This is a genomic window from Catenulispora sp. GAS73 (assembly GCF_041262085.1).
Lineage (GTDB): Bacteria > Actinomycetota > Actinomycetes > Streptomycetales > Catenulisporaceae > Catenulispora.
Map to the genome: position 1 here is coordinate 172279 of NZ_JBGCCM010000018.1, position 56570 is coordinate 228848.

Genomic DNA, 56570 nt, shown 5'->3' on the forward strand with positions numbered 1-56570 from the left:
TGCGGCCGCGCCGGTTGCGGTGATCGTGCCGGTCGAGTCGACCTCGGCGACAGTGGCCGCGTCACGGCAGCCGAGCAAGACGGCTTCGACGTCTTCCACAACTGCGGTGCTCAACACCGATGCCGCGCTGGCGGTCGCAACCAGCAGCGGGCGTTGCGCGCTGCGCTCCGTCTCCGACGCCGCGATCGCGGTCAGCGCTTCTGCGAGTGTGTCGTAGACGGCGAGGCGGTCGTTGATGCGGCCGGCGAGCTTGGTGCCGGTGAGGGTGTACAGGTCATCAGTGGTAGTGACGACCTGGTAGACAGCGGAACCGGCGAGAAAGCCCCCGGCAGACAAGGCGGAAGCGAGCAAAGCGCGGGCAGCGTCGTGCGCTCCATCGCCCAGGAGTCCGAGGCCGCCGACGGCTACTTGCTGGAGCGGGATCGGCTGGCCGTGGCGGTTGCCGATGTAGACCGCGATCGGGGCGCGCAAGGGAGCCAGCGTTCGAGGAATCTGCGGGACATCGTCGCCGGGTTCGTCGACGTACGGGTCGGTGCTGCGGCCGTATCCGAGTGTCGCGGCGGCCTGGAGAAGGGCTGCCTCTGGCTCGCCGAGGCGCTCGGTCTCAGGGCGTGGTTCGGCGGGAGCACGCCGGCGGGCGTAGACCCGGGACCGGACAGAGGCGGCGGCCAGAGCGGCGGCCAGGCCCGCGCCGAGGGTGAGGCTGACGTACCCGCCGGTGGGCAGGTGGACCGCGATCGGTCGGCGAGCTACCGCAGGAGATTGTTGTACTTCGGCAGTGGGTGTGGAGGTGGGCGTGGGCGAAGGAAGAGCTGAAGGAGATGGTGCTGCTTGTTTGGCCTGCACGGGCGGCTGCGGGGTGGGGATCTGCGCCTGCGGCAGAGGTCTGCTTGAGGGCGCTGACGCCACCGGGTCGTCGGGTGCCGACGTTTCGGAGGCGTCCACGGCGCCGGCGGGAAGAGCGAGGACCCACCCGGGCCGGATGAGGTCGGGGTCGGTGAGCACGTTGCCGTCGGGCTGCACGCGGTACCGATTGAGCTCGTAGATCTCTCTCCAGCGTTGAGGATCGCCGAAGTGGTGCTCAGCGATGCCCCACAGACTGTCGCCGTTGACAACGACGTGGAGTACGCCGTTCGTCGTCACCGTCGCGACGGTGCCTGGTCTCGCCGACACGGTGCCGCTGTCGCCGGACGCGGCCACGGCGGTGGAGACCGTGCCGCGCGCGGCGATGATGCTGATCGCGATGGTCGCCAACAGGCGCCCCGGGAGGTTCGCGTGGACGGTCGTCGGCAGCGGAGTCCGTGTCCGCAGCGCCCGGATCGTGTCGACGCTGACGCCGGGGAGCTGGACCGCCACCTGGACGGTGAACAAGGCCCAGTAGCCCCATGCCGCGATGTCGAGGATCTGAACGGCAATCTGGTCGGGCTGAACTTTCGCCTGATCGAGCCACATCTTGACCTCGACGTAGCCGGGGACGTGGTCGGGCAACGGCGGCCCGAAGAAGTGCCACAGCCCCCACGGCAGCCCGGCGATCACGGCAGCCAAGAGCGCGAGCAGCGTCAGGGCCCGGATGCCTCGGCTGGCGGCGCGAAGCGTGTTCACGACCGGTCGTCTCCTCTACTCTGTTCCCCTGTTCGCGGCCTATGGCGCGGGCGCGGCGGACTCTGGGCTGGCGGTCGCGTCAGCGGTCATCGCGATCGTGTCGATGCCGACGATCGGCAGGATCCAGGTGTGCTGCCGGACGGTTGCGTGCACCGTCACCGAGTTGGCGGTCGCAGTGACAGTGCCAGTGGCGCCGCTTGAGGCCAGGAAGCGCTCTGCGGCAGCCTTGGCCTGGTTGGGGTTCAGGACGTGGATCTGCCCGTTGTGCAGGGCAGCGATGTCCAGCTGCTGCGCGCCCATACGTCCGGCCTCGGAGGCAGCGTGCAGGGCACGGACCTTCGCATCCAGTGCTGCGCCGAAGTCAAGACTGACGGCGGCGAACAGCATCAGCATGCCGAGCACGATGGTGGTGAACAGGGTCAGCGAGCCGTCGTCCTGGCGCAATTTCCTGGCCCAGCAGGTACCTCGTGTCATCGGCTGCCCGCCTCGCGCCACGCGTCGATGCCGGATGTCATGGTCGAAACGAGACGAACGTGGCCGGGAAGCCCGATCGCGGTGAGCTCGGCCAGGCTCGGACGGCACACCACGGTGACCTTGACCAGGCCACCCGGGCGGAACGCGCCGGTGTCCACTGTGACCTCAGGGCTCGGGCAGGAGCCGCGCTGGGCCTGGACCATCGTCCGCGCTGCGGCCTCCGCGGCGGCCGGCGTGCGGGCCAAGGAAGCGGCGCGGGCCGCCGCGCTGGCGGTGCCGGTGGCCGTGAGGTTGGCCTGCTCGTACCGGCCGAACCCGATCACCAAACTGGTGATGAGCATCAAAGCAGGTGCCATGATCGCGAGCTCCACCGGGGCGCTCCCGCGATCGGGGCCACCACGACCCACGCGGTGTGAGCTCACGGCGCCGCTCCGGCGGTCAGCTGCTCGACTGGCCCGTGCGCAACGGAGGAGGCCGTGAGGTGGACGAACGGAAGCAGCGACACCACGCGACCACTGATCCGCACGGTGGTCAGCGTCGGGGCACGGGTGACCTCGACGGACGGGTGCAGCAGAAACCCCGAGGCCGTAGCCGACAGAATGCGAGTCGCTTCGGCGCGGCCGTCATCCCCGGTGCCGCCGTCGACTCCTGCGGTGACCGCGGTCTCGGCGGCTGCGGCCGCCGTGATGTGCTCAGCGTGGAAGTAGAGCGCCGCCTGGACGATCAACATCAGTAACGCTATATACGCCGGCAGGACAATCGCGTGCTCAACGCTGGCCGACCCTGCGTCCCTGCTGGTCCCCGTGCGATCGGTCATGGTCACTGCGCGGGGTCGCCGCCGGCGTTGCCGTCGAGGTTGATGCTGTGGGCCTTGCTGACCACCTTCAGCGAGATGATGCCGACCACGATAAGCGCCATCAGCGCGAAACCAGCCATCCAGATCACGCCCTCCGGGATGTTGCCCCGGTCTCGATCCGGTGCGGTCAGCTGGCGGTGGAGCCATTCGCGGGCGGCGGTGGTGTGCACGGTGTACGCGGCGGCCAGGTAGTACATAGATGATCAAATCCTTTTCTAGAAGCCGGTCAGTAACCGGTCGAGGGAGGGGAACACCAACACCAGGAGGAAGCCGAGCATCATCACCGACACAGGCATGTGGGTGCGTTCGGTGGCTGAGATGTTCGCCGCTGCACGTTCGGCGTTTCGGCGTCCGCGCAGCGAGGACGATTTCGCGGCCAGGGACTCGGCGATCTTCGCGCCTTGGCCGCCGGCCAGGCTCACAGTCGCGGCCAACTCACTCAGTTCCGGCACGCCCAGCTGCTCGGCCAGGTCCCCGTAACAGGCCCATACCGGACGGCGCGAGGTACGGGCGGCAGCAGTGGCGGCGCGGAAGTACTCGAACGCTACGCCGTCCCCGATTGCAGCAGCCCCTTCGAGCGCTGATTCGACACCGTCGCCGGCGGTCATGGAAGTCGCGGCGAACGACAGCAGCACGTCCAGGGCCTCGCGAGTCTGATCGCGGATGTCTTGAGCCTGGCGGCGTGCTGCTGAGTCGGGAGCCAGGAAGAACAAGCCGGCGAACATTACCGAGACGCCGAGTACGACCTCCGCGGGGACGGCCATGCCAGCGGAAGCCAGAGCGGCCTGGGCAGCGAGCGGCATCAGCAGGCCGATGACCGCGTTGACGACTTTCCGCGTCGCGAATGCCTTCACGTCGATACCTGCGAGCGTGAGGTCCGCGCTCAGCGCACGGCTCGGTAGCCCGAGCCGGCCCAGCCATCGGGCGGCCGGTGCTCCAGCTCGCGATCCATTCGTGGCCGGAGTCGACACGTCGGCTGGCTCGGCGGCGATCCTGCGTTGCGCCTCGGCCAGCGAGGGCGCGAGCGGTCGCAGCCCGGACCAGACCAACATCGAGCTGAATCCGATGCCTGCGCCGCACAGCATCACGGTGATCATGTCGCATCCCTTCTCGCAGCCGTCACACGATCCAGCCGGGTGAGAAATCGGTGCGGCACGACGGGGCGGGTCATGCGGTACAGCCAGGCGAATCCGACTGCGAACAGCCCGCCGGCCACCGCGAGGTCCAACTGTCCGAGCATCGTGCCGAACGGGGCCAGGTACTCGGAATCCGCTGCAAGCAGGGCGCAGAGCATCGAGATGATGACGCCAGTGATGGTGCGGACCGCGGTGCGGGTGCGCGCCCGCTCGGCCATCGTCTTCCGCATCGCCAGGGCTTGCTCGCGAGCGTCGGTGGCGAGCATCCCGAGAACCGGAGCCAGATTCTTCGCCGGACGGGTCGAGGCGTGGATCAGGGTGGCACAGATCCGGTCGGCGATCGGATCTGCGAGTGTGTCGGAAAGTTTGATCAGCGCCGGGGCCAAGCGCACGCCGTGCCGCAGATCGTCAGCCAGAACCCGCAGCGGTCCCGCGATCGCAGCCGGAGGCACGGCAGCAGCCGAGGCGACAGCCTGCTGCAGACCGGAAGCCGCCGCGAGGGTGTCGCGCAGCATCTCGGCGAACCCTGCGCACGCCTCGGCACGCTCGGCCCAGGCCGTTGACTCACGATCCGGCCCAAGGGCGGCCGGCAGGTACCAGATCGCGACCGGGACCATCACCAGGAGCACGGGCCAGCCGGTGAAGGCTGCTGCGAGGACTCCGCCCGCAGCTGCGATCAGCAGCCGTCGCCACCGGTCGGCCAGCGCCCGGAAGTCCAGGGCGGCACGTCGCCGGGCTACCCGCACCTTCGTGGCTGCTGTCTCCGACGGACGCCGAAAAGCTGAACTCAACAGGTAGAGGCTGTATCCGATGCCTGCACCGAGCAAGGCGACCAGCGCCACGTTCACGACTTCGGCTCCCATCCCTCGACATGCAGCCAGGACTCGTCGAACCCGCCGTTCTCCAAAGCTTCGCGGGTTGGATCGGACGGGTAGACGCTGAACCGAGCGCGCCGGTCGGCGTCAGGAGCCCAGATCTCGTTGCTGGTGATCTGTGGTCCGTCGGCGCCCTCCAACTCGCGGATCGAGGAGACCACCCGCACCCCGTCACGGGATTCGGCGAGCAGCACCACGAGGTCCACAGCAGAGGCGACCATAAGGTTCGTGGCCTCTCGCGACATGCGCTCGGGACCCTGCGCCGCGTAGGTCGCCAGCTTGTCGAACACGCCGGCTGACGTGCTGGCGTGGATCGTGGCGAGGCTGCCGTCGATACCCATGCTCATCGCGTTGCACATGGCCACGATCTCGGGCCCGCGGACCTCTCCGACGATCACCCGCTTCGGAGAGCCGCGCAGCGCGCAGCGCATGAGGTAGGTCATGTCGACCGCGCCGACGTCCTCGGTGTTGGCTTCGCGAGTCTGGTAGACGGTGACGTTGCCCCGCCGGCTGGGATCCTTGTCCAGCGCGAGTTCGTAGGTGTCCTCGACGGTGATCACCCGCTGGGTGTACGGGATCTCCGCAGCCAGCGCGCGCAACAGCGTCGTCTTGCCAGCAGCTGGTCCTCCGGCGATCAAGATGTTCAGTCGGCCCCGCACCGCTGCGGCCAGGAACTCCTTCAGCCCGGCATCGACGGTCCCGAGCAGGTACAAGTCGTCCAGCGTCACCTGCTTGTACCGATGGCGGCGGACGGACAGAGTCGGGACCGTGCAGATCCCGTGCCCGCCGGCGAAGAGCCGTGAGCCGTCACGTAGCTGCAGGTTCACCGACGGGGCGGACACATCGAAGCGCCGCGGGTCGGTGCCGCGACTGGACGCGAGGTCTTGAACCAGCGCGACCATGTCCTCGTCCGACGCCGCGATCGGGCGGTCGCCGGGCTCGCAGCGGCCGTCAGCGAATGTCAGCCACACATTGGCGTGGCCGTTGACGTCGATCCCTTCCACGGTCTCGTCCCGCAGGTAGTGGTCGAGACCACCGTGCCCGAACAGCCGGTCCCGCACCCACTGGGCGACGCGCCCTTCGGCGGCGGGCCCCAGCATTGCCTCGGCTCGGGACAGCGCCTCGCCCGCGACCGCTGCGAGTTCCTTGTCGATCAGTTCCTCGGCCAGTTCGCGTCGCCGTGCCTCGTCGACTTGCGTGCCGGTCGCGTGCTCCTCGTCCTGACACAGGTCGGAGAGCCGCAATCCGACGACATCAGCGATCCGGGTGCCGAGGCGGGCTTCGGCGAGGTAGTCAACGCTCGTCACAACGTCAGCTCCCCGGCGGCATTCGCGCCTTCGACATCGTGCGAGGCCGGTCGCGGGATGGGGATTTCGCGTGCGACGCGGGCCATGACTGCTCGGCCGGCCAGAGCTGCCGCCGTCCGGAACGAGTAACGGCGAGTCAGGCGATCCCACGCTGCCGCAGCACCCGTCGGGATCAGCGGCAGTTGTCCTAGAACCGGCAGCCGCAGCAACTCGGCGACGTGCTCGGCCGGATATCCAGGCCCGACAAGCAGTAGCCCGATGTTCGGATGCAGCCGACGCGCCAGTTCGCTCACGGCAGCCAGCGAAAGGATCTGATCCGGAAGGGGACGGGCTACCAGCACCAGAGCATCAGCCAGAAGCAGCAGCGACGTTGTCTCCGACGCGCTCGAATCGATTCGACCGACATCGGCGATCAGCGCCGTGCTCGGGTCGTTGGCGGCTTGCTCGAACATTCCGGCCGGTACGAGCAGCGCGTTCAGCGCCGCGCGGAGCTGGCGCCCGTCTTCGGGACCGGTCAGTACTCTGACGCCGTTCGGGACTGTTGCGGCGTACTGATCCAACAGGTCCAGGTCCCCACCGCGGCGGGCCTGCCCTGCGATGGCGGTCATCCTTCTCGGACCGGACATCAGGAATCTGGTCACGAGCGTCCCGCCGCGCGGATCGCACTCGGCAACGTACGCCTTCGCGTCCGTCGGCCAGGCCTCGGCGAGCGCGAGGGCAGTTGTCGTTGCACCTGGCGAACCCCGCCAGGAACCGACAGCGATCAGCATCAGGAGTCTCCCGCTGGCAGCAGCGTCACCGCGACCCCGGACATCGACGTCGAAGCGGCTGCTACCTTGGCTGCGCCGTCAGAGTCCATCAGCAGGTTCGCGACCGTCGCGCCTTGAGTGTCCGGTCTTCCGATCGCCGTCACGGTTGCGACCAACGGCTGCGGAGGAGCCGCCTGCGTGGCAGGTGCCGGGCCCGCCAACGCCGGCTGCTGCGGGGGCAAGACCACCTGCACCTTGTCTCCCGCGACCAAGCGCAGTGGGTACATCCCGGCCTTCAGGGCGACGGCTGCCACCGCTTGCCCGGCAGGCGGAAACACCGCCGGTCCAACGTCTGCGTCGCCCAGCAGCGCTCCAGCGGCGAGCGGCAATGCGGCTGGACGGCCGATGACGCTCGACGCCTGCGCTGTAGGAATGACGTCGACACCGCGGGCAAGGGTGACTGGTGCCGTACCGAGATCGGCAACGGTGATCACCTGGCCGACTGCCACCGGTTTCATCACCACCAGCACGGCAGTGCGCGGGTCCAGGACATGCGAGGCGACGACCGCGCCGATCGAGCAGACCACGACACCCAGTCCGCCGAACACTGCCCGCGGCACGTTCACCCGCCGCGCCGACAGTAACGTGCTTGCCGAGGACGCTGTGGCCGGCCGCAGCGCGGCGCCGGACTGCCCGGGAACCGTCGCGGACGGCTTCGTGTCCTTCGAAGCCGTAGTGCTCAACTCCGTACTCCCGTCACAAGTGCCTGCACTTCCACTACTCGTACCTGCGCGGTTGCCGATGTGGTCAACGGCGGCAACGTCCCGGTCTCGTTGTCCGATGCGTGCCAGCTGATCTGCCAGGCCACCTGCGCGGTCAGCGGATACGTCCCGCCGGGCAACGCTGTCGACGCCCGGGTGAATGCGTGTCCGCAGGTCGGAGACTGCGCCGGAGGGTTCGGATCCCCGGAAGGGTACGGAGTCCCCGGGTTTGCGCAGGTCACCGACCCGCCATCGCCGGACGTCCAGGTGGCTGAGGCGGGGTTTGCGGTGACGGTCACCGTCAAGCCGCTGCTGGAGACTGAAGATGAGACCGGCGTCCAGGACGCCGGATCCAGCCAATACCAGGCATCAGCGTTCACAACCTGCGGCTGGTTCAGGCCCGGGCTCAGATGCAGGACCGGAGGCGCCATGTGGATGTTCTGCACCTCTGATCGCGCCAGAGCCTCTGCTGTTGGAGGAGGCGCTTTCAATGGGATCAGGATCGGCATCGTCATCGTCGGTGCGGCGCTCATGGAGTTGTCCACCGGCGTCGCCGAAGGCTCGCAGGACCTGAAGTAGGGTCCGCTCGCGTCCGTGCTCGGGACCGTTCCCGGCACGTCGACGTAACTGCAGCTCACGTATTTCGGCGCTGAACTCGTGCCGACCTCGGCTTTCGTCGCAGGCTGAGAGCTGTACTTGCTGGTCACGCCGCAGTCTCCCTGAACGGCGGACGTGTAGCCGGATGTGGGTGCCGCGTCAGACGTGCTGCAGTTCGCCGAGGTGTGAGGATCGGGAAGCCAGTCGGACGCTGAGGCGCCGCTGATGTCCGCGACGACGAAGGCAGCACAACCGACGAGCGCGAACGCCGTCCTCAGCATGTTCCAATGGCATCGGACGAGAAGGCGACGACCTTCCAGGCCCCCTGGCTCTGCACGACCTCGGCCGTTGTCGCCCGGTTGCCGCCGGGCTTGTTGTCCCACAGCGTCCCGGTGGACTTTCGGTACATCAGCCATTTCGAGGACTGAAGACAGTCCTTGAGAGTCACCACTGTCGGACTCGCGGCCGGCTCCATCGAGGTGATCGTCGGATTCATCGTCGGCGGGCCGCCCTTCAGCACCGCGCCGCCTTTGTCATCTGCTTTGAGGATGTTGACCAGGACGTTGAGCGCACTGTCGGTGGCGTGCGTGGCGAGAGTGGGGTCGTTCCAGTTGGCGGTTTCCCCGGCCTTCGCCATGTCGTCCCACATGCCCTTGTAGGCCGCTACGGAGTCTTGGCGCGCAGCCGCGACCGGATCGGCGCTGGGAGCGGTCGGCTTCGGCAAGGAGTGGGCGGTCGACTTCCCGCACCCAGCCAGGGCCGCGACGACCATGACTCCGACGGCCAGCGCCGTCCGATGCCCATACCGCGTCGTCAAATCCCGCGCTCCTCTTTGCGATCCCCGTGTTCGGGATTTCAGACCTCGAACTTTGTGCCCGTTAACTTCAGCGCATGAGCAGGCCCGGGAGAAGGACCTAAACTCCCTATTGCCTCGAAATGATGAAAAATAGGATAACTTCGCGACTATGTCAGTACGGCGACCAATGCGCCGGCGACCAGGGCGGGCCCGATCGGGACGTACTCGCCACGGCCCCCACGAAGGCGTGACGCCGCCGCCCACGCAGCTCCGATCAGGCAGCTGACGAGCAGTCCGCGGAACAGCACGGTCCAACCGAAGTAGCCGAGCAGTATCCCGATCAGGCCGGCGAGTTTCACGTCCCCCAGGCCGAGGCCGATGGTCAGGTGCTGGGCTGCGAACACGGCGAGCAGGACGCCTGCTGCTTCGACTCCTCGATACAGCGGCTGTGCGTCACCGGCTGTCGATGAAGCCCACGCCAGAGCGACGAACAGCGTCGGGTACGACGGGAGGGTCAGGAAGTCCGGCAGGCGCATGACGGCGATGTCGATCGCTGACAGCACGGTGCCGACGGCGGCGAAGTAGCAGCAGGCGGGCGCGGCCGGATCGGGATACATCCGCGCCCCGCACGCGATCGACACCGCCGCGCCGATCACCCCGGTGGCGATCCATGCCCAGGTGGTCATGCGAACTGGACGCGGTGCGGCTAGTTCCGGGTGCGGCGCGGTCACGGGCGGAACGCCGTAGTGGCAGCAGGCGGATACGACGGCATGGGAACTCCCGTGGACGAACGTCCGGGGACGGGTGGGACGAGGGCGTGACCGCGGGGTGAGTCCCTGGCAGCTGCGCTCAGCGTATGTGGCAACCGCCCTTTCGGCGCGTGAACCGGGGCGTGTCGGACCGCTGGAACCGCTCGACCGGATGACCGTCGATCAGGACCGTCGAGTTTCGCTCGACTATCGATATGCAGTCAAGGTCCTGTCATCAAAAACGGTCGATTTAAGTCTGTAGCGGTGAAAACGCTTCACATTTCGGCGCTGTCGAGCGTCGATAGGTGTGTCCAAGCGCACTGACCGATTGAGAGGAACCCGACGTGCCCAACGCCGCCGACACCCATACCCCGTACGTAGCCCCCATTCCTGCCCCCGCAGCGGAAGGGCCGTCCCTGACCCCCGCTCAGCGTCGTGTCGCCGCCGCACTGGCCGAGGTGCAATACGCGACTGCCGCAGAGCTCACCGCGCACGTTGGTGTAAGTAAGTCATCGGTTGCCAAGACTCTGACTCTGCTGGAATCTACTGGCGCAGCGATCCGCACCATTCGAGAGCAGCACGGTTTTAGGGAGGCCGACCAGTGGTCGCCCGGCCCTGCACTGAGCTCACTGCTGTTCGGGGCTGACGGTCCGGTCGCTGGCCCCGAATCCGGCGCCGCGCCTGAGGAGCCGGGTGGAGCTACCGGTGTCGCTTCCGCGCAGGTTCGTGCCGAGACCGCAACCGAAGGCCCTGCGTTGCCGGTCAGCCTTGCTGCCGAAACCGAAACGACGAGCGAGGGCGAACCGGAGTGTGAGATTGCGGTGGTCCGGCCGACCGATTCTGCGGCGGCACCAGAAGAGGCAGCGACTGTGCCGCCCTCGCCCGGCGAATCGCCTTCCGACGGTCGACTCAGGCGCCTGGCCTCGGGCGAGTTGGCAGCGATGGTCACCGCCGTTCTTGAGGCGCATCCGGATATCGAGTACACACCCACGATGCTCAGTCACATGCTCAAGGGTCGCAGCGCGGGCGCGATCCACAACGTGTTGGAGAAGTTGGTCGCTACCGGGGCTGTAGCGCGAACTCGCGACAAGCCTAAGTCCTATCGCCTCGTCGCGACCGAGGTACCCAATCCGGCTTGACCGGGCGCTGGCCGTTCCCTCGAGATCCGAGGTCACCAGGCTCGCTGTGTCGCAGCCGCATTTCGTAGTCCGTCGGTCCATCATCCCCAGAGAGGCTCCGTCGTGCCGTGTTCGCCTTCTGACCCACCGCCGATCCCGGTGGCTCGGACGCCCAAGCTACCTCCCGGTCCGGTCCCGGCGCCGATGTCTAAGGCCCCGGCTATTGTCCAACGTCCGGGACCGCCGCGTCTGCCGGGCCCTCGGTGCCCAAGCACAGGACAGCCGATATCGGGGAGCGTGCAGCAGTTCGCGACTACGTCGACAGCCGCCGGGTGGGCCAGGCGGCACACGGCGGACGTCCTGGCCCAATGGGGACTGCCGGAGCTTGCCGACGACTGCTGCCTGGTGGTCTCCGAGCTGGTCGGCAACGCGGTCCAGCACGCTGTGCCCATTGGTACCCCGGCGACCTGCCGCCTGGTCCTGAAGCTCTACACCGATGCGCTATCTGTGGAGGTCTGGGACCCGTCCCCGGACGCCTGCTTGCATCCCCGCGAGGAAGATGTGCTTGCTGAGTCAGGACGTGGGTTGGCGATCGTCGCGGCGCTCTGCGGTACGCCACCGAGGGTGTTCACCACGCCCGGCGAAGGCAAGACCGTTGTGGCTGTACTCCCACGTGACCGTATCAAGAGTCTGTGATTTGTAGCGCCACCTGCGTTGACGGTGCGTGTCTTGGTGAGCCCTCAGCTGCCAGAATGTGCGAACGACGCAGCGGTGACGCGGCCCGCCAGCGAGATACAGACGCCTCGTGACCTTCCGGGCAACCTCGTCGGATCGCACTACGATCACCACAAGATCCAGAAGGATGACGATCCACTCGTTAGGTAAGTCACCGGACACCCCAGAGAGATCGATTAACTTTCGAGAAGTGACTTCGCGCAGTTGTGGGCTCGGTGCGATGACTTTCTCAGGGCCCTGGTCAGAGCTGGAGGACGGACGTGTGGATACCGTGGACCAGGGCACTTCACGAAAGGGTCCTTTCGAGAAGGCATCCGGCACGGCGCCCGGGGGCTGGCCTACTGCGCGTCGAGTTCGGAGAGCCGGGCCTGAACCCGTTCGATGTCCGGTCGCATGCCCAGGCGCCGATAGATCTCCAGGGCCTGGTTCAGGTACGCCACGCCTTGGACGATGTCGTCGACGGCAAGGTGGTGGTCGGCGATACCTTCCAGGGATATGGCCTCGTCGTCGGGTTTGTTCAGTTCCCGGTTCATGGCCAGGGCGCGGTGGTAGAGCGTGAGGGCGCGGGTGCGGTCGCCGAGCGCGGCGACGGTGGCCGCGTAGGCATTCAGCGCCCAGGCCTCGTTGCTGCGGTCGCCGAGCTGCTGGTAGATCTCCAGGGCCTGGTTCAGGTACACAACGCCCTGGACGGTGTCGCCGGCGTTGAGGCGGTAGTCGGCAATGCCTTCCAGGGAGATAGCTTGGTCGTCGGGCTTGCCCAGTTTCCGGATCGCTTTTAGGACCTGCTGGTAGAGGGTAAAGGCGCTGTCGCGGTCGCCTAGCGCGGCGACGGTGGCGGCAAAGTTATTCAGCTTAAAGGTCTCGTTGCCGCGATGGCCGATTTGCCGGAGAATGTCCAAGGCCTGCGTATAGACGCCCGCCACCCCAAGAGAGTCCCCGGACTGAAGCCGCACCAGCCCCAAGTTGGTCAGGGCGCCGATTTGCCGGTGGATCTCCAGGGCCTGCGTGTGGGCGGCCGCCGCCCCCAAATAGTCCCCAGTCTGAAGCCGCACCAGCCCCAGACCGTTCAGGGCATTGGCCTCACCGAGATGGTGGCCGATTTGCCGGAAGATCTCCAGGGCCTGCGTGTGGGCGCCCGCCGCCTCCGGATAGTCCCCAGTCTGAAGCCGCACGCGTCCCAGACCGTTCAGGGCGTTAGCCTCACCGAGATGGTGGCCGATTTGCCGGAAGATCTCCAGGGCCTGCGTGTGGGCGCCCGCCGCCGCCAAATAGTCCCCCGCCTGAAGCCGCACCCGTCCCAAGTTGGTCAGGGCGTTGGCCTCACCGAAGCGGTGGCCGATTTGCGCATAGATCTCTAGGGCCTGTGTGTGGTCGCCCGCCGCCCCCGGACGGTCCCCGGTCTGAAGCCGCACCAGGCCCAGACCGTTCAGGGCGTTAGCCTCACCGAGACGATCGCCGATCTGCCGAAACACCTGCAAAGCCTGCGTATGTGCGTCCATCGCCCCCGGATCGTCGTCGGTCTGGTACCGCACCCGCCCAAGGTTGTTCAGGGCCCTGGCATGGGCGACGGGCGGGCCGCTGCGGGTGACAGTCTCGACGGCCGAATGGATTTCCAGCGCGCGGGTCCATGGGCCGTCGGTGCTCAGGATTTCGGCCATGCCGACGGCTAGGGCGGTGGTGTGCTGGTCAAGACGGCAGGCATGAGCGTGGGCGAAGGCGGCATCGAGGTTGGGCAGTTCAGTACGCAGCCATGCCCGGGCGATCTCGGGATCGGTCAGGCCGGGCGCATGAGCGGGGCCTGGACCGTCGGGTTCAAGTTCTGGTGCGCAGGCCATGAAGGCGGAGGCGGTTTCTGCGGTGTGGGCGTAGTAGTGCAAGAGCCGGTCGTAAGCGGCTTCGCGCAGGTCGGTGGGGTCGGTGTTGGTGGTGTGGGTGTAGGCGTGCAATCGGAGCAGGTCATGTAGACGGTAGCGGCCGGGTGTGGTCTCTGTGAGCAGGCTGCGATCGGTCAGTTCCTGCAACGACGTGTCGGACTTTCGCAGGCTGGTGTCCAACAGTGCTGCGGCGGCGTAGGCATCGGCGTCGGGTCCTGGAATCAGCCCGAGGCGACGAAACATTGTCTGCTGGTCGATGGTGAGGTTGTTGTAGGACAGGTTGAAGGCCGCGGCGACTTGGCGATCGCCGTCGTCGAACACGGACAGGTCGGCCAGCCCAGCACGCAGCCGAGTCTCCAGGTGCCCTATCGTCCAGGTGCGGCGGTGGGCCATGATAGCGGCGGTGATCCGCAGTGCAAGTGGCAGGTACCCGCATAGCTCGGCGATGCGGGCGGCCACAGGGTCGTCAGCAGGAATGCGGCCAGGTCCGGCATGACGGCGCAGCAGAGCGACCGCGTCAGCCGGGGCTAGAACGTCCAGAGATAGCGGATGGGCATCGTCCAGGCCTTTGAGCCGGTTGCGGCTGGTAATGAGCACCAAGCAGCCGGGAGTACCGGGGAGCAGGGGGCGGACTTGGGCTTCGGTGGCCGCGTCATCCAACACGATCAGGGTACGCGTACCGACCAAACGATCTCGGTAAACCTTGGCCCGCTCCTCCAACTCCGGCGGGATGTTCCTCGGGTCCAGGCCGAGGGCTTGCAGAATATGACCCAGGGCATCGCCAGGATCCCGTGGCGGGGCGTCAGGGGTATGAGCGCGCAGGCTCACAAACAGCTGCCCGTCGGAGAACTGCTCGGTAAGCAGGTGGCCAGCGTGAACGGCCAGGGCGGTTTTGCCGATCCCGGCCATGCCGTCGATCGCGGAGATCACCACCGTGCCCGGGGCCCCGGCTTCGCCGGCAGCGAGGTTGAGCAGGTCGGCAACTTGTTGGTCGCGGCCGAGTAAGACGGTGTCCATCGGCAGCTGGTAACGCGGACCGCGCTGCGACGCCACGCCGGAGCGTGTCGGACCGCTGCGGTTCAGTGCCATGGTCTGGGCGATGCGCAGCGCAGGGCTCGGATCGTGTCCGAGGTGGATCAGGGCAGCGATTCCGGCCGCCGCCAGCTGAGCCGCGGCCACCGTCTCGCCGGCGGCAGTCAGGGCACGTACCGCGGTGACGGTCAGCCGCTCCCGTTCCGGATGCGCTGCGACAACGTCGTGCAGCAGCGCCGCAGCCTGCTCAGGTTGGCCGGCATCCAGCTCGATGGCAGCCAGCATCTCCAGGGCGTCCAGACGCTTGCCGTGCAGCACTCGGGTCTGGGTGCGCAGCCAGGACGATTCCATATCGGCAAGCGCACTGACACCTGGCGACCACAGGCGCAGAGCCTGGCGCAGGTGTTGCGCCGCTAGGGCTGGTTCGTGACCGTCACGAGCGGCTGCGGCCTGCCTCACCAGCCGGTCGAAGCGGTGGACGTCGACCAGCTCCGGGTCGATATCGGCCCGGAACCCGCCCGGCCGGACCGCGTGCAGAACGTTCTTCCCGAGCGCCGGCGTGAGGGCTCTGCGCAGCTTGGAGACGTAGTCGGCGACCATGTCGACGGCAGTGTCCGGGGGGTCGTCCGGCCAGGCGCGCTCGACGATGCTGGTCTTGGGCACGGCCTGCCCATGGTGCAGCAGCAGCACCGCCAGCACCGCACGAGCCAGCGGCCCGCCCAACTCCACACCCACACCCTGATGGACCGCCTGAACAGTGCCGATCAGGCGGAACTCAAACTCCGGCGCCGTGCGCGCGTCCTCGTCCATCGGCGGACCGCCCCCTATTATCAGAACCCTGCTTTAGTCACACCAGTGTGTCCGGACCGGCTGTGGCGCTGAGCTGGCGCGGAGGTGGCGTATCGACGGGTCAGGGCTATCCAGCAGCACGTCGAAGGTCACCGGTGAACCCCAGTCTGCGGTGGACCCTCAACTGTGGCCGAGGTCGCGTGTGTTCTTCCCGGATCCGTTGGTTCCCGTGTTCGGACGGCGAAGTCGATCTCCTAGGGTGCTCAGAGCCGGTGTGCTACGTGGCCTGGGCGCGCAGGGAAGTGGCGCGCGGATAGGTCAGGCCTGCCAGCAGCGCCGCGGCCTCCTGCCGGGCGATGGTCGCCTGGTGTGGTTGGTCGAGGTCGTCGTGGGCCCGTGCCAGATGTATCAGGGCTTCTGCGAGCAGAAGCGGCACGGGTAGGTTCCGGCGTAGTGCTACCGCCTGGCGGTGGAAGTCCACGGCCTCAGAGGCCCGTCCCATGGCCAGGAGTGACTGCCCGGTTCTGGTCAGGATTGTGGCCTGCAGGTCGGCAATGTCGATTCCCCGGCTCAGGTTCTCGGCCTGCCAAAGCAGTTCGTGCGCCTGCTCATGCTGGCCGGTGGCCAGGGCTAGGTCGGCCTGGGCGACTAGTGCCCATGTCCGGTGGGCCAGGTCACCGCCGAACTCGGTGACGTACCGGTCGGCGTTGTTCAGGGCGGAGGCGGCCTGATCCCATCGGCCCAGCTCGGTCAGAGCACTGGCCAGGACCCGGTAGCCCACAAGGAAGGCCGTCCCCTGGTAGACGGCATCTGTCATGTCTCTCAAAGCAGTGCTGGCCGTGTCGGAGGCGGCCTCGAGATGTCCTTGTGTAAACAGGGCCTCGGCCAGGTTCACTCGCAAAACTGCCGCCCATCGTACGTTGCCGTTGGCGTGGGCCATTTTGACGGCCTCGGTGAACTCCCCGGCAGCCTGGTCGAACTCGCCCAGAGCAGTCAGGGTCAGGCCCAGGCCGTTCGCGGCGTACAGTCTCCCGGCGGTGTCGCCGAGCCGAGAGAAGACCGTCAAAGCCTGGCGGTAGTGTTCCCCGGCTGGCTCGAGCTTTGCGGCCAGACGTTCGGCGATTGCCATGTCGCGTAGGGCCCGGCCACGGGCGGACGCGTCACCCCAGGCCTCGGCGGCGCGTAGCTCGGCTTGGGCCACCGGCATGCGGTCGTCGGCTGATCCGTAGGCGTACAGCAGCGGCTGGATGGTGGCGGCGAGCCGCCATGCCGCGGCGTGCTGCCCGGTCTGTTCCAGGGTCTGCAACAGAGCTTGCAGGTTTGCCCGCTCGATGGCGTACCAGTCCACGGCCGCTGACTGTCCGGTGAACCGCTCGGGTTCTACACCGTCCGCGGGCCGGGCCGCCGTCAGCAGGCTGGGTTCCAGGTTCTGGAGCATCTGATAGCCGGCGTCGGCGCTGTACAGGTACCAGTGGACCAGCCGCTCCAAGGCCTGCTGCCGCTCGGCGTCGGGCTCATCGGCCTCGGCGACGTCGGCTGCGAAGGCGCGCAGCAGGTCGTGGAGCTGAAAACGGGCCGGCCCGGTCTGCTCCAGCAGATGTGCCCCGGTCAGCACGTCTAGCATCGATCGCGTCTGTGCGGTCGGGCAGCCCCACAGCGCGGCGGCCGCGCCAACCCCGAACTCCGGGCCCGGATGCAGGCCCAGCAGCCGGAACGTGCGGGCGGCGCTGGCGGGCAGCGCACGGTAGGACCAGGCAAAGACCGCGCGCACCGCATCGGCTTCCTGATCGCCATCGACCGAGAGTGCCGCCCAGCGGCCCTGCCCGGAGCTCAGCTCGGCAATCAACTCGCCCAGCGGCATCAGCGGCCGGGCCGCGGCGCGTTCTGCGGCGATCCGCAGCGCCAGCGGCAGCCGCGCGCACAACTCGGCCAACTCAGCCACCTGCCCAGCGTCGTCAAGGCTCCGGTATTCCCCGGTCGCTGCCTGGAACAGGTCAACGGCGGTGGCCGAATCCAGCAGGCCAAGGCTGATCCTGCGGGCCCCGTCTCGGGTGGTAAGCCCGGACAGCCGGCTGCGGCTGGTCACCACCACCAACGGCTGCCCGTCGCCGGGCAGCAGTGGCCGTACCTGTCCGGCAGTGGCCGCGTTATCCAGCACCACCAGAATGCGACGCCCGGCCAGCAGCGACCGGTACATCCCGGCCCGGTCCTCCAGATCGGCCGGGAGGTCCCCGCCCGGCACGCCCAGAGCGCGTAGGAACCGCTCGAGGGCCGCGGCCGGAGCTAGCGGCGGCCCGACATCATAGCCCTGCAGGTTGACGAACAAGTCCCCGTCCGGGAACTGGGCCCGTACCCGGTGGGCGAACCGCAGCGCCAGCGAGGTCTTCCCGGCCCCGGCGGTACCGGCCACCACCGCAAGGCGCAGCCCGCCGCGGTCGGCGACGGTCCTGGCCAGCCTCTCTAGTTCTTCCTCGCGGCCAACAAACCCGGCGACGTCGGCCCGGAGCATTCGCGGGACGGCGGCTGGGACAACAGGGCCGGCATGGTAGTGGATGCCGCCGGAGACGTCCCTGGCCTGCACCACATCCCTGGCCCGGCCCGACAGCTCGGACGAAACCTCCGCCCGATCGGCACCACCAGGTTCGACCGCCCCCATCCGCGTACCCCCTTCGCTCGCCGCCGCAATCCGCACCACGGGTGAATCAGAGTCCTGTTTGAGGCTACCCGTGCCGCGCTCGCACACAAGCCCGACGGCGCAGGCCGACGGCCGTTGATGCGGCCGGGGGCGACCTGGTGCCGGCCCCGGCCAGCGACCTACACCGGCATCTCGAACTCGCCGTTGAACGCGCCCAGCAGGAACGCCTCCCACTCACCCCGGTTGAACGCCAGAACAGGGCCATCAGCGACCTTGTCGTCACGCACATACGCCATGCCGCCGTCGAACCTCACCAGCACGCAAGCTTTGTCTTGCTGGCTGAAGCTGCTCTTGAACCATCCCCGAGAGCCCATGACCCACCTCCGCATGATCTTTGCTCCCGCGCCTGCCCGGTCCCGGTCGGCGCCTTGGACCACAGCATGCGAGCGACAGCACGGAGGTCGGCCGTAGCCATCCCGTATACCAAGGATCAAGGACGATCGCCCACGAGTTCGCCGTCGGGTCGTTGCTGGATCGCAATCAGAAGAGCCGCGTGCTCCTGGTTCCTTGTCGTCGTGGCCGCCTAGGTCGTCTGCTAGGCAGCCTCGTGTGACCTACTCAGACGTCGACGTCTCGACGCGCGTCAGATACGTCAGGCTGATCTGGGCCATGTCGACGATGCCGGCGCGCCGATTATAATCGTGTGCCACAGATTCGTTCTCACGATGCATGAGAACTACGATCGGCTTGAGGAAGCCCTCTCGGGTCGAGTCGAGCGCCGCATACACAAGATCCTTGAAATCGGAGACTCCACCCCAGAAGACGTGCCGATGAGCTCTTCCGTTCGTCGCTAAACAGCGCGAGGGGTTGATGTCCACAGTGCCGGGTTCAACGAACCATCCGTCTCCGCACACCGCGAGCGTGATTTCATCAGGTGCCTGGTATCGCCTTTTCGTGTATCGCGCATAGGGGCCGAGCCCCTCCTTGGCGCGGTAATACTCTTTCAGTGGCACGTCCTTTAGCCAAACTCGAATCTTATCTTTGGAGAAGTACGACACCAGAACACCACCCACCGCTGGGTCATCGACCCAGCCCGAGATGATTTCCAACCTGTCGCGGACGGCCAACTGATCCCATCCGGCCTCGTCAGCCCTTTGATAGACCGTGGAAATGACCTGTGCGCGCACATTGTCTGGCATACGCAGGCGGTACCAGCGGCCCACACGTTCACGGCTCACGCCAGCGGTATACCGCAACGTGGCATCCGCTACCTCCCGGCGGTCGCCAGCGACTGCACGGAGCGGACCTCGCGCGTTGGCGTTCAATACCTGCACTTCGGGTACCAGCACCTTCCACCCACCGGTCGAAGTCTCGACGAGCGTACTTCCATTGATGTGCTGCCAATGGCATTGACCAGTCTCCGGGTGGCACATGACAAGCACGACCGGCAGTGAGTGATTCGTCCAGTAGCGCACGTGGTCATCGTCTGGCCGAAACCACCAGCCATTCTGACCAAGCTCCTGAAAGAAGCTCTTGCCACTCTTGATCTGCAGGGCCAACAGTTTTCCCTTGACGATCTCGCCATCGACCACCTCTATATGGGCGTCAATACCGAAGTCCTCTGTCGGCTGCTCACGGAACAACCATCCGAGTTCCTCTTCGACGGCCAGCCTGGTACGAGTTACACCGAGACTCGCCAACTTGGCCGACGGCTTCCGAAGCATCATGCGCTCATCATGCCAGCGCGTTCGACAGGCTCCTCGCGCCTTATGACCCGCGGTTCACCGCACTGCGCTACTTCGCGGCGGCACCGGCCACCGTAGCCACTAGGAGTAGGGGCGTAATCCGTGGGTACATCATCTGGCGAAACCGCCACGCCGACGACGCCAGGCTACGTCAGATCGTCACTAGGGCGAACGCTACTTGATGCAGCACTAGTCGGGGTCTCTGCTGACTCCAGCATCGCGCGGATGCGCTTCGCAGAGGTGACCGACGGTGCCTTGGTTCCGGCGGGCAAGGCTCCGGCCGCGGCCAAGACTTTCGCATGGGCGGCGAGAGCTGCTTGGAACTCCCGGCCAGAAGGTCGTCGGCCGAGGCTGCTCGTGAGCTCGGGGAACGCCTGGCTTCCGATGACCAGCCAGTCCGGTCGAGCCTTACGCGCGCGGTCGGCCAAGCCGGCCGCGGCGCCGGCGTGGGCAAGGTCCACCTCGCCCACTGCGGCCTCCTGGCGGTCGGTGGTGTCGCCTGCTGACTCGTCAGCGGCGGCCGGCTGCTCGGCACCGTGGCCGACCAGGCGGCTCTGCAGGTTCAGGAGGCGCTCGACCACGAGCGAAGGGAGTGTGGCGACGGCGACCAGGAGGAGGTCTCGGGTGGTGGAGTCGATGAGTTGGCCGGCTTTGCGCAGGAAGTGGTCGAGGGCGTTGCAGCCGAGGCTGATGGCGAAGGCGAGGCGGGCATTGCGCAGGACGGGGCGTTGGCCGGGGTGGTCGGCGGGGAGGCTGTAGCCGACGGCCAGGGCGGTGAAGGCGTAGGCGTCCAGGGCGACCGGGAGCAGCCAGGCGGCGGAGCCGAGGTCGAGTTGGCCGCCGAGGTGGTACAGGGTGTGGGCGCTGATCGCGGCGGCGGCCAGTTCGGCGACGGTGCCGCCGAGGCGGGCGACGCGGATGGAGCTGGTCGGGGTGGGGGAGTGGGCCATGGGACCTCCGGGGGCGGCGGGAGCGGGCATGGCGAAGCGCGCGCCCGTGTCGGTGGGGGAGTCGGGCGCGCGGGGTGGTCGGGCTGTGGGCGGCTTGTGGTCGGGAGTGGGCGGGCGTGATCGGTCAACGGGCGCGGTGGCGGTCGGCCTCGATCAGCGCGATGAGAACTGCGTCCGCCGGGTCGACCAGCCCGCTCAGGACGAGGGCGGCGAGCGTTGCGTGGTCGGGCTGTGGCCTTGGCGGGCGCATCATCGTTGACCGGGAGTGGGCCCTGCCGCAGTGGGCTGCTGGTCGGTTCGGGGCCGAGGTGCTTCCTGCGTCCTGTCTGGCACGCCAAAAGGCGGCCCGCGCACGGCGGGCCGCCTCTATGAGTGTGCTGATCACGGCACGCCCGGTGTCGGCGGCGGTGGGGCCGTGGTGTCGAGAGGTGTCTCGGGGGTGCGGGCGCGGGCGGGCGCGGCAGTGAGAGCCAGTGCTTCGAGGACGGACTCGGGTGTGCCGTCGGTGGCTTCGACGTTCAGGCCGTCGCCGTTGACGAGCCAGCCGCCCGGCTGGTTGTCGGTGCCGTTGAGGCGAGTGATGCTGCGCTTTTCACCTGGGCTTTTGAGTAGGCACAGCGTGCCGGCTGGGGCGTCGTTGTCCAGGTTCCAGGAGTTGAGCCTCAGGTTGTCCACCATGGCGAGGATGGCGGCAAGGCGGATCCTGGCGGCGGCGGACGCGGCGGCGATGATTTGGTCCGGGGTGGGGTTGGTGATGGAGATTGTCCACAGGGTGTTCTTGCTCTGGCCTACTGGGTGGCCGGTCAGAACGGCGGTGGTCGACTCGCCGGGGGCAGAGGTGATCAGCAGTCGGGCTGTGCGGTCCATGCTGGTCCAGGCCTTCGTGGACGTGTCCGCCGATGGTGTGCAGGGGTCGGATGGGCGCCAGAGCGTTGTGGTCAGGTAGGAGTCAACGGCATCGCTGAGTTGTTGCTGTGGGTTCTCAGGCGGGGTTGTCACGGGGTGGCTCCGTTCTGGAAGGGGTGGGTGAGAGTGATGGCGCGGGTTTCGGCGGCGGTGAGGATCCAGGCTGGGAGGCTGTCTCGGCCTTCGATGTAGCCGCGGTAGAGCCGATGGCTTCCGTCTGCGATGAGTTGAACCTCGTCCCCGTTGTCGAGGGTGAGGGTGATGAGGATCAGTGGCCTGCGGAGGTCGGCACCGGCAGCGTGGTGGCGGTTGAACAGCGGTCCGAGTTGGATCGGTGCGTGCGGGTCGCCGTTCATGCCGTAGAGCCGGGCCCAGGCGTCGACATCGATATGTACCGTGTCCCGAGGCCTGGCACGCAGCAGCCGGAACGCCGCCTCGATGTCCAGGACCGTGTTCCCGATGACGGCCAGTTGCTGCTCGTGCCGGGGCACCGCTTGCTGGCCGCCGGTGGAGGTGTTGGGCGGCGGGCTTGGTTTCTGCTTTCGGCACTGCTTCTTCTTGCTCAACAGGGTTCTGCTTTCGATGTCAGTGGCCGCGCCGGGCGACGGCGGTGACGTGTGCTTGGACGATGGCGAGGATGAAGGCGACGTCGGCCTCGGCCAGCGGCTGAGGCACGGATAGGCACACGACGCGTCCGTCAACGAGGTTGAAGTTCACGCAGGCGTCGGCAGGCGTCGGCGGCAGCGGGGGCCGCGAGGGGATGTGGGTTGGACCCGTGGCGCGAGGATCGGGTACGGCGCTGCTCATGATCAGAGTGCTGTCTTTCTCAGAGGTATGCAGGTAGTCGGACGGCGCGGAGGGAGTGCTGATCTGCACGCACGGCGGTGATCTGTCTCCGGTGGCCGAGCTCGGTTTGGGGGTCACGGCGTGTGTCCGTTGTCCACGCGGCCGAGGTCGTCGAGTTCGGCGAGGATGTGGGAGCGCCCGATGCGCAGAATCAGGGCGGCACCGAGGCGTTCGGCGTGCTCAGCAGGGATCCGGCAGGCGCGGATGGCTTCGGAGTAGGCGTCCGTCGCGGCTTCCAGTTCGAGCTGGGCGGTGTGCAGAGCGGTGGTGGCTTCGGTGATCTGTCCGGTGGCGGCCCAGATCCGGTTCGCGGCGGCGTTGACTCCGTCGTCCCCGGCGAGCCAGGTGAGCATCGCGGCGTCAGATCCGGGACCCGGTGGTGTCGTCGACACAGTCGCTCCTCCCTCCCACGGCCCAGCCCACGGCGGCGATCAACGAGGCCAGGACGACGGCCGGGGTGCCCGGCGTCGCGTTCAGGTGGACCGCGGGTGTGAGGATCTGCCAGCCGCCGACCCGGGCGCGGTGCGGTGCTGTCCAGGTCGCCTCGGCCCCGCGGTCGGGGCTGAACCAATCGGTGGTTCCGGACAGCGCGCGTGCCAGTCGCGATCGGTCGGGCCGCATCCCGGCGGCGGCGAGTGCGCGGACGATGGCGCGCCGGTCACGTCCTGAAACATGACCACAGGCGTCGGGTGCCGCCAGCAGCGCCGTGACCAACGCGGTGACGGGGGCGTCGTGGACCGCCAGCGTCCACGGGGCCGACTGCGCCGGACCGCCGGGCAAGCGCATGGCGGTGACCTCGGCTACGAAGTCGGCGAGGTCGGAGCACATCCGGACCCTGACGCGCCGCGACGGGTCGAACAGCACCCATGCCGAGCCGGGCTTGGAGGCGATCGCGATCGACGAGGCGTGCCAGCCGGCCGCGAGCAACTCCTCGCCTACGGCGCGCTGGATCCCGAAGAGCTGTGCGGGCATCAGCACACCGCCGTGATGGGTCGGGCGCCGAAGACGGCTGCGGCAGGGACGGCCTCGCCCCACCGGCGCGGTTCGACTGTGTGCCCGTTCGGAGTCGCGGTGGGCCGGGCCAAGGCATGGCCGGGCAGGGCACGTGTGAAAGCGCTGATCACAGCTGCGGGAGTGTGGGCGGTGGCTTCTGCGGTGAGGCCGGGACCGGTGATGAGCCAGCCGCCGATGTCGCCAAGGTCCCCATGATGGGTGCAGTGCTCGCACGGCGGGGTGTAGGTGGGCAGGTGGAAGGTGACGACCACCGCGCTGTCGGGGCGGGTGAACCGAGTCGCGCGCACCCTACCGCCCAGCGGTACCTCTAGCCCGGCGGCGTATCGCACGGCGTTGTCTCCGGCCGAGCGGCGAGTAGCGCGCTCGATCGTCCATTCTGGGAGTTCCAGCGGATTCGGGTCCGGCGCGCTGGCGGTTGCGGCGGTCGCGGCGGCGAGAATCGCCTGGATGGGAGCGTCGTAGGCGGTCATCCGCCAGGACGGGCTGACTTCGCGGACTCGGCGAAAGCCTGTCCCACGGTGGCCGGAGACTCCCTGGGCGGTGATTTCGACCATCTGACCGGCGGTCCCGCCGAGTGTGAGGATCAGGATCTCGATGTCGGGATGGGTGCGGACGATGGATCCGACTGCGCCGGGGTGCTTGCTTGTTGATTCGTGGCGGCTGTTCCAGCCGCGATGAGCCAGGGCCTTGCCGAGGGCCTCGGCGCGGGCTAGCTGCACGCTGGACGCGGTGGGGGTGCCGGTCATGACCGGGTTGCTCCTTGCCTCGATGGGGTGGGGAGGGGTGGTGGGTTACACGGCAGGCGGCGTGTTTTCGCAGGGCATCGGTGCGGACAGGGCCGCGTGCGCACACGTCGCGACAACCGACGCCGGGACGTCGGCGCCGAGTTGTGCCCGCCAGCCGCATCTCTGGTGGCGGCGGCAGGTCGCGCAGATCAGCGTGACGAAGGCGTGCCGTGACACGCGCTGAGGCACGATCCGAACCAGCACCGCCGCACACGCTGAGGCGGCTGTCAGGACGACGACGCCGGTGCTCGGTTCGGGCGCGGCATCGCTGAATCCGGCGGTTCGCAGGGCGTCTGCAACTGCCGCCGCCGCATGCGCGGGTCGAACGGAGACCTCGTCCATCGGGTACTCCTTTCGGCGAGTCGGGGGCCCGGCGGGCGCGGGGAGCCACTCGCGCGCCCGCCGGGAGTCTTCGGGTAGGGCTAGTGCTTGCTTGCTGGGCGCGGGGCGCTAGCGCTGGCCGGTATCGGTGAGGGCGAGAGCGAGGATCACGGCAGTCGGGGTGTCGTCGCTGGCATGGACGGTGACCGGGCGTCCGGCCGTGCGGCGGATCCGCCAGGGCAACGCGTTGTCTTCGAGTTGGTCGTCGAAGAGCATGACTTCTCGGTCCTGGTCGGGGCTGATCCATTTGCGCTCGCTCGGGTGCGGCTGTGACCATCCGGCGGCGGTCAGCACTTCGCCGAGGTCGGTGGGGTCTTCGTCGTTGGCGACGGCATTTGCGGAGGCGACGGCGGCAAGGGCCTCGACCGGCAGTTCGCGAGTGGCTTCGGCGTGCCACGCGGGGCGGGACAGGTAGCCGTCGAGACGCCGGTATTCGGAGTTGAAGTCGAGGCGGACTTTGCCGGCCTCGGAGGACACCGCGACGGTGAGGCCGGAGCCGTCGGTGAGGCGTGCGGTGTGAATGACACGGACCGTCGCGCTGGCGAATGTCCAGCCGCTGTTCAGCATGTCGTGGGCGAGGTCGGTGGCGGCCGGGGCCGGAGCGTTTCGACCGGCTGCGGATGCGATGGGACCTGCGGCGGTGGTGCAGTTTTTGGTCATGGGAATTGGGGCTCTTTCTTGGTGGAGGTGGGGCGGCGGCCTGCCCCTGGGCGGGCCGCCGCTGGTCGGTCTATGCGGTGGCGAGGGCCTTGACGGCGGCGGCTCCGATGGCGTCTCCGGCGGCGGCCGCGTTGGCTACGCGGACGCGAGTCGCGCCTGGAATCTGCCTGGTTTTCTTCTGGTCGGCGGTGGTGACCTGCAGGACTGGGCATCCGGTGCCGACCAGACGCTCGGTGCGCTTGCGTGCCGCGTTGTTCTCGCTGTCGGTGAATACGCCGTCGGAGACGATGACCAGCAAGCGGGCCGCGCCGGGCCTGGCCAGACCGAGTCCGCCGTCCACGGCGTCGATCGCGGTGCCGATCGGGTGGCCGCCGTTGTCGGCTTTGAAGGTCGAGACCTGGGCGGGGTTGTCGCCGGGTCGCGTGATGGCGGCGGCGGTTTTGCCGCTGAAGTGCACTGCCGCTGTCGTGGCGTCGGTCGCGGACAGTGCGGCGGCCCGGGCCAGGATCCAGGCGATCGATGCGATCGGCTCCGTGAACGCAGACATGGAGGCGGAGGTGTCTACGACGATTCCGATCCGCAGGGGCGGCGTCGGGGTGGTTTTGCGGTTCACCGCACGCCAGGGCTCGGCGGTTGGGATTACTCCGGCCGCGCGTTGAGCGTCTTTGGCGAGTGCGGCGCGGACGTTCAGGCGTCCCGGCGGAAGAGCCGATGCGGTCGGGGTCGCGGCGCGCTCCCGGACGGCTGCCCGGCGCAGTTGCTGCGCGAGCCTGGCAGCCGCCCGGCGCTCGACTGCGGTCGGGGGACGTGAACCGGTGACCTGACCGCACGGACTGTGCGGGGCGAACACTCCGGCCGCGATATTGGCTGTGTGGGCCTGCTCGCTGCGCTCTGCTGCCGCCGCCTCGGCTGGCGAGGGCCCGGAGTTCCGGGATTCGGCGGCGCTGTTGATCCGGACTTTCGCGGCGGTCGCCTTGACTGCCTGCGCGACGAGCTCGGCCGGTCGCCGACCGCCCGTGGCGTGCGTGGGGGTGGGTTCTGGCTTGTCAGGGGCGATGTTCAACAGGTCGCACCAGGCGCGCCCGGCGGCGATCATGCCGTCGGTGTCGTCGTCGGCCAGCTGCGTCGCGGACTTCCAGACAACACGCAGCTTCTTCAACAGGTCGGAGCCCAGGACCTTCTTCGCGGCCAGGACGACGGGCCGGGCTTCGCTGATTGTCAGGGTGCCGTTGTCGACGCGGCCCGCGACCAGAAGCGCCGCGCGGGCTGCCGCCCACGGTGAGTCGTCGCCGGAGACTGGCGCGCCCTCCAGGACCAGCTCGGCTGCCATGGCGCGCAGCCATCGGGCATCGGCCGGGCGGCGGACCAGTTGGGCGGCTTCGGCGCGGATCTCCTCGATCAGATCAGCCGCTGCGAACGCTGCCTGGTCTGTGTCCTGAGGCAGTCGAACCTTCCACCGGGTGTGCGCGGCGTGCGCGGCTTCATGGACCAGCGCGCCGAAGCCCACGGGGCGAGCATGGGGATCCTCTGGGGCGACGGTGTGCGTGCCGTCCGGGCCAGTCTCGAACAAGCTGGCATCGATGTGGATCGTCGCGGACGGGAAATGGATGAGCGCTGGGGCGCTGTAGGTGTCGCGGACACCGGGGGCGACCGTGACGATCAGGTCTTCGCGGCTGGATAGGTCTGCGGCGTAGTCGGTGAGCACGGCGGACAGTGCACGCCGGGCTTTGGTGTCCACGGTGGTGTGCATTGTGATCGAGATCGGATCCGGCGGGGTGGGTCGTGCGTGGATGTGGGCGGGCATGCAAGGCTCCTGACAGGCTCGGAATCACGGCGTTGGGGTGAGCGCGGAGCCGCCGTGGGACGGCCCCGCCAGGTGTTGTCAGGGCTGCGTGGGTTCGGTGGCCGAGGTCATGCGTGCGCCGACCGACAGCCGTTGAGCCTCCGTGCCGGTCACGGTGGCGACGACTTCGGCGACGGTGTCGCGGTCGGACTCCGGGGCGACGCCGATGAGGTTCGCGAACGCGGCTTCGGTGCCGAGCACCTTCTCGACCTTGGCGAAGGCCAGCAGCTCGCGCAGTTGCACCGACCACGTGACTTCGCCTGCGGCCGCCTGGGTCGCCAGGTTCTTCGCTACTCGAACGGCCTTGGGATTGATTTCGAGCTCTTCGGCGATCTGATAGTCGGAGGCCACGTGGACGTGCAGGGCGAAGCGGGATGAGAGTGCTTCGGTCAGCACGGCGCCGCTGACGTTGGGGTTGTGGGCGGCGACGACGAAGAACCCGGGGGCGGCGGTGATCGTCTCGCCCTTGTGCGCCTTCACCGTGATGGTCTTGCGGCCGTCCATGGCCGGGTACAGGCAACTCAGTACCTTGGGAGCGGCCAGTGTCGCGTCATCGACGAACAGCACCCGGCCCTCGGTCATCGCGGTCACGAGCGGGCCGTAGATGAAGCTGTAGGTTCCGTCAGGGTTCTGTGTCCACTCCCCGACGAAGTCGCTCACCGCGCAATCCCCGTCGGCGGCAATGGTGACCACGTCCGGAAACGCCGCCTCGATAAGCGATGTCTTGCCGGTTCCGGGCGGGCCGTACAGCAGGACCGGGGTCTCGGCCTCCCGTGCGGCGCGCAACGCGCCCACGTCCGAGAGCCCAGCCAGGGCGCGCGGCCGGTACAGCATGCCGTTCGGCCGGGTCACCGACGCGGTCGGATCCGCCAGCGTGGCGACGGCTGATGATGCGACGACGGGCGCGGACGGCTCGGCCGGAGGTGAAGGCTGCGTCGACACGGATGGCGCAGCCGGCTTGGAGGCTGCCTTGCGGTTGCGCGGCGCCTTGGGAGTCGTCTTGGTCTTGGCGGGCCGCTTCGGCTTCGGCGTCGTAGCGGCTTTGACGGGGACCAGCGGTGCGTCGGTCGCGGCTGCGGCCGTGGCATCGTTGGCGCGGAACCGGCGCGGCGCAGCACAGGTCAGCACCGCCGCCCCGGATGCGGCCAGGGCCATCAGGGCGTTGCCGACCGCGCCGCCGGAGGAATCGTTCAACGCGCGGGCTACCTGCGTCACGGTGAACTCCTCGCCAGGCGATGCGGCCAGGTGCGCCGCCACGAGGGCGCGCAGTCCTCCCGGCGCGAACCGGACGTGCGGCACGGTCTTGGCGGAAGTGTTCTTCGTACGGGGGGTGCTCATTTTCGGGGTGGCTCCCAAAGTCGTAGTCAGGCGCGGCGGTCAGCGGGCGACGGCCGGGCGCAGATTGACGGTCAACGCGGCCACGGCGGCGGCGTGGATCACGGCGGCCGGGGTGTTCGAACCGAACGTGACGTCGAAGACGCGGGCGTGTACGCGTTCGACCGGCCCGCCGGTGAGCGCCAGACGCCGGGCCCCGGCGGGGAAGACCGCGAGTTCGGTGTAGACGCGGCCGGTGGCGTCGTCCGGGTCGGTCAGTTCGACCACCACGACCGTGTGGCCCGGGTTCGCGACGTGGACGATCGCCGGACCGCGCCCGATCGAGCCGGGGTAGTCGTTGACCAGGTGAGGGGTGAATCCGCAGGCGGCCAGACGTCGGCCGAGCCGATCAGGGTTCAGCGGAAAGGGGAGCGAGGATGCGGCCATTGCAGAGTTCCGATTCGATCAGCGGTGGCGGGCGGCCGGTTTCCGGCAAGGCTCCGCCCCCGGATGGCTTCGCCCAGGTCAGGGCAGCAGAGTTGGGAGGGAAGGCGGCCGCCGGGCCATGCGGTCGGGGAAGGCGAGGCCCGGCGGCCGGTCAAAGAGCGCGGCGAGCCGTCAGCCGCGCGTGGAGGTCAGCGCGGATCGCGCTGCGAGGGGACGAACAGCGAAGACCACGTCTTCGGCAGCCGCCCGTGGTTCGACATGATCGCGTCGATCTCGGTGAACCGCGCGGCCATGGCTTCGGCGCGGTAGGCGTGCGGGCAGGTACCTCCGCACGACGGGGCGGGCGACTTCACAGCCCGCGTGGCGGTCGCCGCCAACTCGCGCAGCTGCGCGATAATGAAGTCAGGGTTCACGACAGACTCCTTGCTGATCTTTAGACGGTTCGGTGGGTGTGGTCGGGGCCTGATTCCCGGCGGCGGGGGCCTATTCCCGCCGCCGGGGCACAGCTACAGTGCGGGGCGTGACGCAGCCGCGCGCAGCACGGACACGACGTCGCGCCGGTGCGTCATGTAGCGCTCCCAAGTGTCGATCGCCTCTTCCGCCGGTGACTGCTCATAGCCGTACGGATCTGCCAAGGGCAGGTGCTCGTCGCACAAGGCACACCCGTTCGCGCATGCCTTGTCGCGGATCAACGTCAGCGGCAGGTTCGAGTGCTGTCGGCATTGCACGCACGACGGGCAGCCGAAGACCCTGTCCGCGTCAATGGGGATGTACATGGTGGCAATCAGGTACTCCGCGAGGTTTTCCACCCCGTCGTAAACGGCGCTGGACACAGGCCGGGCGCTGCTAGTGCCGGGTGTTTTCGCATCGTGCGCCTGCCCTGCGATCTCCAGCGCGCCACGGACCGACAACGGGCCCGTTTCGGGCAGCGTGTCCGGGTCGACGGTGCGGTCCCACCCGCGCGTTTCGATCAGATCTGCGGCTTCGATCAGGACCACACTGGCCAGATCAGTGGTGGTGGCTCCCATGGCTGAAATCCTTTCGGGGTACTCTCGGCGATTCGGATTGTCCGTTTCGCCCCTCACTTCCTGATGTACCCAAGATATCTCGATTAACGCCCTGCTCCAAGCGTGAATCGGCTATTTCTTCACCCATTCGGAGTACGTGTTTTGGTGCGAATTGATAATGTGCGCAAGAACTGCCGACTCGCCTTTACCGAGCTCGGGGCCGGTTCTCCTGCCTTTGCCGGGTCTGGCGCGCGTGGCGCCGGCGTGCGTCCGGCGCAGGTCGAGCTTGACAGGCCGCGGAGCGGTGGGCAGGCCGGTTGAGCGGGTGGTGGAAACAGGCGAAGAGATGCAGGCGGGCGTGCGTTGGCCCGCCGGATCAGAGGTGGAAGAGATCGTGTATTACGATCTGTCGGCCGGGCGGGCCGCGCGTAAAATGCCCCTCTGACATGCTGTTACACCCTTCCGGCGGGGTGTGGGGCATCGGTAGGGCGACCGGTGAGAGGAACGGAGGGGCCGTTGGTGGGCGCAACGGCAGGCCGTGCGGCGGCGAAGAGGTCGCCTCCGGCGTTCAGCGGATCGAGTCGGACGACCGCACCCGGTCTGGGGGCGTCCAGGACAGTCGGCTTGCCGTCGATGTCGCCGAGGTAGATCGCGACGTGGTGGGCGAATGTCGGGGTGCCGTAAAAGGTGAGATCTCCGGGAAGAAGACTTTTCAAATCGACTCTATTGCCCGCCTCGTATTGTGCGGTGGCGACTCTTGGGATATCGACTCCGGCGTATTTGTAGGAGGCTTGCGTAAGGCCGGAACAATCATATCCTGCGTAGCTGTTGTTTGTTCCGGTTCCGCCCCAGACGTAGGGACGGCCGATCTGCGCGGCCGCGAACGCGATCGCGGCCGCGGCCTGCCGGCTGGGTGCGTTGTGCTCCGCGGCGGCGATCAGCCCGACGTAGTCGTCGGCGGTGAAGACAGCCTGCGTGCGAACGGGGTCGCCGTGCACGGCGTGCCAGACCGAGCCCAGTGGGCTGGCGATTGAGGCGGTGACGGCTGAGGCGGCGGCCGTGATCAGGACGATGAGGAAGAGGAACGCCGATGCTGTGAGGGCGGCGAGGCGGGCCGGCGTGCTGATGGCGGGCTCCGATCAGGCAACCGCGTGGTGCCCGGAGAAACTCGGGCACCACGCGATGAGAGTAAAAGCCGGGTGTAATCCCAGCTCAGATGGTGTGCCGTCGCTGCGGCACACCCAGATGCGCCGCCGAAGCGGTCCCGAGGCCAGCGAGGGTGAGCCGTTCGACGCCGACCCGCCACACCGGCTGCCACACGGCTCGGTGCGGGGCGCCGACACACGGGTCTCCGTACGCGGTGGCGACCGGTACGCCGGAACGATCCGCGGACAGTTCCCTGTGCAGGTTGTGCTCGCGCTCCGGCCCGGGAAGCCAGAACAGCACCGGAACACTGACAGCGGTAGCCGCGGCCAGATCCGCATAACCGCGCAGTTTGGCGGCCAGCCGGTGCAGGGCCTCGGTTCCGGTGTCGTACTCGAGGAAGAACTCGCACCAGTCCGTCCCGTCGCGCCAACGTGCGAACCCGTCGGGACGGATTCGGCTGCCGAACGCGCGGGACGCTGACCACTCTGACCGCCACTCCTCCAGCGCAGCCCGCCCTCCGGACGCCCGGGCCGCAGCACGCAGCCGGCAGAACACCTCGTTGGCTCCGGCCAGATGGGACAGGTCTGCGCGCAGAGCGACGCTGGCCGCTGCGGAACCGGGCCTCGCCGTGCCGCGTACCGCTGGCACGCGCTCGGCATGTCCGGCTTCTGCCAGCAGCCGGAGGGCTTTGCCAGTAGCGACGCAGTGCAGCGGAGCCGAGCCCGCGACCCGCGGCGGGCGGAAGGTCTCGACCAGCCCGAGGTCCCGGAGCACCTGGATGCGCAACCGGCAGGTGCGGTCGTTGGGGATCAAAGCGGTGGCCAACTGGGTGCTGGTGAGCATGCGGTGCTCGGCGACGAGGCGAAGCAGCTCGACGTCCCGAGAGGTGAGCCGGTTTCCGACCTGTGTGCTCGCGTTGGTCGCCTTGGTTGTGCTGCGTCGGGACGTTGTCATGGCTGGCGGACCTCGCGCTTCCTGGTGATCGAGTCCTGATGGGCGGCATCGGTGCCGGGAACAGCTGCCGGCTGAATCCGACTTGCGGTGACGGGGACGGTAGGTCCAGGTTCGTCAGCTGGCCCGGGCAGAGGCCGCGTGCGCATGGTGAATGCCGGAGTCCGCGCCCCATCGACGGCCAGTCGGACCGCGGCCTGGAAGCCGTCGAGGTGCGCCAGGTCGTGCTCGGTGAGCTGCGGGGCGACGTGCGGCGCCAGAGCCTTGGCGTCCTCGGGGGAGCAGGTGAAGAACACCTTGTTGCGGGTGTTGGCGCTGATGCCCTCACGCAGTTCTGGGGTGAGCTGGGCGAGGTTCTGGTGGGCCAGGACCAGCGACAGCCGGTAGCCCCGTGCCTCGGCGAGCATGTCCTCCAACGGGTACGGCAGGTTGAGGAAGTTCGCGGCCTCGTCGATATATAAGGACGCGTCGACCCGGGCACCCTGCGCTGACTTGGCCCGTTCGCTGGCGGCCTGCCACAAGGCGGCGACGATGAACGACCCCAGCAACCGAGTGGTTTCGTCGCCGAGCACGCCCTTCGGGAGTCGGACCAACAGGATCCCGCCGTCCAGGACCTGCCCCAGGTCGACGGTGGACTGCTCGCGCGCGACCGTCTGGGCGACGAAGTCGCGCAACAGGAACGCGCGCAGCTTGTTCAGCAGCGGAGCGCACACTGCCTGCCGACCACCCTCAGACAGGCTCCGGTACCCGTCCCAGAAGTCATTGAGCACTGCGATGCTCGCAGCCTTCGGGCCGCCACGATCGTCGGGCAGTTCGCGCACGACGCGCTCGCGGTAGTTCGGGTCGGCCAGCAGCCGGGGGATCCCGGCGAGCGTCGGCGGCCTGGTCCGTGCCTCGGCGGTGGCCAACAGCGTCAGGCACGCCGCGCGTAGGACGTCGTCAGTCCGCGGTCCCCACGAGGCGGCGAAGATCCGCCGGAAGATGCCGACCAGGTTGTCCACCATCAACTCCGGGTCGCCCTCGGCCAGCACGTTCAGGCATGGCCGCCGTTCGCCCGCAGGCAGCTCGGCCAGCGGGTCGATCAGCACGGCCCGACTCCGTGCCTCATCCGGAAGCCGGTCGAGCACGTCCGCCACGAGGTCGCCCTTCGGATCGATGACGATCGCCCCGCGCCCCGCCGCGACATCGTCCAGGATCATGCGGCCCATCAGGGTCGACTTGCCGCAGCCGGTCGCCCCGAGGATGTGGGTGTGCTGACGCCCGTCGGCGATCCGGAGCGCGACGGGGGCCGACGTCCCGGCGTCGGAGTCGCCCAGCAATCGGGCCGAGAGCGAAGAGTAGGAGGCGCTGGCCGCGACCTGCGGCGGCGGCGCGACACACCTGGCCCCGGCACGCACCACGCCGGCCGCCTCACCATCGAGCGGGAGGTGTGCCAGCGCTGCCAGTTCGACTGTCGAGACCAGGTGCCCGCGAACCAGGCGCCGCCGAGCCATCGCGAGCTCCGGCTGGTGCAGCGGCTTCCGCGCCCACCAGTTCAGCCCGGAGTGCATGCCGAACGCTGAGGCGAACCCGTGTGCCAGGCCGCGCAGCCGCCGCCGTGCCCACACCTGCTGCTCGTGCCCGGCGCCGGCCCGGATTCCAACGGCGTACCTGATCTCGGTCTCCCACAGCGATCCGGAGTTCTTCACCACCGCCTGGCGTAGCGCGAGGGCGGCGACCGGATCGACGCGGATGGCGAACCTGTTCGGGGCCTTGGACGCCATGCCGAGAGTGACCGCGTCGAACACGTCGATATGCAGCGGCTGTCCGACGACGCCGGAGGCGGCCAGCCGCAGCTTGCCCAGTCGGCGGCGGAACCGGCGGGTTCGTGCGCCCGTCGCCGGTCGCGCCAAGACCTGCACCGCCGCGGCCTCCCCGGCCGTGAGCGCCTGCGCTGCCGCCAGCAGCGCTGAAAGTGGATCGACGTGATGGCCGGTGCGAGTCGGCAGTGCCTCGTTGCGGGCCAGGCGCAGCCTGCCCCCGGTCACCGCCGACCGGACTGGGATCGGCACCGGCGGCGGGGAGTGCACGATGGTCCGCGATCCGGGCCACGCCGCGCTGATCGCAGCCTCGACCGTCGTGGACGGCACGAGACCGGGAACCCAGATCCGGAACGATACCGACCGTTGGACGAAGCAGTACTCGAACACCAGGTGCGGCTGCCCGTACCAAAAGCGCCGCCACGTCGGTCGAAGCAACGCGTGCAGATGCGACCAGAACGCCTCGGCAGCCGCCGGGTTCACGCTCGGCGGCACCTGTACCTCGACCACGCGGGCGTCGGCGTCCATCAGACTGTGCTGGTGTGAGCGCAGCACGAGTCGTGATCCGAAGACCGCGCCGAGGACTGCAACGGCCGACGGCGCCGCCACCGGCCACCACGCGGCAAAGAACCCGGAGATGCTGCTCCACAACTCGGCGAAGAGGGAGCCTGGATCCACCAAGAATCGGACGAGCGGGCCGGATGGCGCCTCGCTCCCGACGACGAGGGTACGCATCACAGGCGCTCGCTCTCTTCGGCCAGGCCGCGGGCCTTAGCGGCGTCGATCACGGCGAGCTCGGCAGGGTCAGTGGTGGCCAGGCGGTGTTCGTCGTCGGAAGCAATGCTGGCGAACGCGGCCCGACTCACCCCGGTGTTGATCAACCCGGTACCGCGCGTGGCGGTGAGCAGATAGGCACGCTCGCCTTCCGACAGTCGGAACGCAGCAGCCACCTGGTCGATGGCTTGGGGCGCCTGGCGCAGCAGGATCTGGGTCGCGGCGTTTGCCACGACAGCCTGCCCGAGGTCGGTGCCGAGCAGATCCGCGGCGTCCTGCGTGATGACTGCCAGTCCGGCCCAGTGCTTGCGCGCGGCCTTGGCCATACGGAACAGGAAGCGGGCGCCGGCCGGCTCCTTCATCAGCAGCCATGCCTCATCGACCACACACAGCCGTTGGCGGCGTTCCGGGGACGTGACCTGCCGCCAGATGGCGTCCAGGACCAGCAGCGTGCCGATGGCCTTCAGCTCCTCCGGCAGGTGCTTGAGCGCGAACACGACGAGGTGGCCGTCGGCCGAGGTGGTTGTGGGGCCGTCGAAGAGGCCTGCGAAGGAGCCGGTGACGTACGGCATGAGCCGGTCCGAAAGCGCCACGGCCTCCAGCGAGCCGGCGCTCGCCAGCACGTGAGCGACGTCGGCCAAGGTCGGCGCGACACGAGTATGCGTGCGGACGTCGTCGGTGATCCCGGCCCGCTCGTAGGCCGCAAGGATCGCGGTGTCCAGCACTGCGCGCTCGGCCGCCGTCAGCTCGGCACCGAGCAGCACCGCGACGACAGTGTGCGCGAACAGCGCTCGCCGCTGCACCGCTTCCTGCGAGTACTCCTGGTTCGGCAGGTCGAACGGGTTGATTCGTACCTGCGGTGCTCCGAGTTCGATGACGGTGCCGCCGACCGCCTGCGCCAGCCGCACATACTCCTGCTCCGGATCGACCACGAGGACCTGCACGCCCTGGTACAGCGAGCGGAGGATGTCGAGCTTGGTCAGGTAGGACTTGCCGGCGCCGGAGCGTGCCAGCACGACCGAGTTGTGGTTGTCCAGGGCCCAGCGATCGAAGCACACCAGGCCGGAGCCGGTGCCGTTCACCCCGAGCAATACCGGCGAAGTCGAGCCTCCGATGTGCGCCAACTGGTCGGAGGTGAACGGGAAACAGGCAGCCAACGCGTCTGTGTCGAAAGTCCGACGGATCCTCAACCCGTCCAGGCCCAGCGGCAGCGTCGTGCACCAGCCCTGCACGGTGCGGAAGGTGGTCGGGACCAGACGCAGCAACATCCCGTCGGCCACCGAGCGCACCGCTGCCACCGTCTCAGCGAGCTGGGTCTCGGAATCGGCGAAGACGGTGAGGTAGATGCCGACGTCGAACAGGCGGCCCTCCCCGCAGGCGACACGATAGGCAAGTTCACGGGCGGCGGCGGCCGCGGACTCGGTGATCGGGTCGTCAAGCCGCCCGCGCTCGGCGGACTGCCGACGTCCGGATTCGATGCGGGCGCGCTGCTTGCGAAGCCGATCGACGGCGATCGGCGCCGGGATCGGTTTGACGTGGATGGCGATGTCGATCCGCGCAGGGTAGGAGAGCAGAGGCTCCAGCCAGCCGTTGCCGACCTCCGCCGGATACCCGGCGACAGCAAAGGTCGCAGCGTGCGTCGACTCACCGATCGCCAGGGTCTTCGTCCCGACCGTGAGGCTGGAAGGCCCGAGCCTCAGGACATCTCGATGGCGGTCCTTCTTTTTGGTGCCGAGGGGGAACAAAGAGGTGGCGGTCGCCGAGAGTGCAGATGTCAGGGTTCGCATGGTCAGGCTCCGGTGGAATCGTGGTGGCGGTTGGTGTCGGGGTCGACAGCTGCGGACAGCACGGCGTACGCGGCGCGCGCGTCCAGGGGCGTTGCATTGACTTCGCAGGTCGTCAACAGCGCCGCGGCGTCGCTGATCCGCCGCACCGCGCGCGGAGTGTGGTGCGGGTCGGACTCGCCGGCGGCGACGAGCGCGGTGCGGTGCAACACCGAGCCGGACTCGCTGATGTGCGCGAGGAAGTCGGCGTGGTTTCCCGCCGCGGCCTCAAGCAGCGGGTGCGGCAGTCGCGGAGCGGCGGTGCGCAGAGCACTGATCTGCGAGTTGAAGTCGGCGGTGGTGGTGCGGGAGATGATCTGCGCCGGCCCCGTGAGGCTGTTGAGCCAGCGGGCGAAGCCGCCGACCAGCAGCTCCTGCTCAGTGCCTGTCCGGAGCGCGAAGTTCACCGTGGAGCACTCGGCCAGTACGACGACGCCGTCGTCTCCCAGATCGACGACGCCGCCTTCGCCGATTTGTCGGATCGGTAGATCCAGCGGAGCCGGCAACGCGGTGCTCTGGCTGCGTAGTGCGTTGGCGAGGAACTCGGGAGGTGCGCTCACTCCCTCCGGAGCCATCACGCGGCGGCGCGGGGACAGCGATTGCCGAAGCGCGGCGATGAGCAGCCGGTCGCAGGTGACGCCATCGCGCTCGGTCGACACGGCGATGCCAAGCACCAACAGGAACGGCGCGGCGGGGGCGGCGAACAACAGCGGCGGCATGAACGAGCGCGTCGCGAGCCAGATCAGCCACAGCCCGACAGCGGCACCGCCGAGGATCAGGCACTGCCGAGCTGTGGCCCCGAACATGATCTTGTCCGGCCGCGATACGTCCTGAGGGATCTTGATGGTGTATCCGCGTGCTTCTTCCGACACGGCGGGTCAGCTCTCTTTCTTTGGTGGCGTTGGCAGGACAGGGGGCTTCCGGCGCGTGGGCCGGGGCTTGTGGTCGGACGGGGCGACGAACTTCACCGCCAGCGGCAGCGGGTCTGGCTTGGCCGGCCGCTTGCGGGGCGAAGGGTTCGGGAACAGGGGTTCGTGCTTGAGCCCCGAGCCCGGAGGAGGCACCGTCGGCGGGCTCTCTGCGCGGCGTGGTGCGGCCGGGGCGGTCTTCGGGACCGGCGGAAACAGGCCGTACTGCTTGCCGCGTTCAGCTGGGGCGGTGGTGAACGCTTGGTGTTGCCGGTCGCGCCGGACGGTCTCGCCGACCGGAAGCGCAAGGGGGCGTCGGACCGGTCCCAGCGGCGTCGGCACAGGCGGGCTATGCTGCCGCGGCGGTTTCGGGCTGCCGTCGGCGGTCCTGCTGGGAGGGGGATGCTCGCGGACGACGGTCGCGGTCGCCTCGACCGTCTCCGGCCGGGGCTGCCATCCGCCGAATCCGCCGCCGCCACCCGGCCGCGGACCCCGGTATGGAGCCAGGCCACTGCCTGGGCCGGCCGGTCCCGGCCGGTGGTGGTTGACCCAGACCCCTGACGTGCTGGCGCGTCCCGGTGTTTGTGTGCCGAGTCGGCTACGGACCGCGGTGAACGCTTTGTAGTAGATGAACGAGCGGGCCAGGCGCCCGACCATGGTCGCGCCCATGGCTTGCCGGCCGAGGACGACCCTCGCGGTCCAGATCGGGATCTTGATGAGGACGAACAGCAGTACCAGGCACAGCAGCAGGTCCACCAGGCCGCCACCGGAGGGCAGTCCGAGGATCGTGTCGGCATTCGGGTCGAAGAACACCTGCACGTCGGTGATCAGCACGAGCGCTTGGAGGAACTGGGTGGCAAGGCACCCGAAGATCGCTCGCCACCACAGGCGCGCGAGGGGATCCGTCTGTGGCAGCGCGTGGCACGCCAGCGCCAGTGGCGCCCCGGCGGTGAGACAGAGGAGAACCGCTGCCCTGATCAGGCAGGTGATCAGCAGCGCGATGCCCATCACCGCGACCGCGCCGCCGAGCAGCACCAGGAACAGCTGGGTGATCCCCGAGGGCAGGAAGATCTTGTCGACGATCATCGAGGTGAGTCGTGAACCGACGCCCTCGGCCGAGAGTTTCCCGGTCATCAGCGAGGCGGCCAGGACGTTGCCGAGCGACACGGTCTGGGAGATCGCCCACAGCGAGGCGTTGGAGGCGATCGCCCCGAGCACGAGGCGCGGGGCGATCTCCTTGGCCGAGTAGCGAGTCTGTACCGTCTCGTGACCCATCACGATCACGGCGGCTGCCAAGACGAAGAGCACGTACAGCGTGTTGGCGGTGATCAGGACACCGGTCCAGATCTGCGCGATCCTGCCGTCGGACAGGTCGGGTGACGAGAGCAGTGTGGAGCCGATCAGCCGCAGCACCGGTTCGAGGGCTGACTTGACCAGGTTCCCGAACCAGGTGTCGATCGCCTTCTCGATCTGTCCGGGCACGTCCCACCAGGACGGGTCCGAACCCCCGGCCGGCGCCAGCCCCGGGCCCATGACCGGAGGCGGGGCCATCGTGCCACCGCCGACGAGCGGACCGTAGATACCCGGATTCGAAGGGTACGGATCCGGAGAAGGTGTGGGATTCGGCGCTGCCGGGTCGGCGGAGGCCGCGCCCGCCGCGAGCAACACGACGACGGTTGCCGCGCCGACCACCAGCAGCGCCTGGCCGGCACGGAAGACGGCACGACGCACGTCATCGCCCGGTGGGCGCGGAGGTGGCGGCGAAGTCGCGCAGCCAGTCCATCCGCATCGGGCTGATCGTGCCTGTCGCCTGCTGCGGAGGGGGAATGACGATCAGGTTCGCGGGCGGCACGCTGCGCGTCGGCGCATGGCAGGCGGACGTGGTGGCGACGAGACCGAGCCATCCGGCGGCGACACCGGCGACCATCGCCAAGGCACGGCGAACGGAAGCAGTCATGGTTGGAACTCCTTGGTCAGGACGGGAAGAGGCACGAGCGGAAACAGCGGCCTTTGGCCGCAGGACGTGCGGCGGCGTCACTTCTTCGAGCCGACGATCGTCTGCAGAACGGCGACCACGACGGGAGCCAGGACCGCCAAGCCGTAGCCGACCGCGGCGGACTTCATGGCGGTCTTGGCCTTCTCGACGCCGCCCGGGTCGCCCCCGGCGATCAGGTACCGCACGCCGCCGATGGTCAGGAACGTCGTGGCCAGCACGGTGAGAACGCCGACCAGCCAGGTGCGGATGTTTCCGATCACATCGTTCAGGCTCGCGGCCGGCGCGATCTGACCGCCGTCCGCGCGGGCGCGGGTCGCGGCGAACACGGCGAGGGCGGCGGAGGCGGCCAGCAGCAGTGCGGCACGGGTTTTGTGCGTGGTGCGGTGCATGTTCGTGTCCTTCTGAAGCGGGATCCGCCGGGTCCTGAAGGTGATCCCGGCACCCGTAGAAGTCCGCTCCCTGATCCGGCAGGGGTCACCGCTTCTGCGCCACGCGGGTCTCCGTCCTGCTCACGCCATGGCGGGGGCTGTCACCTGCGCGCTCCGGGTGCGAGCGTGCTTGAGGTCCTTGCGGGCCGGGATCGGCTGTCCGGTCAGGAACGCGACGAGGCGTGCCTCGCCCTTCTGACGGCGGATCTTCGCGGCGTTCGCCGTGACGCCCAGGCACTCAGCGGCCTCGGCGAGGGACACCTCGTCGAGCCGGGTCATTCCGATCAGGTCCGCCTCCGCCGAAGTGATCACCCCGGCGAGCTCGGCGCGAGCCAGTACGACGTCCGGGTGCGACAACGGCAGCTGCGGCGGCATCGAGGTGGCGTTGTCGTGCGGAACCGGCGCGGCGGCTTCGGCGGATCCGGCCTTGACCACGGCTCGCCATGTCGCCCAACGCAGCCGAACGCAGATCCCGGGACGCTCCAGGTCCATGCCCGCCAGATGCTCCAGGAAGCCGGCCAGCACCTCGGCCGCCAAGTCGTCCTTCCGCATGCCGCCGAAGCGCTCGGCGGCGATCGCGGCCGTCCGCTTCAGCATCGGTGCCGCCATCCCGACCGCAGCCAGTGTCCACACTCCGCCAGCCTCGCGGGCCCGAGCCACCAGGTGCCGCCACACGGCGTCCTTGTCTGCGATCCGTCCCGGCTCCAGCAGCAACTGGCGCGCAGCCGCCGCCGACAACTCAGTGCCGGACCATTCGGCGCCCAGCAGGTCGCCGGCCAGAGCGAGCTGTCGGGTGTCGGACAGTGCGCGGAGGAACTCGCCCTCGGCGGCGGCGAGGACGGTGGTTTCGAAAGTCTTGATGGTGCCCACGGGGATGCTTCCTTGCCTGGAGATGTGGCGATGGGGCCGGGGATCGGCCCGGGGCCAAGGCAAGAGAGGTCGGGTGTAAGCGGCGTCGCCGGAAAGTGTTAAACAGCAGGTGGGAAGGGTGTAGGCGAGGTAAAGCTGAGTTGCTTGCAGGCAGTCCTCGTGCCGGTGGGGTGCTACGACGACCGAGGTGAAATCGAGGGCTGCGAACTTCACCCAGTTGCGGATTGCCGGTGACCCGCACTCGGCATGCGACGGCGACTTCTACGGGTGAAAGCGATCACGGCCAGCTCGGTCGGGACGCCGATACCGCGAAGGACGCCCTTGATGAGAGCCCGTCCAGAACCGATCCCGCTGTTCCCAGTGCCGTCCGACGTTCCGCCGCTGTCGGTGTGGGCCACTGCGCAGACTGGGCCGCGCGCACAGCGTCGCGGACGCTACCTGCCCGAGTCCGACGCCCATCCGGCGAAGATGTTCCCGGCGATCGCAGCCCACGCCATCGCCGTCTACACAAAGCCTGGCGACCTGGTCGTTGACCCGATGTGCGGCATCGGTACGACTCTGGTCGAGGCCATGCACCAGAACCGCATGGCCGTCGGCGTGGAGTACGAGAAGCGCTGGGTAGACCTCGCCCAGCGCAACATCGAGTACGCCGTAGACCGGGGCGCCTCCGGCTACGCCACCGTCGTGCGCGGCGACGCCCGGGACATCGAACATCTCGTCGGCCGCGACGTCCACGGCAAAGCGTCGCTCGTACTGACGTCGCCGCCTTACGGCCCGGCCACTCATGGGCATGTCCGGGTCACGCGGGACTCCGGACATGGCGGCGTGGAGAAGTGGAACCACACCTACGGAAACGATCCCGGCAACCTCGCCAAGCAGAGCGTCGAGGAGCTGATGGACGGTTTCACCGCGGTTTTACGAGGCTGTACCACGCTGCTCAAGCCCGGCGGGTTCCTGGTGATCACCGCCCGGCCGTTCAGGCGTCAGGGCCAGATGGTCGACATCCCGGCTCTCGCTACCGACGCCGCCCTGGCCGCCGGCTACAGCCTGCACGAGCGGTGCATCGCGCTGCTCGCGGCGGCCTGCGACAACGGCCTGATGGCGCGCGCGTCGTTCTTCCAACTCGTCAACGCTCGCAACGCCTTCGCCGCAGGCAGCCCCACTCATGTCACAGCCCACGAGGAGGTGGTCGTGGCTCGCTGGGGCCCGCCGCAGCCGGCCGCTGCCGCTGACTGCCCCATTGCGGACAGCGGCTGCGGCTGCGTTCCGCTCGCTCTCGGCAGCGCTGAGCGGAGCGCGGCATGAACCCGGTCGGCGCCGGGCGCGTCGATCCGCAGCGGGCAGAGCGCGAGACCGATGTGATCGAGGCATGCCAGCGCTGGCTCGATCTCGACTTTCCGGACCGGCCCGCTTCCGAGACGGCCTCAACCGTCCTCGACCTCACCGAGGGAGAACCGCGATGACGACCACCCCCATGGTTTTGACGCTCGACAGCCTTCAGGCCCTGCCGCCGGTGCTGAATCTCGAGGAAGCCGCAAGGCTTCTGGACATTGGGCGGACCAGCGCTTACACCCTGGCCAAGAACGGAGCGTTCCCGGCCCCGGTGCTGCGGATCGGCAAGCTCTACCGGGTTCCGACCGCCGGGCTCCTCGAAGTTCTTGGCGTGCACGCCCTGTCACCCGATCCGGTCGATTTCAGGCCCGGGCACGGGCCGTCGGCTTGCGCTGACGCGACGAGTCGAGCGTCGATCCAACCGACCTGCTGATTTCGACCCGCTGGTCCGCGCTGTCGCCACAGCGCGGACCAGCGCGTTCCAAGAGGAGTGAGCGCATGACCAACTCGATTTTCAAGCGGTGCGGCTGTCGGGCGCCGGTCACGACCGGCGACGGCACGATCGTCAAGAAGCACCTCGGAACGTCCTGCCCAGACCTCAAGCGCGTCGACGGCGCTTGGAACCCAGGGCACGGCACCTGGTGGTTCCACATCGAGATCCCCAACCCCGCCAGCGCCAAGCGCGCGAACATCCGCGGCGGCGGCCACGCCACCCGCCGCGACGCCGAAACCGCCGCCGACAAGGTGTCCGAACTGCTGGCGCTCGCCGACCTGGATCAGGACCCCGATGCTGCGCGAGTCCTCATCGCCGACCTGGTCCGCACCGCCATCAAGAACAAGCAGCCGTTGCCGGAACCCTCGTCCATCCGCACTCGAGTGATCGCCGGCATCCCCGCATCCTGCGATATGACCGTCGAGCAATACCTGACCGAGTGGCTGGTCACGAAGAAGAGGACCCTACGCCCGACCACGCACCGAAGCTACAGCCAGCAGGTAAGGCAGTACCTGATCCCTCACCTGGGTCACTACCGTCTGGAACGGTTGCGCGCCGCCCATGTTCGGCTGGCTTTCGAGAAGATCGCGCAGGAGGCCGAGGCAATCGCGGCAGCCAACGCGGCCCGCCACGCCGTCCTGGCCGCGGCGAAGAAGGCGTGGCGCGACCACAACCCTGGTGCCGCCCGTACCGCGCGGGCCAAACTCGCGGCGATGCCACCCTTTCGTCGACCGGCTAGCGCGGCCACGATCCAGCGGATCCGTGCCGCACTACGTTCGGCGCTGACCGACGCCGTGAACGAGCAGCTGATCACCGTGAACGTCGCTGGGCTGGTGAAGCTGCCGGCGGCCAAGCCCCCGAAACCGAAGGTGTGGACCGACGCCCGCGTTGAGGAATGGCGCAGGACCGGCGCCGTACCGTGTCCGGTCATGGTGTGGACGGCGGAGCAGACCGCAGCGTTCCTGGACCGCGCTTCCCGCCACCGGCTGTTCGCTCTCTTCCTGCTGGCAGCGCACTGCGGGCTGCGCCGCGGCGAAGTGTGCGGGCTGCGCTGGCAGGACGTCGACCTCAAGGCCGGCACCATCGACGTCAACCAACAGATCGTGCAGGTCGGCTATGACATGACCTTCGGCGAGACCAAGACCGAAGCCGGGATGCGAAACCTGATGCTCGCCAAGTCGGTGACAAAAGCCGTCGCCGAGCATCGCGCAGCCCAGCGACGCGAAGCCACCGAGTACGGCAGCAACTGGCTCGACACCGGCCTGGTGTTCACCAGCCGCGACGGCGGCCCACTGCATCCAGGCCGAATCACCGACCTGTTCGCCCGGCTGGCCCGCGAGGCCGGGCTTCCCCCGATCCGCCTCCACGATCTGAGACACGGTACGGCCACCCACGCCCTAAGCGCTGGGGTTGCGATGAAGGTGGTCTCGGAGATGCTCGGCCACTCCACCACCGCGATCACGGCCGACCTGTATACGTCAGTCGTCGACGAAGCGAAGCGGCATGCCGCCAACGCGATCGCTGCGCAACTCCGGCGCTGATTCGGTTCCGGGGCTGGGGTTCGCGATTCCCGGCGTGCTCGACCGGGTCGCGTGAGTATTTCATCGTGACCGGAACAACAGGCGCTCGTTCGGGCGAGCTAAAGGTTCGGACAGGTAGACGTGGCCCGCCCGTCGGCGTGCCGCCGCCCGAAGCCTCATCGTTCAGACTCCGCGGCGCGGCTTGGGCGGCCTGCTCAGGCCGTGCCGAGTCACTGAAACGTCAATTCACTTCGTCTCTTGACGCTGGCCGACCGTACTGCGTCGCTCGACCGGATTGGGCCCCATCGCTTAGCCGATCGTCGCGCCGCACGGGGAAGCGGCTGAGGTGCCGCCCGCGACGTAGAAGCGACAGCGGCTGACCGGGGACCGACGTGTTTGGATCCCCTTTTTTGGCACGGACGTTCGTCAACGCATGGATGTCAGTCGGGTGGGGAATGATGACAACCGTGGGGAGGGGGAGCTCATGGTCGCGTTGCACCGCGGTGGGGTACGACTGATCCCACCCAGTGGGTGTCGATGGTGCGGGCTGGAGAGGCTCGAACACATGCAGCGCTGGGCCGAGCCGGTCGGCTGGCACAAGTGGGAGGAACCCACGATGGACCAACGCAAGGAGCGTATTCTGGCTCGCCGTGCGTTCAGGAGTGACTCGGGGGATCGTCGCACCTCAACCGGCTAGATGCCTCGCCTCGGCGAACACTTGCCGCAATTGATGAGGAACCTGGTCGGCGGACTGCAGACTCTTCGCAAGTTTGTACATCATGTCCGGCTTCCCGCCTGGTCCTGACTCGCTCGCATCCTGCAACATCGTCTGGACCTCGTGGCTGAACTTGCCGGGGTTCCGCAGTGCCTCGAAGTCCTGGGGAACCCAGGGCCGGCCGTCGGCGCGGGGCCAGAGTTCGTTGGCCGTCGCTGCCCACTGGTCGTCCGGGAACAATGCTTCGAACTCGTCGACGTCCTCCTGCTCGCCGACGAACTTGACGACGTCGGCCTGGCGTCCGCCGAAGATCGTGTTGAGGTGGGCCTCCTTGAAGATGCTCTTGGGCAGCCGACGACTGTCCGCATCGACTGCGAGCATGACCGACCTGCCGTGCTTGGCCAGGTATCCGGCGAGGTGCAATGCACCTTCGTTGTTGAAGCAGCCCCACAGGGCGATGCCGGCCGATTGCAGAGACAAGCGCTCGCACAGGCGGAAGAGGACGGGGAACGCGCGTTGCTCGGTCTCTCCTTCGACGGCGAGGAAGCAGCGTTCGTGAAGAAGGATCGAGTTGGTGAGACCCACGGCGACCGCGATCTCCTGGAGGTGCTTGTCGACTGCTCCGTGCTCGTCGACGCACAGTCTCTCAACGGCTGTCCGGCGGTCGACCAGCTTCAAGTGAACGACGTCGGGGATATCGACCCCGTCGATCAGGCTCATCGAGTGCGTGGCGACCAGCACCCGGACGGACGGGATGGCACTCTGCTCCCTGATCAGCTTCATGATCTTGCGTTGGTTGGCGTAGTCGAGGTGAGTGTCCGGCTCGTCGTAGACGACGATCGTTTGGACCGGTGGTCGGTCACCGATGCCGTCGGACTCGTGCTCCTGGCTGAGGAACTCGCTGGTCCACTCCCAGATGGCAAGCGAGACCCGTCGGCTGCTGCCCAGTCCGGAGCGTTCGAGGCTGACCGATTCGCCGGAGGAACGGGAGATCCGGAGCGGAGCGCCGCGGAAGCCGCCCTTGAACGACACGTCGGGCTCGACGAACACTTCCTGTAATTCGGGACAGCGAACCATGATGTGGTCGCATAAACCCTTGGCGTCCGCCGTGACGCGCTCGACGACTTCCGTCTCGATCTGCTTGATACGGCCCTGCAGCTCGGGATCGGCCATGTGCGTATGGAAACTGTTGGACAGGACCGCTCTCACAGCCTCGTCGGGGTTGGCGAGAAGACCGTCGAAGGGGAGCAGCCGCGGCAGCCGCTGCTCCAGCCCCGCCGGAGCGCGCGACCATCCCTGCTGGCTGGAATGTTGATCCGCGAAGGCCTTCAGCGTCGCCTGGTTGTCGGCCTTGCGGATGCTGACCGGCAGTTCGAGATCGGTCACAAGCTCCTTGAGCGCCTGGGCGTTGTAGCGCTCGAGGCCGCGCAGCCGCTCGTCGTCGGCAATCGGGCCCCAGATCTCGAACACGGCCTTAAGGTCATCGCCGACTCGACGTCGAAGACGGCAATCAGCCGGGAGCCCGTGCTCGGCCTGTTCGGATTCGTCGAGGAGGAAGACTCCCTCCACGTCGGTCGTCTCACACCGGCGTGGAGCATCCATCTTGTATGTCCGATCGTCCTCGGACGGCGCGTACTCTCCCAGAAGAAACGAAAGGGCGGCCAGCAGCGCGGTCTTCCCACCGTCATTGTGGCCAGCCAGGATGGTTGGTCCCCCGACGGGTATCCCTACAACGTTATCCAGCGATCGGAATCCGTGAACGCTGAAACTTTGAAGATGCACGATGTTGAGGCCTCACTGCAGGGGACTGGTACCGCCGCGGGAGCCGGTCACCGCAGGCCAGATCTCAACCGTTGCGCTTGACCTCAAACGTACTCATGCTTCCCGTCCGTGCGACTATAGAACTCCTGACCCATGCTCGTACTGGGAAGCGCGAAAACGGCCGCGAAGTCTGGTGGCCCTATCGCCAGTTGACGGAGCGCCACCATGTTGTGTGGCGGGGCTCAGCACGTGGGGCTGGCGGCACGCGGATGTCACGTCGGACACAAAGGGAATAGCAGTGACAAGGGTTTGCAGGGTCTTCGAACTTGAGCGTGCTTGGCGGCAACCGCCAGTCGTGTTCGGTGGCTGCGGCCGGGTTGATTCACTTGCCGCGGTGCACCGAACGAACCTTTCACCGAGGTGGCGCTTCTTGACACCATGACCGGTGAACGAGAGCTTTCGTGGGACGGCTGTGTCAATGTTCGGGATTTGGGCGGGCTGGGGCAGGTCAGACCGGGTGCCGTGGTGCGTATGGAGGCCCCGACACGCTTGAGCGAGGCAGGGTGGGCGTGGGCGTATGGAGTCCGCACCGTTGTCGATCTGCGCCGCCACGCCGATGAGTGCCGCACGGACGCCGCACCGAGGTCGGCGGGGATCACCACCGTGCAGGTGCCACTGGATCCGGTCGGCGGCACCCCGTTCTATGAGCGCTGGGCGAAGATCGACAACCTGGCTTCGCCGCTGTACTTCCCGGCGCTGCTGGCAGAACATCCGGAGCTGGTAGTAGTCGCGGTACGGGCGATCGCCGATGCCGCGCCAGGGTGCGTGGTGTTCCACTGTGCCGGTGGCAAAGACCGGATCGGGCTGCTCGCGTTGGTGCTGCACGTACCGGCCGGAGCGACGACGGAAGAGATCATCGCCGACTACCTGCTCACCTACGACCGGATGAAGCAGTAGTATGACGAGCTCGGCGCCCGCGACCAGCTCGCTGCGGTGACGGTGACCCTTGCGGACCACCACACCACCGTCGAAGCATCGCTGGCCTCGACGATCGCGTCACTGGCGATGCCCGACTTCCTGTTGGAGAACGGCTTGTCTGAGGCCGAAGTCTCCGTCCTGCGTGCTCGAATGACCAGTTGAACGTAACCAGGCGTAAACATCAGGGCCTTGACGGATGCGAGGCGCCCGTGGCATTCGGTGATCATTCGAGTTGCGAAGCTTGAAGGATCTCCAGAGGGGCCACGGGTCCACGTCGCGCAACTGGCGAACGACGCGGTCACCGAGGTTCGGCGCCGGGCCACTGTGTAGTACCGGGGCTGGCGCTGCCGCAAGGGCAACCGCGAGTGGGATCTGCGTAATCGGCTGACCAGGGCCGCCTCGAGGAGGCGCGCCGTCCACCTCGATGGGATGGTCGCCGACTTGGCCGATCTCCCGGCGAAGGTCGGCAAGCCGATCCTTGCGGCCTGGAACGTCAAGGAAGACCTTCGGGACCTGCTCGACCTGCACGGTGCCAATCCGACCAGAGAGCAGATCGGCAAGCTCCTGATCTGGTTCTACGAGAACGCCGCCGCGTTTGGCCTGCCGGAGATGGAACGGCCGGCCAACACCGTGTCCACCTGGTGGCCGCAGATCCTGGCCGGGATCAGCACGGGCATCACGAACGCCGTCTCCGAAGGCGTCAACCGGCTGATAAAAACGGATGCCCGCTGCGCGTTCGGCTACCGCAACCCCGCCACCCAGCGCCTGCGCGCACGCTGCGCCACCACCCGACGAGCCCGCGGACACCTCACCACCCGAACCAGCGGACCATGCTCAACCCAGAGCTTCGACCAAGCACGGTTAAGTTCGCAGCGCCGGTTTAAGCAGTACAGCGAGGAACGCCCGGTCCTCCGGGGCGAAGCTGGCCCGGTTTGAGCCCAGCTGCCGCTGCAGGACCGCCAGCTGATGACGTAGGGACAAGATCTCACAGGGGGTGACCGAGGTGGGCCCCGCACCGGCATGACAAGCCCATACCTGATGACTCGCCCGGACGGGGTATTCGGCAGGCACAGGCCGGTAGGTTGTACGCCGAGTGCAGATCCGCCGGACCGAACTGGCCGGAGTCGCGGTGGCAGCCGCGTTGCCGGTCATCCCGGTGACCCGGCCGATGTACGTCGGCTCGTGCACATCGGTACGGATCTGCGCGAAGCACCCGTCGAAGCCGGGCTTCGCTGTGCCACACACATTCTTGACGTTGCTCGGGGCGGCGTGCGCGCCAGTGGTGGCATTCGCCGGCGGCGCTATCGCGACGGCTAAGTGCCGACGGCTAGTACTGCGGCGCCCAACGCCCCTAGCAGCCGACGATTCGCAATTCGACTCATGATTCTGTTCCCCCTCAGCCGATGGTGTAGGCGTTGTCAACGGTCTGTGCGATCGACCCGCCGAGCGCGTCGGTGGCGGTCACCTTCAGCCACGGCGTGCTGCCCTTGGCGCCGGTGTTCTTCCACCATGCGACGAAGTGGTTCTGGCCGGCCTGGACCATCGCCGCCGCCGTCCAGCTCGCGCCCTTGTTGAAGGACACTGACACCGTCGCGCTGGTGACTGGGGCGTGCGAGCCGGCCCCGCCGTAGGACTGGTGGTCGACCCTAAGATCCAGGATTTGCAACCGGCCGTGGCTCGTATTCGTGTCGTTAGTGGCTAGGTGGTAGTTCAGGTTCAGCATCGGCAGGATGGAGCAGGGAGTGGTGCTGCCAGCCTGCACTTCGCAAGTGTTGCCGGCTGGAAGCGTCCACTTCGGGTCCGGCGTAGGGGTGTAGGGCACCGTGACGTCGGTAAGCGTCGCGGTGGACTGCGTGAACCCGAAGGCGCTCAGGTCCTGGTCATACACGAAGCGATAGGTGCCGGGCTTCTGGGCCTGGTTGGTGAGGTCGGCCCCGTAGAAGCCTTCCTGCGAGAAGACCTGATTGCCATCACGGTAAATGGTCAGGAGCCCGGCGATCGGGCCGTATAGCTGGCCCTCGGTGTCTTGCGAGCTGTCCTGGACTTCGTTGACGGCCAGAACCACGGAGCCACCGTCGACGCAGGCCCGGCACCAGGTGCCGCCCGCGAACTGACCGACCTGCGGGGCCAGCGGGCCATGGCCCCATGTCAGGCGCATCTCCCCGGCGCGGGTGTATGCCGGGTCGTCGGCTTGTAGAAAGATCACGCCATTGGGGCCCCTATTCAAGCTCGGGAGCTCCGGTAGCACTATGTGCTCGTAGTTCCCGTCGCCGATGGGGGCGCCATAGTAGGTAGTCAGGGCCCCTGGCGTCGCGACCAGGTCGCCGGTGAGGACCGCGCCGATCTCTGCCGTTTTAGCTCCCGACAAGAATTCGCCTTGGCGTGAGGGGTTGGTCGGGTCGGTGTCGAAGGTGTTGTGGATTGTTTCCAGCTTGGACGCGTCGATCCTGTAGTCCTGGTTCGTGTCTATGCGGTCAGTCGGCGGGAACATCATGTCGTAGTGATAGGGGTCTACAGTCCCGGCCGGGCTCGAGGCGCTCCAGTCGAACACCTGGTACTTGAACCTGCCGACCCGTGGCGCCGCGGTCGGGCTTACGTAGATGGGGCCGCCGTTGGAACTCAGTTGGAAGTCACTGGTCAACCCATTGATATCGGTGCTGTCGAACAGCAGGTATTCGCTGGCGTTTACCGCGGGCTTCGGGGTCGTGGCCCTCACCCGGGCGCTTGCGGTCCGCTCGTCGGCGGACACGGTGGTCACCCCGGTATCGGTGACGGTGATGTCGGGCTGCGTCACCACGTGAATGGTCTGGTTGGCCATGGAGTCGTAGGACGAGAATATTGTGGTCGCCGAGTAGTGGCCAGCCGGCACCGCAACCCGTGCCACGCCGTTGGCAACCACGATCGGGGTGGACCACCGATTGATATCGTCGACGTTGGTCAACAAGGTGAAGCAGTCGGCGGCCGCCCCATCCAGACCCACGGCATTGATCTGCAGGATGTGCAGGGGGAAGTGCTCCGGCGTCGCGGGAGGGCCCGCCACGCTGAGTCCCGGGACCTGATATTGCGAAGCCACGAACTGATCCGGCGTGGCCATCACCGACTCGGGGATGACGTATGCGTGCTGCGGGTTCGGCGCGTAGCGCACAGCTCGGACGGTGCTGCCGTCGGGGGCCAGCACCGCGATGTCCGCAGCGGGGCCGGAGCCGAATATCAGTACGCGGTCACCGTTCGGCAGGGTGCTGACTTGCGGTGCGGTAGCCAACGGCCGGGCTTGGTGCGCGGTGGCCCGGGGGATGGGCGGCGTGCCGGTCGCCGCGGCGGTGCCGGCGGCGCCGACTAGGCCAAGGACCATGGCCGCTACCATGGGCGGGACTCGGTGGATATGTACTACCACAAGCAGCTCCTCCAGATCGTCGGACGGCTCCTATGCGCGGGTGTGCCCGCGCGCCGCGCCTTGCGCTCTCGTGAATTACCGACGGTGTGAAGCATCTGAGGAGTTACGCGAACTTCGAAATATCTGTTCTGCTCCTCGATCACGAGGGCGGTTGGCGGGAGGGCCGCAGGTTGCGCTCGTGCGGACCCAATACCAAGCCATGGCGACTTCTGGATCGGCCGGATCTGCTCCCCGATGCCCGGACCTCGCTGCGACCGCCGAGGCGGTCGCAGCGTCACTCGCGGCCGACGACATCGGCGTCGGCAGGCTCATTGATCACCGATGGGCGTGCGGCGACACACCTCACTAGCCTTCGGGCGTAAAGGCCGATCTTGCAAAACTAGTTCGGGCATGGAGGTATCTCAGCAGGCGTACTGCGGGTGATAGGTGGTGCTAAGCGCACAAGCGGATGCATTGCTGATGATCCGGATACGAATGCGGGCTGGCCGCACACAACAGCTGGCAGCCAGCCAGAGCTCGGTGCCGCAGGGAGCGACACCGAGCCGACGAAAATATCCCTCGATAGAACGATCTTTAGTACGGATCCTCACTCACGTGTACCGTCGCGTTGGCGGTATGCACGAACGCGGCGTCCATGCTGGTCGACCACCGCGGATCGCTCGCGATCGCATACATTTGCTGCTGCGTCAGCGGCATTTCGGAACGATCGGCGCCGAAGTTGCCGCTCTCACGGCCGTTGATCTGCATAAGAGAGACCTCGGTGCCGTCAGGCCGCAGCAGGTCGACATACTGCGTCGTCTTCGTGTTCTTGACTTCGCCTGGAGTGTTCCGACCCGGATCAGTCCAGACGTTGACGTGGGTGCCGTCCGGCAGCTTGTAGTCAGCGCAGTCCTGCATGCCCGTGGCGCAACCAAGCGGCCAGCCTTTGCCCTTTTCGAAGACGCGGATCGCAATAGTTGCGTTCTTCCAGAAGAGATCTGCCGAGGCGATGTGCTGCGAGTACGGGTCCGTGGTGTCGTCGGCGAACCCGGTGGCGTGTTGGACGGCGACGCCAGCGTCTGGAAGCAGCTGTTCCAGGAGCGCGGCCATCGCAGACCCAGTCGCCAGTACGGCGTCCTTAGGTACAGCGGCAGGCGCTGGCTCCTGCATCCACGCCGGGGTGGGCTGCCAGTTCGGCCGCAGGTTCGAGACCGGCTGCGTTGCGGACTTGCTGGGGGCCGCGCCTTTCGTCGAGCTGTTGTCCTTCGCCGGTGCTGAGGATGGTGCCGACGTCGCCAGCTGCGACACGGCCGGCTTCGTGCTGGATGCAGCCGAGACTGCAGTCGTCCCGCCGCTGCTGTTCGCCAGCCCGCTTGCCGTGAACGCGACCGCCGTCACCCCCGCTACGCCGGCGAGCATCTGAGCCGCGCGCCGGTTGCGGCGCATCCGTATACCGTCTGCCTCTGAGTCGGCCACCAGGCTGCCCAGCGGTGGCGGAGGCTTTTCAGACAACTGATCGAGGAGCTGGCCTCGGAAGAGCTCGTCGTTCATTGTTCCCCTAAAGGAGTAGTAGATTTGGCATCTGAACAGGGCCGGGCCCTAGACCCCGGCCTCGATTGGGAAGTCGCCGCCGAGCAGCACCCTTAACTCCCGCAGCCCTCGGAACGCCAGGCTCTTGACCGCCCCGGGGGTGGTCCGCATCAGCGCGGCAACCTGTTCCACGCTCTGGTCCTCCCAGTACCGCAAGACGACGACGGCGCGTTGGTTCGGTGATAGCGAGCCGAGAGCCTGCAGTAGGGTGAGACGTAGATCTGCGGAGTCGCTGCGGTCTGCCAGCTCTGGCACGTCGGCTGTAGGTCGCTCAGTGGAGCTGAACCGCCGCTTGCCATTCAGGAACTCGCGCACCAGTATCTGCCTGGCGTACACGTCGACGTTGTCGCGCCTCCGGATGCGCGACCAGTTGACGAATACCTTGGCGAGAGTGATCTGCGTGAGATCTTGCGCCTGGTGCCAGTCATGGCACATCAGGTACGCGACATTGCGGAGCCGCGTGGCTGCCGCCGTCGCATACTCGGTGAACTCCTCGTGGTTACCCACGCTGGCGATCCCTCCATGTGGTTACGTGCCTCCCACTGGAATAGATGCGGTGACCGACGATTTCGATGCGTACGATTTTTGGAGCGCCGGCCACGCCGCCGGCCGTTGCCGGATGTATTCGCCGCGCCCCCTGAGTGAGGCTTCCGACATCGCGCCAACTCCGACCTCGCCAAGAACCAAGCATGCGCCACCGATGAAGACGAGCATCAGCACCTGATACGACGTCTGGTAGCGGATGATGCGAGCCAGTGGCGGCGCGCGGTCCGCGGTTTACGGGCTGGGCGCTGCCAGGCTGCTTGCGCCCCGAGCCCGGTCGGGAGTTCGAGTTGCTTCGGCGACCAGTATTTGACCCCGGGGTCAAATATTGCATAGTCTGGTGTTGTGGGCAGGCCGAAGAAGTTCGAACCGGATGTGGTCCTCGCGCGGGCGATGGAGACGTTCTGGAGCAAGGGCTACGCCGACACGTCCCCTGCCGACCTCGTCGAGGCGACCGGAGTAGCCAAGGGGAGCCTGTACCACGCGTTCGGTTCCAAGCGTGAGCTGTTCGGCAGGGCGCTGGATCTTTACTGTCAGACCGGCGCGGAGGTGACCGAGGAGTTCCTTTCACGGCCCGGCACCACCAAGGAGCGCTTTCGTGCGTTCTTCGTCCTACTCGTGGATCTGGACCTGGACGGGCCGGTCCGGCGTGGCTGCATGGCCCAGAACACAGTTACGGAACTTGCCGGTCAGGATGAGTTGGCCACCCGCAGGGTGCACCGCATGGAAGAGCGCATGGTCCAACTGTTCACCGCGCGTATCCAACACGGGCAGCGGGACGGCGATGTCGACCGGGGCCTGGACGCCCGGGCTCGGGCATTGTGTCTGCAGACGGCGCTCGCGGGGTTGCGGACCATGGCGCTGACGTTCGACCGACCGACGCTCTACCAGATCATTGACACCACCTTGGAAGGCCTCTGAGGCACGCTGTTTTGCGGGCCAGCTTTTTTCCGCCCTAATTTTTGACCTGTAGTTCAAGAAATAGCGAAGGGACATCAACCATGGACCTCGGTATCAGCGGCAAGACCGCTCTGGTCACTGGTGCCAGCCGCGGCATCGGCCTGGCGATCGCCCAAACCCTCGCCGCGGAAGGCGTCCGTGTGGTCGGCGCCGCCCGTACCGTGACCCCGGAATTGGAGAAGGTCGCTGCGGCGACGGTGGCCGTCGATCTGAGCACCCGACAGGGCGCGCGGTCGGTGGTTGATCGGGCGCTTGCTGCGGTTGGCGGGATCGACTTCCTCGTCAACAACGTCGGCGGGGGCGACCCGGCAGGCTTGTCCCTCGGCGGGGTGCTCGACGTAGAGGACGAGCAGTGGACGCGGACCTTCGACCTCAACCTCTTCAGCGCGGTGTGGACCACCAAGGCGGCGCTGCCAAGCGTGCTGGAGCGAACGGGTGCGATTGTCAACATATCCTCGATCAACGCCCGCGTTCCCACCGGGTCGCCTGTCGGCTATGCGGAGGCGAAGGCAGCGCTGACCCAGTTCGGGAAACGCCTCAGCGAGGAACTGGCGCCGCGCGGCGTCCGCGTGAATACGGTCTCCCCGGGGCTGACCGCCAGCCCGCTGTGGACTGACCCGGAGCGTTTCGGTGGAGCGGTGGCTGCTGTCTCCGGGGTGGCCCATGCGGATCTGATCGCAAACCTGCCCGGACAGGTCGGCGTCGCCTCGGGCCGCTTCAGCGAGCCGCAGGAGGTGGCGGACTTGGTCGTATTCCTACTGTCCGAACGCGCCGCCAACATCTACGGTGCCGACTACGTCATCGATGGGGGAACCCTCAAAGCCGCGTGATCGACGCGCCGATGCCCCTGGTCGGCTGGTCTGACCAGAGGCATCGCGCTTGGTAGGACCAGGGTTCTGCCATCTCAAGTTGCCGTTCGCCCGGGCCGCAGGCGATGAGAGGGATGAGCGTGACATCCGCGATCTGCCGGTACGCGCCCGTCGCGCTCGGCCTCTTGCGCATGATCGCGGAACTGCTCCCAGTCCTCGGGGAAGATCCGCCGCGCGCCGTGGTAGAGCCCGTCGACCTCCTCCGGCCGCGTCATGGTGACGGCCGGGATGATCATCTCGGTGACCCGCTCCGGGTGCGCCTGCGCGTAGACCAGAGCTGGAAGCAGCGGTTCGACGCGTAGGGCGATCCGGGCTTACCGCTTTCCAGCCGCCTGGCTTGTCGTTCAGGACGGTCTCCGGCGGGCCCCGGACGCGGAGCGTTCCCAGCGCCCCTGTGCCACTGCAGGGCGTTGGCGACGTCGAGAACTTCGCTGATCGCCTCGGCGCCGTGCTCGAGCAGGTCCCGCAGGGAGGCGACGGCCTGCTGCGTCCGGGCCAGGCCGGCCTCCATCCGGGCGAAGTGGGCGGCGATGAGCTGGTCACGCGTCCGCAGGTCGCGCGCGGACAGCACGGCGTGGATGTCGTCGAGCGACATGTCCAGGGCCTGGACTTGCGACGACCTGGGCCGCGGGGATCCGTTCGGCCGTGCAGCGGCGGTACCTGGTGTCCGGGCCGACGTCGGTCGGCTCCAGCAGCCCGATCTGGTCATAGGGCCGTAGCGTACGGACGCTCAGGTGCGTGGCCTTGGATGAAGTCGCTGATGGTCAGCGCGTGGGTCAACTCTCCAGCAAATGTGAGGTCAAGCCGACATCCAGCCTTGACCCTTATGGTGCGTGAGCAGTCAGGCTAATGGGTGCCAGATCAGCTCACCGGAAAAGAGTTCGTCGGCGATCGCGTGACCCAGGAGGTCCACGAGGCCATCGACCACCACGGCGACATCATCGTGCGCGCGAAGTACGACGGCGACTACGACAAGGCTGACCTCCTCGAAGTGCTGGTCATGACCAGCTGCTTCGCCCTCCGCCGCGGCAGAATCAGCAGCCTGACGATTATCTTCAACCAGCCGTCGCAGCTTTTCGCGCAGCCTGGCCGTGGCGACGAGGTTGCGCAACTCAGGCGCGATATCTGGAGTCGGCCGGGCCGGCCTGCGTTCCCGGGACTGTGGCGCGCATGCCTCGCCTACGCAAGTAGACGCGGTTGGCCTTCGAGCGCCGCCGCGGAACCGGCCCAGGCCGTGATCGGCGGGGTCGACCTGGCCCCTGCTGGCAGCTCCTTCTCAGGAGCACCATCGTGGCAGGCCTCGGCGGCGTGTTGATGTGCCCGGCTGATCGTGGAGTCCACCTCCGTGCCACCTGCCCCGGATCGCACTGGTCTGGGCCGACAGCGGATATGCCGGCTGGCTGGTGGCCTGGACCGCTCGAAGGTTCGCCGGGCTACGCCTTCAGGTCGTCAAGCGCATCGCCAAGCATCGGTTCCGGGTGCTGCCCCGCCGATGGTGGTCGAGCGCATCTGGGCTGGAGAACCCGCCCACGGCGGGGCGTGCGGGACTACGAACGAGGCGCCGACGCCCACCAGGCGATGGTCCGGTGGGCAATGACGCTGGTCATGGCCCGGCGCCTGGCCCGTTGTCAGGACAGCGGCGGTCACACCATCTGGCCCACCCGGCACCACCTCAGTTCACTGGCGCGATTTGGGATGTCGTTGGCATCAGTTTGACAGCAGGACTGCTCAAAATTGACTCACCAACCGCATCACGCT

56 protein-coding genes and 1 pseudogene (1 of these 57 running past the window's edge) are annotated in these 56570 nt (G+C 67.7%); 13 read left to right on the plus strand and 44 right to left on the minus strand.

The annotated features are described in order from the left end of the window. The 10 genes in view from ABH935_RS26695 to ABH935_RS26740 are tightly spaced (at most 39 nt apart) and all read right to left on the minus strand, a layout consistent with a single transcriptional unit that may run on beyond the window. Positions 1-1602, minus strand: the 5' portion of a protein-coding gene (locus ABH935_RS26695; protein ID WP_370380673.1) for a hypothetical protein. The gene continues 1116 nt to the left of window position 1, outside the view; 1602 of the gene's 2718 nt are visible here — the first part of the coding sequence; the start codon lies at positions 1600-1602; the stop codon falls past the left edge of the window. Between the two features lie 39 nt (positions 1603-1641). Beyond that, on the minus strand, positions 1642-2076 hold the full coding sequence (locus ABH935_RS26700; RefSeq protein ID WP_370380674.1) for a hypothetical protein: 435 nt from the start codon (positions 2074-2076) through the stop codon (positions 1642-1644). Next, positions 2073-2498: a TadE family protein gene (locus tag ABH935_RS26705; RefSeq protein WP_370380675.1), complete on the minus strand. Its 426-nt coding sequence runs from the start codon at positions 2496-2498 to the stop codon at positions 2073-2075. Before ABH935_RS26705 ends, ABH935_RS26700 begins: the two co-directional genes overlap by 4 nt. Then, on the minus strand, positions 2495-2893 hold the full coding sequence (locus tag ABH935_RS26710) for a TadE/TadG family type IV pilus assembly protein (protein ID WP_370380676.1): 399 nt from the start codon (positions 2891-2893) through the stop codon (positions 2495-2497). Before ABH935_RS26710 ends, ABH935_RS26705 begins: the two co-directional genes overlap by 4 nt. 2 nt (positions 2894-2895) lie before the next feature. Next, positions 2896-3129, minus strand: coding sequence for a hypothetical protein (locus tag ABH935_RS26715; RefSeq protein ID WP_370380677.1), 234 nt, complete (start codon positions 3127-3129; stop codon positions 2896-2898). 18 nt (positions 3130-3147) lie between these two features. Continuing rightward, on the minus strand, positions 3148-4029 hold the full coding sequence (locus tag ABH935_RS26720) for a type II secretion system F family protein (RefSeq protein ID WP_370380678.1): 882 nt from the start codon (positions 4027-4029) through the stop codon (positions 3148-3150). Next, positions 4026-4931 carry a type II secretion system F family protein gene (locus tag ABH935_RS26725; protein ID WP_370380679.1) on the minus strand — a complete coding sequence of 302 codons (906 nt, stop codon included), beginning with the start codon at positions 4929-4931 and terminating at the stop codon, positions 4026-4028. Before ABH935_RS26725 ends, ABH935_RS26720 begins: the two co-directional genes overlap by 4 nt. Further along, a complete protein-coding gene (locus tag ABH935_RS26730) occupies positions 4913-6250 on the minus strand; it encodes a CpaF family protein (RefSeq protein ID WP_370380680.1) in 1338 nt (445 codons plus the stop codon). Before ABH935_RS26730 ends, ABH935_RS26725 begins: the two co-directional genes overlap by 19 nt. Then, the gene (locus ABH935_RS26735) at positions 6247-7020 is read right to left on the minus strand and encodes a hypothetical protein (RefSeq protein WP_370380681.1); all 774 of its coding nucleotides are present in this window, start codon (positions 7018-7020) and stop codon (positions 6247-6249) included. Before ABH935_RS26735 ends, ABH935_RS26730 begins: the two co-directional genes overlap by 4 nt. Next, the gene (locus ABH935_RS26740; RefSeq protein WP_370380682.1) at positions 7020-7625 is read right to left on the minus strand and encodes a hypothetical protein; all 606 of its coding nucleotides are present in this window, start codon (positions 7623-7625) and stop codon (positions 7020-7022) included. Before ABH935_RS26740 ends, ABH935_RS26735 begins: the two co-directional genes overlap by 1 nt. Positions 7626-8048: 423 nt before the next feature. Here ABH935_RS26740 and ABH935_RS26745 point away from each other — a divergent pair, with 423 nt between their 5' ends. Further along, the gene (locus ABH935_RS26745; RefSeq protein WP_370380683.1) at positions 8049-8339 is read left to right on the plus strand and encodes a hypothetical protein; all 291 of its coding nucleotides are present in this window, start codon (positions 8049-8051) and stop codon (positions 8337-8339) included. Positions 8340-8631: 292 nt separating this feature from the next. On the opposite strand, the gene ABH935_RS26750 is transcribed toward ABH935_RS26745, so the two are convergent. Both ABH935_RS26750 and ABH935_RS26755 read right to left on the minus strand, forming a co-directional pair. Next, complete coding sequence (locus ABH935_RS26750; RefSeq protein WP_370380684.1) at positions 8632-9174, minus strand: hypothetical protein; 543 nt, start codon at positions 9172-9174, stop codon at positions 8632-8634. A 146-nt stretch (positions 9175-9320) separates the two neighbouring features. After that, a complete protein-coding gene (locus ABH935_RS26755; RefSeq protein WP_370380685.1) occupies positions 9321-9839 on the minus strand; it encodes a prepilin peptidase in 519 nt (172 codons plus the stop codon). A gap of 407 nt (positions 9840-10246) precedes the next feature. Here ABH935_RS26755 and ABH935_RS26760 point away from each other — a divergent pair, with 407 nt between their 5' ends. Beyond that, positions 10247-11041 carry a MarR family transcriptional regulator gene (locus ABH935_RS26760; RefSeq protein WP_370380686.1) on the plus strand — a complete coding sequence of 265 codons (795 nt, stop codon included), beginning with the start codon at positions 10247-10249 and terminating at the stop codon, positions 11039-11041. A gap of 276 nt (positions 11042-11317) precedes the next feature. Continuing rightward, a complete protein-coding gene (locus tag ABH935_RS26765) occupies positions 11318-11716 on the plus strand; it encodes an ATP-binding protein (protein WP_370380687.1) in 399 nt (132 codons plus the stop codon). Between the two features lie 377 nt (positions 11717-12093). On the opposite strand, the gene ABH935_RS26770 is transcribed toward ABH935_RS26765, so the two are convergent. The 27 genes from ABH935_RS26770 to ABH935_RS26900 form a co-directional block, all read right to left on the minus strand. Next, the gene (locus tag ABH935_RS26770) at positions 12094-15471 is read right to left on the minus strand and encodes a tetratricopeptide repeat protein (protein ID WP_370380688.1); all 3378 of its coding nucleotides are present in this window, start codon (positions 15469-15471) and stop codon (positions 12094-12096) included. A gap of 256 nt (positions 15472-15727) precedes the next feature. Further along, entirely contained in the window at positions 15728-18106 is a 2379-nt protein-coding gene (locus ABH935_RS26775; protein ID WP_370380689.1) for an AAA family ATPase, read from the minus strand. A 158-nt stretch (positions 18107-18264) separates the two neighbouring features. Continuing rightward, on the minus strand, positions 18265-18474 hold the full coding sequence (locus tag ABH935_RS26780) for a DUF397 domain-containing protein (RefSeq protein WP_370380690.1): 210 nt from the start codon (positions 18472-18474) through the stop codon (positions 18265-18267). Between the two features lie 225 nt (positions 18475-18699). Next, a complete protein-coding gene (locus tag ABH935_RS26785) occupies positions 18700-19812 on the minus strand; it encodes a DUF4365 domain-containing protein (RefSeq protein ID WP_370380691.1) in 1113 nt (370 codons plus the stop codon). Positions 19813-19976: 164 nt separating this feature from the next. Continuing rightward, positions 19977-20780 carry a hypothetical protein gene (locus ABH935_RS26790; RefSeq protein WP_370380692.1) on the minus strand — a complete coding sequence of 268 codons (804 nt, stop codon included), beginning with the start codon at positions 20778-20780 and terminating at the stop codon, positions 19977-19979. 381 nt (positions 20781-21161) lie between these two features. After that, positions 21162-21647, minus strand: coding sequence for a hypothetical protein (locus ABH935_RS26795; RefSeq protein ID WP_370380693.1), 486 nt, complete (start codon positions 21645-21647; stop codon positions 21162-21164). Between the two features lie 128 nt (positions 21648-21775). Continuing rightward, the gene (locus ABH935_RS26800; RefSeq protein ID WP_370380694.1) at positions 21776-22252 is read right to left on the minus strand and encodes a hypothetical protein; all 477 of its coding nucleotides are present in this window, start codon (positions 22250-22252) and stop codon (positions 21776-21778) included. Positions 22253-22271: 19 nt separating this feature from the next. Next, entirely contained in the window at positions 22272-22493 is a 222-nt protein-coding gene (locus ABH935_RS26805) for a hypothetical protein (RefSeq protein ID WP_370380695.1), read from the minus strand. 113 nt (positions 22494-22606) lie between these two features. After that, positions 22607-22924 (minus strand): hypothetical protein, encoded by a 318-nt coding sequence (locus ABH935_RS26810; protein ID WP_370380696.1) that lies wholly within the window; start codon positions 22922-22924, stop codon positions 22607-22609. Continuing rightward, positions 22893-23504 (minus strand): hypothetical protein, encoded by a 612-nt coding sequence (locus ABH935_RS26815; RefSeq protein ID WP_370380697.1) that lies wholly within the window; start codon positions 23502-23504, stop codon positions 22893-22895. The genes ABH935_RS26810 and ABH935_RS26815 overlap by 32 nt, the downstream gene beginning before the upstream one ends. Beyond that, positions 23504-24292: a hypothetical protein gene (locus tag ABH935_RS26820; protein ID WP_370380698.1), complete on the minus strand. Its 789-nt coding sequence runs from the start codon at positions 24290-24292 to the stop codon at positions 23504-23506. Before ABH935_RS26820 ends, ABH935_RS26815 begins: the two co-directional genes overlap by 1 nt. Positions 24293-24337: 45 nt before the next feature. Then, positions 24338-24673: a hypothetical protein gene (locus ABH935_RS26825; RefSeq protein WP_370380699.1), complete on the minus strand. Its 336-nt coding sequence runs from the start codon at positions 24671-24673 to the stop codon at positions 24338-24340. Positions 24674-24781: 108 nt separating this feature from the next. Next, positions 24782-25372 carry a hypothetical protein gene (locus ABH935_RS26830; protein ID WP_370380700.1) on the minus strand — a complete coding sequence of 197 codons (591 nt, stop codon included), beginning with the start codon at positions 25370-25372 and terminating at the stop codon, positions 24782-24784. Positions 25373-25442: 70 nt separating this feature from the next. Continuing rightward, positions 25443-27176: a hypothetical protein gene (locus ABH935_RS26835; RefSeq protein WP_370380701.1), complete on the minus strand. Its 1734-nt coding sequence runs from the start codon at positions 27174-27176 to the stop codon at positions 25443-25445. Positions 27177-27254: 78 nt separating this feature from the next. Then, a complete protein-coding gene (locus ABH935_RS26840) occupies positions 27255-28553 on the minus strand; it encodes an AAA family ATPase (RefSeq protein ID WP_370380702.1) in 1299 nt (432 codons plus the stop codon). Positions 28554-28592: 39 nt separating this feature from the next. Continuing rightward, complete coding sequence (locus ABH935_RS26845) at positions 28593-28976, minus strand: hypothetical protein (RefSeq protein ID WP_370380703.1); 384 nt, start codon at positions 28974-28976, stop codon at positions 28593-28595. A 188-nt stretch (positions 28977-29164) separates the two neighbouring features. Next, a complete protein-coding gene (locus tag ABH935_RS26850) occupies positions 29165-29389 on the minus strand; it encodes a hypothetical protein (protein ID WP_370380704.1) in 225 nt (74 codons plus the stop codon). A 93-nt stretch (positions 29390-29482) separates the two neighbouring features. Next, positions 29483-30004 carry a hypothetical protein gene (locus ABH935_RS26855; protein WP_370380705.1) on the minus strand — a complete coding sequence of 174 codons (522 nt, stop codon included), beginning with the start codon at positions 30002-30004 and terminating at the stop codon, positions 29483-29485. Between the two features lie 431 nt (positions 30005-30435). After that, positions 30436-30981 (minus strand): C40 family peptidase, encoded by a 546-nt coding sequence (locus tag ABH935_RS26860; protein WP_370380706.1) that lies wholly within the window; start codon positions 30979-30981, stop codon positions 30436-30438. Positions 30982-31195: 214 nt separating this feature from the next. Beyond that, positions 31196-32083: a replication-relaxation family protein gene (locus ABH935_RS26865; RefSeq protein ID WP_370380707.1), complete on the minus strand. Its 888-nt coding sequence runs from the start codon at positions 32081-32083 to the stop codon at positions 31196-31198. Next, positions 32080-34614: a type IV secretory system conjugative DNA transfer family protein gene (locus ABH935_RS26870; RefSeq protein WP_370380708.1), complete on the minus strand. Its 2535-nt coding sequence runs from the start codon at positions 34612-34614 to the stop codon at positions 32080-32082. Before ABH935_RS26870 ends, ABH935_RS26865 begins: the two co-directional genes overlap by 4 nt. After that, the gene (locus tag ABH935_RS26875; RefSeq protein ID WP_370380709.1) at positions 34614-36440 is read right to left on the minus strand and encodes a VirB4 family type IV secretion system protein; all 1827 of its coding nucleotides are present in this window, start codon (positions 36438-36440) and stop codon (positions 34614-34616) included. The genes ABH935_RS26870 and ABH935_RS26875 overlap by 1 nt, the downstream gene beginning before the upstream one ends. Positions 36441-36442: 2 nt before the next feature. Next, positions 36443-37348 carry a PrgI family protein gene (locus ABH935_RS26880; RefSeq protein ID WP_370380710.1) on the minus strand — a complete coding sequence of 302 codons (906 nt, stop codon included), beginning with the start codon at positions 37346-37348 and terminating at the stop codon, positions 36443-36445. A 6-nt stretch (positions 37349-37354) separates the two neighbouring features. After that, positions 37355-39115, minus strand: coding sequence for a hypothetical protein (locus ABH935_RS26885; protein ID WP_370380711.1), 1761 nt, complete (start codon positions 39113-39115; stop codon positions 37355-37357). Between the two features lies 1 nt (position 39116). Next, a complete protein-coding gene (locus ABH935_RS26890) occupies positions 39117-39341 on the minus strand; it encodes a hypothetical protein (RefSeq protein ID WP_370380712.1) in 225 nt (74 codons plus the stop codon). Positions 39342-39418: 77 nt separating this feature from the next. Then, positions 39419-39769 carry a pilin gene (locus tag ABH935_RS26895; RefSeq protein ID WP_370380713.1) on the minus strand — a complete coding sequence of 117 codons (351 nt, stop codon included), beginning with the start codon at positions 39767-39769 and terminating at the stop codon, positions 39419-39421. A gap of 120 nt (positions 39770-39889) precedes the next feature. Beyond that, entirely contained in the window at positions 39890-40678 is a 789-nt protein-coding gene (locus ABH935_RS26900) for a hypothetical protein (RefSeq protein ID WP_370380714.1), read from the minus strand. 324 nt (positions 40679-41002) lie between these two features. Between ABH935_RS26900 and ABH935_RS26905 the strand changes: the two genes are divergently transcribed. From ABH935_RS26905 to ABH935_RS26920, 4 genes are all read left to right on the plus strand, one after another. Continuing rightward, entirely contained in the window at positions 41003-41983 is a 981-nt protein-coding gene (locus ABH935_RS26905; protein ID WP_370380715.1) for a TRM11 family methyltransferase, read from the plus strand. Beyond that, the gene (locus ABH935_RS26910; RefSeq protein ID WP_370380716.1) at positions 41980-42141 is read left to right on the plus strand and encodes a hypothetical protein; all 162 of its coding nucleotides are present in this window, start codon (positions 41980-41982) and stop codon (positions 42139-42141) included. The genes ABH935_RS26905 and ABH935_RS26910 overlap by 4 nt, the downstream gene beginning before the upstream one ends. Then, on the plus strand, positions 42138-42443 hold the full coding sequence (locus tag ABH935_RS26915) for a helix-turn-helix transcriptional regulator (RefSeq protein WP_370380717.1): 306 nt from the start codon (positions 42138-42140) through the stop codon (positions 42441-42443). The genes ABH935_RS26910 and ABH935_RS26915 overlap by 4 nt, the downstream gene beginning before the upstream one ends. Positions 42444-42754: 311 nt before the next feature. Further along, positions 42755-44044 carry a tyrosine-type recombinase/integrase gene (locus ABH935_RS26920; RefSeq protein ID WP_370380718.1) on the plus strand — a complete coding sequence of 430 codons (1290 nt, stop codon included), beginning with the start codon at positions 42755-42757 and terminating at the stop codon, positions 44042-44044. A 664-nt stretch (positions 44045-44708) separates the two neighbouring features. Here the strand turns inward: ABH935_RS26920 and ABH935_RS26925 are convergent. Then, a complete protein-coding gene (locus ABH935_RS26925; protein ID WP_370380719.1) occupies positions 44709-46208 on the minus strand; it encodes an ATP-dependent endonuclease in 1500 nt (499 codons plus the stop codon). 729 nt (positions 46209-46937) lie between these two features. Here ABH935_RS26925 and ABH935_RS26930 point away from each other — a divergent pair. Next, positions 46938-47639: pseudogene (locus tag ABH935_RS26930) on the plus strand (tyrosine-protein phosphatase). Positions 47640-47906: 267 nt separating this feature from the next. Continuing rightward, on the plus strand, positions 47907-48413 hold the full coding sequence (locus ABH935_RS26935; protein ID WP_370380720.1) for a transposase: 507 nt from the start codon (positions 47907-47909) through the stop codon (positions 48411-48413). Positions 48414-48873: 460 nt separating this feature from the next. Here ABH935_RS26935 and ABH935_RS26940 read toward each other — a convergent pair whose 3' ends face one another. The 3 genes from ABH935_RS26940 to ABH935_RS26950 all read right to left on the minus strand — a co-directional run bounded on the left by ABH935_RS26940 (position 48874) and on the right by ABH935_RS26950 (position 52947). Continuing rightward, on the minus strand, positions 48874-50739 hold the full coding sequence (locus tag ABH935_RS26940) for a hypothetical protein (protein ID WP_370380721.1): 1866 nt from the start codon (positions 50737-50739) through the stop codon (positions 48874-48876). A gap of 705 nt (positions 50740-51444) precedes the next feature. Continuing rightward, entirely contained in the window at positions 51445-52401 is a 957-nt protein-coding gene (locus tag ABH935_RS26945; protein WP_370380722.1) for a hypothetical protein, read from the minus strand. 48 nt (positions 52402-52449) lie between these two features. Then, the gene (locus tag ABH935_RS26950; protein ID WP_370380723.1) at positions 52450-52947 is read right to left on the minus strand and encodes a SigE family RNA polymerase sigma factor; all 498 of its coding nucleotides are present in this window, start codon (positions 52945-52947) and stop codon (positions 52450-52452) included. 49 nt (positions 52948-52996) lie between these two features. Here ABH935_RS26950 and ABH935_RS26955 point away from each other — a divergent pair, with 49 nt between their 5' ends. The 3 genes from ABH935_RS26955 to ABH935_RS26965 all read left to right on the plus strand — a co-directional run bounded on the left by ABH935_RS26955 (position 52997) and on the right by ABH935_RS26965 (position 54773). Beyond that, positions 52997-53164 carry a hypothetical protein gene (locus tag ABH935_RS26955; RefSeq protein ID WP_370380724.1) on the plus strand — a complete coding sequence of 56 codons (168 nt, stop codon included), beginning with the start codon at positions 52997-52999 and terminating at the stop codon, positions 53162-53164. 164 nt (positions 53165-53328) lie between these two features. Next, positions 53329-53904: a TetR/AcrR family transcriptional regulator gene (locus tag ABH935_RS26960; protein ID WP_370380725.1), complete on the plus strand. Its 576-nt coding sequence runs from the start codon at positions 53329-53331 to the stop codon at positions 53902-53904. An 80-nt stretch (positions 53905-53984) separates the two neighbouring features. After that, positions 53985-54773: an SDR family oxidoreductase gene (locus ABH935_RS26965; protein WP_370380726.1), complete on the plus strand. Its 789-nt coding sequence runs from the start codon at positions 53985-53987 to the stop codon at positions 54771-54773. 271 nt (positions 54774-55044) lie between these two features. Here ABH935_RS26965 and ABH935_RS26970 read toward each other — a convergent pair whose 3' ends face one another. Next, positions 55045-55407 carry a hypothetical protein gene (locus ABH935_RS26970; RefSeq protein WP_370380727.1) on the minus strand — a complete coding sequence of 121 codons (363 nt, stop codon included), beginning with the start codon at positions 55405-55407 and terminating at the stop codon, positions 55045-55047. A gap of 258 nt (positions 55408-55665) precedes the next feature. Between ABH935_RS26970 and ABH935_RS26975 the strand changes: the two genes are divergently transcribed. Next, a complete protein-coding gene (locus ABH935_RS26975; protein ID WP_370380728.1) occupies positions 55666-56127 on the plus strand; it encodes a hypothetical protein in 462 nt (153 codons plus the stop codon). Positions 56128-56570 lie beyond the last annotated feature (443 nt).

What these genes read in the sequence shown, in the direction of transcription:
- ABH935_RS26890 (WP_370380712.1), bottom strand. Translation starts at nt 39,341, where the DNA reads ATGACTGCTTCCGTTCGCCGTGCCTTGGCGATGGTCGCCGGTGTCGCC.
- ABH935_RS26770 (WP_370380688.1), bottom strand. Translation starts at nt 15,471, where the DNA reads ATGGACGAGGACGCGCGCACGGCGCCGGAGTTTGAGTTCCGCCTGATC.
- ABH935_RS26945 (WP_370380722.1), bottom strand. Translation starts at nt 52,401, where the DNA reads ATGAACGACGAGCTCTTCCGAGGCCAGCTCCTCGATCAGTTGTCTGAA.
- ABH935_RS26905 (WP_370380715.1), top strand. Translation starts at nt 41,003, where the DNA reads ATGAGAGCCCGTCCAGAACCGATCCCGCTGTTCCCAGTGCCGTCCGAC.
- ABH935_RS26780 (WP_370380690.1), bottom strand. Translation starts at nt 18,474, where the DNA reads ATGCGGAGGTGGGTCATGGGCTCTCGGGGATGGTTCAAGAGCAGCTTC.
- ABH935_RS26820 (WP_370380698.1), bottom strand. Translation starts at nt 24,292, where the DNA reads ATGACCGGCACCCCCACCGCGTCCAGCGTGCAGCTAGCCCGCGCCGAG.
- ABH935_RS26835 (WP_370380701.1), bottom strand. Translation starts at nt 27,176, where the DNA reads ATGCCCGCCCACATCCACGCACGACCCACCCCGCCGGATCCGATCTCG.
- ABH935_RS26825 (WP_370380699.1), bottom strand. Translation starts at nt 24,673, where the DNA reads ATGGACGAGGTCTCCGTTCGACCCGCGCATGCGGCGGCGGCAGTTGCA.
- ABH935_RS26785 (WP_370380691.1), bottom strand. Translation starts at nt 19,812, where the DNA reads ATGATGCTTCGGAAGCCGTCGGCCAAGTTGGCGAGTCTCGGTGTAACT.
- ABH935_RS26805 (WP_370380695.1), bottom strand. Translation starts at nt 22,493, where the DNA reads ATGAGCAGCGCCGTACCCGATCCTCGCGCCACGGGTCCAACCCACATC.
- ABH935_RS26830 (WP_370380700.1), bottom strand. Translation starts at nt 25,372, where the DNA reads ATGACCAAAAACTGCACCACCGCCGCAGGTCCCATCGCATCCGCAGCC.
- ABH935_RS26895 (WP_370380713.1), bottom strand. Translation starts at nt 39,769, where the DNA reads ATGCACCGCACCACGCACAAAACCCGTGCCGCACTGCTGCTGGCCGCC.
- ABH935_RS26815 (WP_370380697.1), bottom strand. Translation starts at nt 23,504, where the DNA reads ATGCCCGCACAGCTCTTCGGGATCCAGCGCGCCGTAGGCGAGGAGTTG.
- ABH935_RS26755 (WP_370380685.1), bottom strand. Translation starts at nt 9,839, where the DNA reads ATGACCACCTGGGCATGGATCGCCACCGGGGTGATCGGCGCGGCGGTG.
- ABH935_RS26865 (WP_370380707.1), bottom strand. Translation starts at nt 32,083, where the DNA reads ATGACAACGTCCCGACGCAGCACAACCAAGGCGACCAACGCGAGCACA.
- ABH935_RS26725 (WP_370380679.1), bottom strand. Translation starts at nt 4,931, where the DNA reads ATGGGAGCCGAAGTCGTGAACGTGGCGCTGGTCGCCTTGCTCGGTGCA.
- ABH935_RS26915 (WP_370380717.1), top strand. Translation starts at nt 42,138, where the DNA reads ATGACGACCACCCCCATGGTTTTGACGCTCGACAGCCTTCAGGCCCTG.
- ABH935_RS26935 (WP_370380720.1), top strand. Translation starts at nt 47,907, where the DNA reads ATGGTCGCCGACTTGGCCGATCTCCCGGCGAAGGTCGGCAAGCCGATC.
- ABH935_RS26700 (WP_370380674.1), bottom strand. Translation starts at nt 2,076, where the DNA reads ATGACACGAGGTACCTGCTGGGCCAGGAAATTGCGCCAGGACGACGGC.
- ABH935_RS26965 (WP_370380726.1), top strand. Translation starts at nt 53,985, where the DNA reads ATGGACCTCGGTATCAGCGGCAAGACCGCTCTGGTCACTGGTGCCAGC.
- ABH935_RS26840 (WP_370380702.1), bottom strand. Translation starts at nt 28,553, where the DNA reads ATGAGCACCCCCCGTACGAAGAACACTTCCGCCAAGACCGTGCCGCAC.
- ABH935_RS26775 (WP_370380689.1), bottom strand. Translation starts at nt 18,106, where the DNA reads ATGGGGGCGGTCGAACCTGGTGGTGCCGATCGGGCGGAGGTTTCGTCC.
- ABH935_RS26720 (WP_370380678.1), bottom strand. Translation starts at nt 4,029, where the DNA reads ATGATCACCGTGATGCTGTGCGGCGCAGGCATCGGATTCAGCTCGATG.
- ABH935_RS26795 (WP_370380693.1), bottom strand. Translation starts at nt 21,647, where the DNA reads ATGGACCGCACAGCCCGACTGCTGATCACCTCTGCCCCCGGCGAGTCG.
- ABH935_RS26715 (WP_370380677.1), bottom strand. Translation starts at nt 3,129, where the DNA reads ATGTACTACCTGGCCGCCGCGTACACCGTGCACACCACCGCCGCCCGC.
- ABH935_RS26870 (WP_370380708.1), bottom strand. Translation starts at nt 34,614, where the DNA reads ATGCGTACCCTCGTCGTCGGGAGCGAGGCGCCATCCGGCCCGCTCGTC.
- ABH935_RS26855 (WP_370380705.1), bottom strand. Translation starts at nt 30,004, where the DNA reads ATGGGAGCCACCACCACTGATCTGGCCAGTGTGGTCCTGATCGAAGCC.
- ABH935_RS26970 (WP_370380727.1), bottom strand. Translation starts at nt 55,407, where the DNA reads ATGTCGCTCGACGACATCCACGCCGTGCTGTCCGCGCGCGACCTGCGG.
- ABH935_RS26875 (WP_370380709.1), bottom strand. Translation starts at nt 36,440, where the DNA reads ATGCGAACCCTGACATCTGCACTCTCGGCGACCGCCACCTCTTTGTTC.
- ABH935_RS26790 (WP_370380692.1), bottom strand. Translation starts at nt 20,780, where the DNA reads ATGGCCCACTCCCCCACCCCGACCAGCTCCATCCGCGTCGCCCGCCTC.
- ABH935_RS26910 (WP_370380716.1), top strand. Translation starts at nt 41,980, where the DNA reads ATGAACCCGGTCGGCGCCGGGCGCGTCGATCCGCAGCGGGCAGAGCGC.
- ABH935_RS26710 (WP_370380676.1), bottom strand. Translation starts at nt 2,893, where the DNA reads ATGACCGATCGCACGGGGACCAGCAGGGACGCAGGGTCGGCCAGCGTT.
- ABH935_RS26735 (WP_370380681.1), bottom strand. Translation starts at nt 7,020, where the DNA reads ATGCTGATCGCTGTCGGTTCCTGGCGGGGTTCGCCAGGTGCAACGACA.
- ABH935_RS26845 (WP_370380703.1), bottom strand. Translation starts at nt 28,976, where the DNA reads ATGGCCGCATCCTCGCTCCCCTTTCCGCTGAACCCTGATCGGCTCGGC.